The sequence below is a fragment of the Ruminococcus sp. RTP21484sp1_RTP21277st1_D2_RTP21277_210401 genome, assembly GCF_040924225.1.
GTDB classification, from domain to species: Bacteria; Bacillota; Clostridia; order Lachnospirales; family Lachnospiraceae; genus Blautia_A; species Blautia_A faecis.
The window spans coordinates 1-45,195 of sequence record NZ_JBCOMJ010000040.1 but is presented as its reverse complement, the minus strand read 5'-3'; the positions used below and the strand labels follow the sequence as shown (position 1 = coordinate 45,195).

Here is a 45,195-nt window from a genome sequence, read left to right as displayed (position 1 = left end):
AAGTTGAAAAAAAGAAACCCCTATCCCCTCAAGATTGAGGGGCAGGGGAGTTGAAGTGTCGAAGACACTTTTTTATTGATTATTAATCTGTAGCATTACCGTTTAGGTGAAATAGTCCGAAAGTAAACAGCTGGTTTGTTTATAGACAATACTGTTTTTTTCGAAAATTCTGAATACAATCGCTTACAATTCTGTTTTTACAGGAACACATATTTCAGAACAAAGATAACAGCCAGAGCATACATAAGCGGGCTGATCTTTTTGTCTTTAGCTTTTCCGGTACAGACGTTGATTATAACGTAAGAGATAACGCCAAGTGCAATACCTTCGGAAATGCTGTACAGGAACGGCATTGCAATGATTGCGATAAATGCCGGAATCGCTTCTGTAAGGTCGTCAAAGTCGATCTTGGTTACAGAAGTCAGCATAAGGAATCCAACCACGATCAGAGCCGGAGCTGTCGCAAAGGAAGGAATCGCCAGGAAGATCGGGGAAAGGAACAGGGAAAGTGCGAACAAAATAGCGGAAACAAGTGAAGTAAGACCTGTACGTCCGCCCTCTGCAACACCGGAAGCGCTCTCAACAAATGTGGTAACAGTAGAAGTACCGCACATAGCACCTACAGTAGTACCAACAGCATCGGAAAGAAGAGCACCTTTGATTTTTGGAAGCTTACCGTCTTTGTCCAGCATGTTTGCCTTGGAAGCAACGCCGATCAGAGTTCCCAGAGTATCAAACATATCTACAAATAAGAATGCAAACATGATAACGATAAAGTCAAGTGAGAAAACTCCTGCGAAATCCATTTTCATAAAGGTAGGAGCCATACTCGGTACGGAAATTCCATTGGAAAAATCCGGTAGAAGACTGTAGAAACCTGCATCCGGATTTGGAACATAAAGCCCCACAAACTGACAGAGGATTCCAAGTGCCCATGTAATAAGGATGCCCCACAGGATACCACCTTTTACATTCTTTACAAGAAGAATGCCGGTAACAAGTACTCCAATCAAGGCAAGAAGAACAGTGATTCCAAGGTAATTGAAAGAACCATCTGACATGGAGCCCTTAAAGGAGAACATGCTTACCAGTGTGGAATCATTGTTTACAACGATCTTTGCATTCTGCAGACCAATAAATGCGATGAAAAGACCGATTCCAACAGAAACTGCGTGTTTCAGTGTCATAGGAATGGAGTTAAAAATTGCTTCACGTACATTAGTAAGGGAAAGCAGGATAAAGATGATACCTTCCACAAATACAGCAACCAGAGCCTGCTGCCAGGAATAACCCATGCCAAGAACTACGGTATATGCAAAGTATGCATTCAGTCCCATACCAGGTGCCAGGACAAACGGGTAATTGGATAACAGTGCCATCAGGCAGGTTGCAATGAAGGATGAAAGTGCAGTAGCAGTAAAGACTGCACCCCGGTCCATTCCGGCAGCGGAAAGGATGTTGGGATTGACAGCGAGGATGTAAGCCATGGTCATGAATGTGGTAATACCGGCCATGATTTCGGTCTTCACGTCAGTGTGGTTTTCCTTCAGGTGAAAAAGTTTTTCAAGGTTCATAAATGTACCCCCTTCTTTTTGCGGCACTTAAGTGCCGTTTTTTATAGTTTACAGGAATGTCTCGTCTGTTGCCTGGTGCAGTTTAGTAAATAACTATTTCACTCCGCAGATAAGTAAATGAAAATAGTTATTTCATGAAAACGACACTAGCCACGCGTGCAACATGGACTCCTGCAAATTTCAGCGTCTGTATATTTTGCAGCTGATACATATTCAGGAAGAATAATTTTCGTCCAATTTCTACAAAATAAACGTCAGCGATACTTATACTTACATCTTTGTGTGTTTATTTATATATTTGGCTTTGTATTTAGAATATACAATCGTCTGATCTTTATACAGCCCATAATATCCAGAAGCTGCATAGCTGATAGAAACGGCAATCAGATAGAAGGACACTCCCTTAAAGCCAAACATTTCAAAGGCAATCAGAATAGAAGTAATCGGGCAGTTCGTCACACCACAGAAAACAGCCGCCATTCCGCAGGCTGCGCAAAGGGAGGGAGAAAGTCCTATCAGCTGTCCTGCCATGCATCCGAAAGTGGCGCCTACGCAGAAAGACGGAACGATTTCACCTCCGCGAAAACCAGCCTTCATAGTCAGTGCAGTGAGGAGCATTTTCCAGAAGAAAGCCATATAATTGGTGTCTCCGGTCTCCACTGCTTTCTCAATAAGCTCAGCACCGGCTCCCATGTAGTCCGTAGTTCCAAGAATCAGTGTAATAAAAATAACCAGAACGGCACCGGCCACTACCCGTGCATATTTATTAGAAAAAAACCGGCCGTAGAATCTGGCTGTCTCATTTAAAATAATACAGAAGACAATACTGATCACTGCACATCCAAGGGCTACCACGCCCATTTTCAGCCCTGTTTCCAGGGAAAGTGCAGGAATATTTACTACGTGAAAAGCTTCTGGCGTAACGCCCATACCAGCCGCAAAACGGGATGCGATCAAAGATGCGATCATACAAGGCATAAGAGCTGTATAATACATAACCCCTACACTGACCACTTCCAAGGAAAAAACAGCTGCAGCCATTGGTGTGCCAAATAGTGCAGAGAAAGCAGCACTCATACCACACATAACGATCACATGACGGTCTTCCTCATCAAGATGGATCCATCTGCCAAGAAGATTGGCAATGCTGCCACCAAGCTGAATAGCTGCACCCTCACGTCCTGCTGAACCACCGGCAAGATGTGTCAATGCAGTCGAAATAAAAATCAGCGGACCAGATCTCCAGGGCACATCATCCTGGGAACGGACTGTAGAAAGGACTTGATTCGTGCCGCCATCGTCTTTTCCGAATTTCTCATAAAGAAATACGATGCAAAGTCCGAACAGGGGCAAGAGAAAAAAGGTCCACAGATGTGCCTTGCGGTAACCGGTCACTGCCTTCAGCACAAAAGAAAATAAAGTACTGAAAGCTCCCGCTATACATCCTACCACCACTGCCAGAAGCAGCCACTTAAGCAGGTTCCCCATGTCACGTCTGATAGCTCCGGAGTAATAGCGAAATTTGTCCTCCGGAGTCTGCCTGTTGTCTTTTTCCATAGTATTTTCGTCCTCTCATGTATAGTTGTGACTTACTCCATTTTGTCACCTGAAATAATTGTTTGATATTACTGGAAAATTCCTTTTATAAATACGAATTTATGCGTATTTTCATTATACTATATACGCTCAGAAAAAGCGACAAAAATTTTTGAGAATTTCAAAAATTGTCTATAATTTTAAAGCAGATTGGAAAATGGAAACATAATTTATTATAAGTTTCTTTTTATCGGGGAAAATAATGGAAAAATCCTTTTATACCGGAAAAGGAATCGGTGTGTGTATTCTGGATACCGGGATTTATGAGCATATAGATTTTACTGGCAGGATCTGGGCTTTTTATGATTTCCTGGCTTTTAAAAGGCGGCCTTATGACGATAATGGACATGGCACCCATGTAGCCGGGCTGGTGGCAGGAGATGGCACTGCTTCCATGGGAAAATACAGAGGCGCAGCACCTGGCTGCGGAATCATTTCCCTGAAGGTGCTTGACCGTTATGGAACGGGCAGTCAGGATGACGTGCTGCGGGCTCTTCGGTGGATTCGGGAAAACAGGCAGCAGTACAGGATCCGGGTGGTAAATATTTCTGTGGGAACTACCTGTAATTCAAAAAGAAACCATGCCAGGCTTCTGGAAAGTGTGGAGCAGCTGTGGGATGAAGGAGTGGTAGTGGTCACAGCTGCCGGAAACCAGGGACCAAGGCCGAGCAGTATCACAGCTCCGGGAAGCAGCAAAAAAGTGATCACAGTGGGCTCCAGCGATTTGTTGGAAGGGCGCAGTGCTATTTCAGGGAGAGGACCAACGGCGGAATGCGTGTGCAAGCCGGATATTGTGGCACCTGGAAATAAGATCATGTCCTGCGTGCCTGGAAAACCTTATTCCTATGGTGTGAAAAGCGGCACCTCTATGTCTACGCCTCTGGTGACAGGTGCCATTGCCTGTGCTTTGGAAAAAAATCCTGCACTTACCAATACGGATATCAAAACTATGCTGATGAATAGCGCAGAGGATATGGGACTGCCTCAAAACCTGCAAGGGTGGGGGAAATTTAACCGCAGAAAGTTTCTGAAAATGTAAAAGCAGCCAATTGTGTGAAAAGGATTTCTGCTTAAGTGATTTGAAGAAATGTACGAAAAAGAATACACAAACTTTGATAAAGAATTATCACTTTACAGTATAAAAGCACTTGACGAAGTCGCTTTAAGTGAGTAAAATGGACAGCAAGAGTTCCAAGAGATGAGGAGGAAATATCTATGGAAAACAGACGTGTTTCTATGAATCGCCACACAAACCTGCTTCAGTTAGAGGAGCATATGTATCCGCTTGTGGATGTTGCAACTCCCAATGTATTCCGAAATCTTTTTCCATATTCTGAAGTACCGAAGATTGCATTCAACGACCGAGTCGTTCCACATCATATGCCAGATGACATCTGGATCACCGATACGACATTCCGTGATGGCCAGCAGTCCAGAGCACCATACAGCACTGAGCAGATCGTAAGGATTTATGATTACCTTCATAAGCTGGGCGGACCGGAAGGAAGGATTCGTGCTTCTGAATTTTTCCTTTACAGTAAGAAAGACCGTGATGCTGTTGAGAAATGTATGGAGAGAGGCTATGAGTTCCCTGAGGTTACCAGCTGGATCCGTGCAAATAAGAAGGACTTCCAGCTTGTCCGCGATATGGGTATGAGAGAGACCGGTATCCTGGTAAGCTGTTCCGATTATCATATTTTTTATAAGATGAAAATGACACGTAAACAGGCGATGGAGCATTATTTAAGCATTGTAAAAGAATGTCTGGAAATCGGTGTTTCTGTCCGTTGCCATCTTGAAGACATTACACGAGCTGATATTTATGGCTATGTTATCCCATTCTGCCTTGAGCTGATGAAGCTTCGCCAGCAGTACGGCATTCCGGTTAAGGTTCGCTGCTGTGATACCATGGGCTACGGTGTTAACTATCCTGGTGCCGTGATCCCTCGTTCTGTACCTGGTATTATTTATGGTATTATGGTTCATGCAGGCGTTCCTTCTGAACTGATCGAGTGGCATGGACATAACGACTTCTATAAGGCAGTCAGCAACTCCACAACAGCATGGCTGTATGGTGCGTGTGGTGTTAATACTTCTTTGTTTGGTATCGGAGAGCGTACCGGAAATACACCTCTTGAGGCAATGGTATTTGAATATGCACAGCTTCGCGGAAACCTTGGTGGTATGGATACAACGGTTATCACAGAGCTTGCTGAGTACTATGAGAAAGAGATTGGCTACCACATACCGGAAAGAACTCCCTTCGTTGGAAAGAACTTCAATGTAACAAGAGCTGGTATCCACGCCGACGGACTTCTGAAAAATGAGGAAATCTATAATGTATTTGATACCGAGAAATTCCTGAACCGCCCGGTTGAGGTTGCCGTTTCCAATACTTCCGGAGCTGCCGGAATCGCACACTGGATCGACAGCCATTATCGCCTGAAGGGCGACCAGAAGGTTGATAAGAACAGCGAGCTTGTAAAGATGATCAAGTCCTGGGTTGACCAGCAGTATGAGGATGGCCGTGTTACTGTGCTTTGTGATACAGAACTTGAAGCAATTGTAGCAGAGACTTGCCAGAGACTTGGAATTACGTTAAAATAGGGTTGCTGCGGACATAGTTCACAGTTACCACAAAACATATACTAGGAGGTAATAATGGGTAAAATTCAAATGCAGACCCCTCTTGTTGAGATGGATGGGGACGAGATGACCAGAATTCTGTGGCAGTTGATCAAGGATGAGCTTCTTCTTCCTTTTATTGATCTGAAGACAGAATACTATGATCTTGGACTGGAATACAGAAATGAGACTGATGACCAGGTAACTATAGATGCAGCGGAAGCCACCAAGAAATACGGAGTTGCTGTTAAATGTGCCACCATTACCCCGAATAAAGCCAGAATGTCTGAGTACAATCTGAAGAAAATGTACAAAAGCCCTAACGGAACTATTCGTGCAATCCTGGATGGAACTGTTTTTCGTGCTCCCATTGTGGTAAAGGGAATCGAGCCATGTGTGAAGAACTGGAAGAAACCTATCACCATTGCCCGTCATGCTTACGGCGATGTATATAAGAATGCCGAGATGTACATTGACAAACCAGGAGATGCTATGCTGGTATTCAAAGGAGAAGACGGCGAGGAGAGAACGGAGCTGATCCATCACTTTGATACTCCAGGCGTGATCCAGGGTGTTCATAACCTGGACAAATCCATTACCAGCTTTGCAAGATGCTGCTTTAATTATGCCTTAGATACGAAACAGGATCTGTGGTTTGGCGGCAAGGATACCATTTCCAAAACATACGATGGCAAATTTAAAGAAATATTCCATAATATTTATGAAGCTGAGTTTAAGGATAAATTTGAGGCAGCAGACATTACGTTCTTCTATAGTCTGATTGATGATGTAGTAGCCCGCGTAATGAAAGCAGAAGGCGGATTTATCTGGGGCTGTAAGAACTATGACGGAGATGTTATGAGTGACATGATTTCCTCTGCATTTGGTTCTCTGGCAATGATGACTTCTGTACTGGTTTCTCCGGATGGATATTATGAGTATGAGGCAGCTCACGGAACTGTACAGAGACATTACTATCGTCATCTGAAAGGAGAGGAGACCTCTACCAACTCTGTAGCAACAATCTTCGCCTGGACCGGTGCTCTGAGAAAAAGAGGTGAGCTGGATCAGAATCAGGAGCTTATAGAGTTCGCAGATAAGCTGGAGAAAGCAACCCTTTCCACCATCGAAGGCGGACAGATGACCAAAGACCTGGCACTGATTACTTCCTTAAAGAATGTAAAAGTCCTTAACAGCCGCGAGTTTATTCTTGCAATCAGAGAGAAGCTTGAAGCCATGTAATAAAACAGACAGCTTTTAAAAGTTATTTGAAGTAAAAATGTTAATATTGTTATAAAAAACAGGAACGGTTTCGGATATTTATATTCGAAATTCGTTCCTGTTTTTGAAATAAATATGAAATGTAAGGCTCAAAAGAACAGGTTACTGGTAATTTATGCCAGCTCCTCCCATTTTTCATAAAGCCCTTCCAGTTCTTCTGCTATAGCAGCTTTTTCCCGGCTGAGCTTCGTGCATTCTGCCACATTCGTACAGATATCTGGCAGAACCATGGTTTCATCAATTTCTTTATCCCTTGCTTCCAGTTCTTCAATCCGTGCTTCCACTTTCTTCAGCTCATTTTCCCGTTTTCTCTTCAGAGCCTGTTCCTCTTTCTGCTGCTGCCAGGTGAGTTTGGTTTCAGAGACGTTTTCCTTAACTTCCTGAGCTGCGGTCTCCTGAGCAGGAGCATAAATCCGGGTCATCTCATCCTTCTTTTCCAGATAGTAATCATAATCACCGATATAATTGACAATGGCCTGGTTGGTCAGATCCATAATGCGGGTAGCAGTCTGGTTAATAAAATAACGGTCATGGGAAACGTAGAGGACAGTTCCTGTGTAGCTGTTCAGTGCTTCCTCCAGAATCTCCTTGGATGCAATATCAAGATGGTTGGTAGGCTCATCCAGTATCAGGAAGTTGGCTTCTGAGAGCATCAGCTTCGCCAGGGAAACACGGCCACGTTCACCACCAGAGAGAGAGGAGATCAGCTTAAACACATCATCTCCTGTAAAAAGAAAAGCAGCCAGCATATTGCGGATTTCAGTCTCAGTGAGAGTCGGATATGTGTCTGATATCTCCTGGAAAATAGTTTTCTCCATATGCAGAACATGGTGTTCCTGATCATAGTATCCGATCTGAACCTTGGAACCCAAGGCAAAGCGTCCTGCATCAGCATCCACAATTCCATTGAGAATCTTCAAAATTGTGGTCTTACCAGTACCATTGTTGCCAATCAGGGCAACACGCTCCCCACGTTTGATTTCAAAATTAATATCTGTAAACAAAGTCTGTCCTGGGAAAGCCTTGGAAAGTCCTTCTACAGTAAGTACATCATTTCCACTGATAAAACGTGGTTCCAAGGAAATACGCATCTGGTTATCAATTTCAATTGGTTTCTCAATGCGCTGGATCTTGTCCAGCATTTTTACACGGCTCTCAGCACGCTTAATGGATTTCTCACGGTTAAAGGAGCGGAGCTTGGTGATAACAGCCTCCTGATGTTTGATCTCTCTTTGCTGGTTCAGGTAAGCCTTGTACTGGGCGTCACGCAGCTGCGCTTTTTTCAGGGCATAAGCGGAATAGTTGCCTTCGTACATTCTCATCTGGGCAGCCTCGATCTCCACGATCTTGGTAACTACCTTGTCCAGAAAATAACGGTCATGGGAAACGATAAATACAGCACCCGGGTAGTTGAGAAGATAGGTCTCAAGCCATGCAATGCTCTCCATATCCAGATGGTTGGTAGGCTCGTCCAGAAGGAGAATATCCGGTTTGGAAATCAGAAGCTTGCCAAGTGCAACCCGGGTTTTCTGACCTCCGGAAAGGTTCTCAATCTGTTTGCCGTAGTCTTCTTCTTCAAATCCAAGACCTTTTAAAACACCTACGATTTCACTTTTATAAGCGTAGCCGTTTTCCAGCTCAAACTGGTGAGTCAGGCGGGTGTAGCTGTTCATCAGGCTCTCAAGTTTGTCTCCTGCTACGTATTTCATTTCCTGCTCCAGAGAACGGATCTTGTCCTCCATATCCAAAATGTACTGCTTGGTGGTCATCAGTTCTTCGTAAATGGTGTGATGACCGTGGATATCCTGGTACTGGGCCAGATAACCGATCTTCTTATCCTTGGCAATGACCACCTGACCGGAATCCGCGGAAATCTCCTCCATGATAATACGAAGAAGAGTTGTTTTCCCCGCACCGTTATTGCCGATGAGAGCGGCCTTTTCCCGTTCTTCTATGTGAAAAGAAGCATCCTGCAGGATCACCTTTTCCCCAAAAGATTTGCAGATGCTCTGACATGATAAAATCATAAGTTCCTCCTTAAAAAGGCGGTTCTGTATACACAGAAACAGCATTATTAGAATGTTCAATAGTATATTATACTTGAAAAATTTATTTTTTGAAAGAATAATTGTCAAATCACAAAAAAATTTGCAAAAATTTGTAATTCTGCACAACTTTAATTGACAAGAAAATAACATTTCGGTATAATTGACATAGTGTTACGCGGGCTGCCGTTTACAGGTAATGTTCCGCGATGCGTTTTTAGCGGAAAAATACAGGCAGCGGAAACAAGGAGGGGAACATTTTGGATGCAAAAGAGATCTCAAAGGCGGTAATTAAGAGATTGCCAAGATATTATCGCTATCTGGGGGAGCTGATGGAAGAGAAGGTGGAACGTATATCTTCCAACGACCTGAGTAAAAAAATGCATGTGACTGCTTCACAGATCCGACAGGACTTAAATAATTTTGGCGGTTTTGGACAGCAGGGATATGGATATAATGTAGAATATCTTTATACAGAAATTGGTAAAATACTGGGATTGGACACCATTCATCCCATGATCATCCTGGGCGCAGGTAATCTGGGACAGGCACTTGCCAATTATGGAGACTTCGAAAAACGTGGCTTCCGTCTGGTTGGAATTTTTGATATAAACCCGGTCCTGGAGGGGATTTCTGTTCGCGGGATTGAGATTCGGATGATCAACAGTCTCCCGGAATTTATCAGGGAGAATCAGGTGGAGATTGCTATTTTAACCCTGCCGAAGAATAAGGCCAAGGAGATGGCGAAGGTTCTTATTGACAATGGAATCAAGGCAATCTGGAATTTTGCCCATACAGATCTTGACGCCCCGGAGGATGTGATCGTAGAGAACGTTCATCTGTCCGAGAGTCTGATGGCACTGTCTTACAACTTAAGCCAGTATCGTAACGAACATAAAGAAAACAAAGAATAAAAGTCAAAGAGGACTGCTGCTTGTCTCGCTGAAGGATTTACAGGAGACCGGGCGGCAGTTTTGCATTAGGAGTGGCCTTATGAAAAAAGTTGTAACCTGCAGTCAGATGAAGCTGCTTGACCATGGCACTATTCATAATATGCATGTTCCCTCCCTGGTTCTCATGGAGAGGGCAGCACTTGCCACAGCAGAAGAGATCCGGAAATATCTGGAAAAGAAAAACGGTTCTGCTAATTTGAAAAAAGAACGGATTCTGACCGTCTGCGGATCTGGCAATAACGGAGGTGACGGCATTGCCATTGCAAGACTTCTGCATCTGGCGGGAATTCGTTCTGAGATTTATCTTGCAGGAAATCCGGATAAAATGACAGAAGAAACCCGACATCAGTGGGATATTGCCATGAGCTACCAGGTACCGGTAATGAATAACCCTGTATGGGATGAATATACTGTTATAGTAGACGGAATTTTCGGCGTTGGACTCTCCAGGGAGATTACCGGGAATTACAAAGAGATAATTGACCATATGAATGAAGCTCCTGCGTATAAAGTAGCGGTGGATATTCCGTCTGGCATTCATGGAGATACGGGAGCTGTTCTTGGAACTGCTTTTGAGGCAGATCTTACCGTAACATTTGCATATAAAAAACGTGGACTTTGTCTGTATCCGGGAAGAGCTTATGCTGGCAGAATTGTGGTGGCGGATATTGGAATTTATGACCGGGACCGTGATGGCAGTGAGCTTGCAAGCAAGGCTGCCTGGCATATGGAAAAATCTGACGTGAAAACTCTTCCGGCAAGAAAACCATGGGGAAATAAAGGAACATTTGGCAAGGTCCTTCTTGTAGCGGGTTCGAAGGGAATGTGCGGAGCAGCCTGCCTGAGTGCCAGTGCAGCACTTCATGGAGGTGCCGGGATGGTGAAGATCCAGACTGTGGAAGAGAACCGGATTCCTTTACAGAGCCTTTTGCCTGAGGCAATGCTGACCAGCGAATTTGATGAGGAAGCCAATAGGAAAAATTTAAACTGGTGTGATGTGCTGGTGATCGGTCCAGGGCTTGGAACAGAAGGCTCAGGAAAGGAAAGAATGCTTTGGTTCCTGGAAAACGGAGCAAAAGCAGGAAAGCCTGTTATACTGGATGCAGATGGTCTGAATATTCTGGCAATGCATCCACAGTGGATGAAATTCCTAGGGGAACAGACCATTCTCACACCCCACATGGGCGAGATGAGCCGTCTTTGCGGCTTGGATGTATCAGAACTAAAGGAAGACCCTGTAGCCCGTGCTTATCAATATGCAGAGAAAAGTGGCGGTGTTCTGGTACTGAAAGACGCATGTACAGTAGTGACTGACCAGAATGAAAAGCTGTATCTGAATCTTTCTGGTAATTCGGGAATGGCCACAGCAGGAAGCGGAGATGTACTTTCCGGTATTATCGCAGCTGTTCTCTGCATGTATTTAAGCTGTGAGGAAGAACAGGAGCTTTCCTATAAAGCTGCCCTGGCAGTGTATATTCATGGTCTTTGCGGCGATATTGCCAGAGAGAAAAAAGGATCTCACGGCATGACGGCGAAGGATATGATCGAAGCCCTGCCGGAAGTTTTGAAACTGGCAGAAGTTCAGAGTAAAGGATGAGAATTGTGACGTACATTTTGCAGAACGCCTTTTGGAGCATGCTCTGATAAATTTAGAAAATCGAGGAAAATGTTATGGAAAAATACAGTAGAATCAAAGCATTGATTTCTCTTGATGCAATCAGATATAATTTTGAACAGATGAAGAAGAACATAAAAGAGGGAACAAAGATCATCGCAGTAATCAAAGCGGATGCATATGGTCACGGTGCAGTACCTATTGCGAGAATGCTTGAGGAATTTGATTATATATGGGGATTTGCTGCAGCTACAGCCCAGGAGGCATTACAGCTTCGAAGAGCCGGGATCACAAGACCGATTCTGATCCTGGGACTGGTATTTGAAGAATATTATAAGGAACTTGCCGAAAATGATGTGCGCATGGCCGTCTGTGATTATGAGACAGCCAGGAAATTTAACAAAGCTGCTGAAGAAGCAGGCAAAAAAGGTCTGATCCATCTGGCTGCGGATACCGGCATGACCAGGATCGGATTTAAGGACAGCGAAGAGAGTCTGGAGGAAATCCGCAGAATTGCAGCTCTTCCCAATGTGGAAATTGAAGGTTTATTCACTCACTTTGCAAGAGCAGATGAATACGACCGCACCCCGGCAATGGTTCAGCTGAAACGATATCTTGATTTTGCGGATCTTCTGGAAAAAAATGGAATCCATATTCCACTGCATCATTGTTCCAATAGTGCCGGAATAATCCGTGTACCGGAAGCCAACCTGAACATTGTCCGTGCAGGAATTACCATTTATGGAATTTATCCCTCTGAGGAAGTGGAAAAAGACATTGTAATGCTGAAACCTGTAATGTCACTGAAGAGTCATGTTTCCTACGTGAAGGATGTGGAGCCGGGGGTTCAGGTAAGCTACGGTGGAACCTACACGACAGATCATATTACAAAGATAGCGACGATTCCTGTTGGATACGCAGATGGATACCCAAGAATGCTTTCTAATAAAGGCTGGGTTTTGATCCATGGAAAAAAAGCGCCGATCTGTGGCAGAGTCTGTATGGACCAGTTTATGGTAGACGTGACAGAAATCCCGGATGTAAAGACAGGGGATGAAGTGACACTGCTTGGAAAAGATGGAGATGAGGTTATCAGTGCAGATACACTGGGAGATCTGTCAGGCCGTTTTTCCTATGAATTTCTATGTGATATCAGCAAGCGTGTGCCAAGGATCTATATCAGAGATGGGAAAGAGTGCGGCGAGCTGACATATTTTGACTGAGGATATTTAGATTTCCCTTATCTGCTTTGCAAGAACCCGTAACGAATTGCGGGAAAAATACCACACATGTATACACATGAAAAAAGTTGGAAATACTTATTTTCAGAAAAGTAAAAGTAAAACGGAGTGTGAATTGTGTGGTAATTAAAAGAGGGGATATTTTTTATGCGGATCTTCGGCCCGTGGTGGGAAGCGAGCAGGGAGGTATCCGACCGGTACTTATTATTCAGAATGATGTAGGCAACAGACATAGTCCTACCGTGATCTGCGCAGCGATTACATCCAAAATGAACAAGGCGAAGCTGCCCACCCATATTGAGATTGATGCATCGGCCTATGGAATTGAAAAAGATTCTGTAATTTTGTTAGAACAGCTTCGCACCATTGACAAGAGAAGATTAAAAGATAAAGTATGTCACCTGGACGGTCCTATGCTTGACAAGGTGAACCATGCTCTTGAAATCAGCCTGGAGCTTACATTCTCTTGACGAAAAGAAACTTTAGTGATATAGTTGTAAAGTCTCAGCGGCATTGACTGCCGCAATTGCACATTCGTGCTGCTGTGGAATAAGGAAGCAGCAGTATGTTTTCGTTACTGCGAAGGTAATAAGCAGTAACGCTGTCTAGGAGGAACAAAGGTTTAATATATGGAATCTGGCAGTAGTATGCCCCTGGCGGGCTTTGTCATTTTATTATTGCTTTTGTGGCTGAATGGTATTTTTTATGGATTTTCAGCTGCAGTGCACAATCTGAGCGAAAACGAAGTGGAGAAACGGGCGCAGGAAGGAGATAAGAAAGCAGTCTTTCTTCTTTCCCTGATCAACAATCCTGTTTCATTTGTCAATGCGATTCCGCTGATTGTTATGGCTTCCGGAGTCTGTTTCGGAGCATTTATCGTTCCATGGGCTACCGAGACCTTTCATCCCTACATAAAGCATTTGGCTGCATTGATCCTGGTGCTTGCACTGGTGATCATTCTGCTTGCGTCTCTTGGTATTCTTACATTCAGGAGAATCGGAACCTATCACCCGGAGAAATATGCATATCGGTATATGAAGATTGTGGGATTTTTTACCAGGATCCTGTATCCTTTTACTATGTGCGTAACCTTTATTGCCAAGCTGGCAGCAAGGCCATTTGGTGTTGCTTTTAATCAGTCAGAGGATCCGGTGACGGAGGAAGAGATCATTTCCATTGTAGATGAAGCCCATGAGCAGGGTGTCATTGAGGAAAACGAAGCAGAGATGATCCAGAATATCATGGAGTTTACGGACACTGAAGCCAAGGACATTATGACGCATCGCAAGAATGTGATCGCATTTGATGAGGAGGACAATCTTCAGACCATTGTGGATACCATGCTTGAGGAAGGAAATTCCCGTTATCCTGTATTTAGAGAGACGATAGATAATATAGTAGGAATTATTCATTATAAAGATGCTTTGAAATTTCTCACCAGGAATTCCTGGGCGAAGTTCAAACCCCTTAAGGATCTGCCGGGATTGATCAGAGAAGCTTCTTTTATTCCGGAGACAAGGGGAATCAGTGATCTTTTCAAATCCATGCAGATGAAGAAAATTCATATGGCAGTGGTAGTGGACGAGTATGGACAGACTTCAGGAATTGTCTCAATGGAAGATATTCTGGAGGAAATCGTAGGAGATATTCTGGATGAATACGATGAAGACGACAGTACGTTCCGGACGCAGAAGGATAACAGTGTGATCATTGACGCACTGGCGTATCTGGAAGATGTAGCGGAAGAGCTTGGAATTGATTTCGGTAAAGTGGAATTTGAGACCTTAAATGGTTATCTGACGAATCTTCTTGGACATATTCCCACAGAAGATGATCTGGATAAAGAAATTGTTGTAAACGGCTACCGTTTCAGAATTCTTTCCCTTGGCAACAAAACCATCGGAAAGGTGCGGGCCGAAAAGATAAAAAAAGAACCAAAAGGAGAGGATAAGAAATGTCAGGACATTCAAAATTCGCAAACATAAAGCACAAGAAAGAAAAAAACGATGCTAAAAAAGGAAAAATCTTTACCATCATCGGTCGTGAGATCGTAATGGCTGTTAAAGCAGGTGGTCCGGATCCGAACAACAATGGTAAGCTTCGTGACGTTATTGCAAAGGCAAAGGCAAACAACATGCCAAACGATACCATTGAGCGTGGTATTAAGAAAGCAGCCGGTGCTGATTCCGCAGACAGTTATGAGAAAGCTGTATACGAAGGATATGGTCCGAATGGTGTTGCCATCATCGTTGAGACTCTGACTGATAACAAGAACCGTACAGCCAGCAACGTAAGAAACGCTTTTACAAAGGGTAACGGAAGCATTGGAACCCAGGGCTGTGTATCCTATATGTTCGATCAGAAGGGTCAGATCATCATCGACAAGGAAGAGTGCGAGATGGACGCTGACGAACTGATGATGACCGCTCTTGATGCAGGTGCTGAGGATTTCAACGAAGAAGAGGACAGCTATGAAGTTCTCACTGCTCCGGATGATTTAGGTGCAGTACGCGAGGCTCTTGAGGCCGCAGGTGTTCCGCTTCTTGAGGCACAGGTTGCCATGATCCCGCAGACAACTGTTGAACTGACAGATGAGAAATCCCTTAAGGATATCCAGAGAATCCTTGATCTTCTGGATGATGACGACGATGTAACAGATGTATGGCATAACTGGGACGAATAATTTAATCAGATTTGCAGATACTACCTCCATACGATTGTGTGGAGGTATTTTTTATGCAGCAAAGAGAGGATAATGAAGCAGAAAGTGAAAAAAAAGAATCTGTAGAAAAAGAAGAACAGCAAAATAAGCAGATCCGTGATATGGGACAGGTTATTTTAAATGAGAATTCCAATAAATACAAAGTGGAACTTCTGACGATCATCGGTGAGGTAGAGGGGCACGAATCGGCGCCGTCTCACAGCAAAACTACCAAATATGAGCATGTTTTGCCAAAGCTTGCCATGATCGAGGATGACAAGTCTGTGGACGGGCTTCTGGTTTTGCTTAATACTGTGGGCGGTGACGTGGAAGCTGGTCTTGCCATTGCAGAGATGATCGCCTCTTTAAGCGTGCCCACAGTGTCCCTGGTACTTGGAGGCGGTCACTCCATTGGTGTTCCCATGGCTGTATCTGCAGATTATTCTTTTGTAGTTCCCAGTGCCACCATGGTGATCCACCCTGTTCGCACAAATGGCATGTTTATTGGCGTCGCCCAGTCCTACCGCAACATGGAGAAAATCCAGGACCGGATCACCACCTTCATTTCCAGTCACACTCACATGTCCCAGGAAAGACTGGAAGAACTAATGCTGGACACTACGCAGCTGGTAAAAGATGTGGGAACTATGTTAGAAGGTCCGGAGGCAGTGAAAGAAGGTCTAATCGATGAAGTTGGAGGAATGAAAGAAGCTCTTGGGAAATTATATGATTTAATTGGGAAAGAGAAAAGCAAATCCCCTGAAAAATGAAAAATTATACATTTTTTGGAAAAAATATAAGAAAAACAGGAGAATTTTATTTTACTAACCTGTCTTTTTGTGCTATAGTGTTATAGGATATGACCGACACAAGTGTCCATACAGCGGACATATACATGAAGTGACGGTTAAATATAGGTTACTGCCCGCGGAGTGAGCAGCAACAAATATAGTACTTCAGGAGGGAACTATGTATAAGATACTCAACGCAGAGAAACTTTCTGCAAATGTTTTTCTTATGGATGTGGAAGCTCCTCGTGTGGCTAAGCATTGTCTGCCTGGCCAGTTCGTCATCGTGAAAATGGACGAAGTAGGAGAGAGAATTCCGCTTACAATCTGCGACTATGATGCAGAGAAAGGTACTGTAACAATCGTTTTCCAGCCGGCTGGTGCTTCAACAACCAGAATGGCCCAGCTGAAAGCAGGCGATTACTTCGAAGATTTTGTTGGACCTCTGGGACAGCCATCTGAGCTTTGCCATGAAGATCTCGAAGAGCTTAAGAAGAAAAAAATCGTTTTCGTAGCAGGTGGTGTTGGTACAGCTCCTGTATATCCTCAGGTGAAATGGCTTCACGAGCATGGCATTACCGCTGATGCGATCGTTGGTGCCAAGACAAAGGATCTCCTTATTCTTGAGGACAAGATGAAAGAAGTATGTAATCTGTATGTTACTACAGATGATGGTTCTTATGTACGTAAAGGTATGGGTACAGATGTACTTCGTGACCTTGTGCAGAATCAGGGCAAAGAGTATGATCTCTGCGTTGCAATCGGACCGATGATCATGATGAAATTTGTCTGCCTGTTAACAAAAGAACTGAACATTCCTACAGTTGTCAGCATGAACCCGATCATGGTAGACGGAACCGGTATGTGCGGAGCCTGTCGTTTAATGGTTGGCGGCGAAGTGAAATTTGCCTGCGTAGACGGACCGGAATTTGATGGACATAAAGTTGATTTCGACCTTGCCATGAAGAGACAGCAGATGTATAAGACCGAAGAGGGACGTGCTCTTCTGAAGCTTCAGGAAGGCGATACCCATCACGGCGGATGCGGACATTGTGGAGGTGACAAATAATGGCAGATGTATTAAAGAAAGTACCAGTCAGAGAGCAGGCTCCTAAGGTTCGTGCTACTAACTTTGAAGAGGTTTGCCTTGGTTACAATAAAGAAGAGGCAATGGAAGAAGCAAACAGATGCCTTGGCTGTAAGAAAGCAAAATGTATGGAAGGATGCCCGGTATCTATCAATATCCCAGGCTTCGTTCATGAAGTAAAAGAAGGAAACTTTGAAAAAGCTTACCAGATCATCGGTGAGTCCAGTGCTCTTCCGGCTGTTTGCGGACGTGTATGTCCTCAGGAGACACAGTGCGAGGGTAAATGTATCCGCGGTCTGAAAGGGGAAGCTGTTTCCATTGGTAAACTGGAGCGTTTCGTTGCTGACTGGGCGAAGGAGAATGGTATCAAACCAGTTCCGGCTGCACAGAGGAACGGACATAAAGTTGCAGTGATCGGTTCCGGTCCTTCCGGACTTACCTGCGCCGGAGATCTTGCAAAGATGGGTTACGATGTAACAATCTTCGAGGCACTTCATAAAGCTGGTGGAGTTCTTGTTTATGGTATTCCGGAATTCCGTCTTCCAAAAGACAAAGTAGTTGCAGCAGAGGTTGAAAACGTAAAATCTCTGGGTGTTAAGATTGAGACCAACGTTATCATTGGTAAATCCGTAACAATCGACGAGCTTCTTAAAGATGAGGGCTTTGAGGCTGTATTTATCGGATCCGGTGCCGGACTTCCTATGTTCATGGGAATCCCGGGTGAGCAGGCTAACGGTGTATTCTCCGCTAACGAGTACCTGACACGTAACAACCTTATGAAAGCATTCCGTGAGGATTATGATACTCCGATCGCACATGGCAAGAAGGTTGCTGTTGTTGGTGGTGGTAACGTTGCTATGGACGCTGCAAGAACTGCACTTCGTCTTGGCGCAGAGGTACATATTATTTATCGTCGTTCAGAAGCAGAGCTGCCTGCACGTAAAGAGGAAGTTCATCACGCAAAAGAAGAGGGCGTACAGTTTGATCTTCTCTGCAATCCTGTTGAGATCCTTACAGATGACAAAGACTGGGTAACCGGTATTAAATGTATCCGTATGGAGCTTGGCGAGCCGGACGCTTCCGGAAGAAGACGCCCTGTTGAGATTCCTGGTTCTGAGTTTACCATCGACGTTGATACTGTTATCATGTCCCTTGGTACAAGCCCGAACCCGCTGATCTCTTCCACAACTATCGGCCTTGATGTAAACAAGAGAAAATGTATCATTGCTGACGAAGAGTTTGGTAAGACTTCAAAAGAAGGCGTATATGCTGGTGGAGATGCTGTTACAGGTGCTGCAACTGTTATCCTTGCTATGGGAGCAGGTAAAGCAGGTGCACGCGGTATCGATGAGTATATCAAAAGCAAATATGCAAAATAAAAGCTGCTGGCCGCAAAATGGACAGTAACAAATAATATGCACTTTTTTGCTGAGAAGTAAGAAGGTGTGAGTTCCCTGTCTGGGATTTCGGTTTGAAATCTCAGGCAGGGTTTTTTCTATATATTAGAGCGTGTTTGAAAAATAATTCCTGCAATCTCACGCCCCACAGACAAAACAGTCGTTCGATTAAAGTTGTATCTTTGCCTGCTTTGTGGTATAATAGGTACGCTTGACGGGTTTTCGCGGCCCGTCTTATCCCAAAGAAAAGGAAATATTGAATATGTCAGTTTTACAGGCGATTTTATTAGGAATTGTTCAGGGGATCACGGAGTTTCTTCCTGTGAGCAGTTTCGGACATCTGGCAGCCATAGAAAATGCAATGGGAATTACACGAAACACTGCAGTCCTTTTTGAAGTGCTTCTTCACATAGGCACGATGGTGGCAGTTTTTTTTGCATTCCATGAGGATCTTCGCCGGATCGGAGAGGAGCTTCTGGGCATGATCATGGATATAATCGGGAATGTAAATATCTATTTTCACAACAGGAAAACCGGTGAGAATCTCCACTATGCCAGAGTGGTGCACGGAACATACCGTAAATTTACAGCGATTATGGCTGTATCATTTATTCCCACAGCATTGCTTGGATACATTTGCAGAAGACTGGTGACAAGAGCGGCGATTTCCCCGCTTCTTCCAGGAGCATGTATCCTTGTGACAGGAGTGTTTCTTCTTGTGACAGACCTCAGTAATATCGGTGGAATCAAGACACCGAAAGATGTGACTTATGACAATGCCATGTGGATTGGAATTTGTCAGGGGATTTCCGTATTTCCAGGTATATCCAGATGTGGAATGACGATTTGTGCAGGCTTATTATGCGGTTTCAGCAGGAAATTTGCAGTGAAATATTCTTATCTTATCAGCATTCCGGCAGTTCTAGGCTCTCTTTTTCTGGAGCTTGGACAGTTTACCACGCCAAAGATGAGTGTGTCTCTTGGATTTACCTATGTCTTTGGTATGATCGTGGCGGGAGTAGTTGGATATTTTATGATACGCAATCTGCTCCGCATTTTGCAGCATGCGAAACTGCGCTATTTCGCATTTTACTGTTTTGTGGCAGGAGCCATAGCGCTTATTAGCAATTTTGCATAACTGTCCGGCAGGAAAGCTTACAGAAACACGGATCGGTTACAAATTTGCCTGATGAAGGGGGAACTTTTTAATGGCAGCGTCTAATACGCCGAAGAAATCAACAACCAAACGTGGTACATCCGCGAAGAAAAAATCTTCCGCACGTACCCAGTCTAAAAAGAATACAGCAGGAAAGCAGTCAATATCCAGCGGCTTTCAGACGGAAATCATACTTCTGGTGCTGATGGCGGCAGCGATCATTCTTATGGTAAGTTGTGTCGGACTTGGTGGAAATGTCGGAGGAAGCATCAGCAAGGTACTCATGGGAGTAATGGGACTGATGGCTTATATTTTTCCCGTTGTACTTTTTATTATGGCAGCATTTCTGATCTCCAATAAGGGAAATGTGCTTGCTTATAAAAAAACAGCCGCCGCCGCAGTTCTGTTTCTGATCTGCTGTGGACTGGCACAGCTTTTTACAGAAGGCTATACAGAGAGTACAACTCTTGCAGAATATTACAGGATCAGTTCTGAGTATCGTACTGGTGGCGGAGCCATTGGAGGCGCAATCTGTATTTCTACAATCTCCGCATTTGGAACCATCGGTGCTTATGTGATCATTGTACTTGTGATCCTTGTATGTTTGATCCTGATCACGCAGCATTCTTTCCTGGGATTTTTGTATAAGATTTATGATAAGATCCTGGAAGCTGTGAAGGGGCAGCAGGCGCTCTATCAGGAGGGAGCACCGGAGCGTCAGCTGAAGAAGCAGCTGAAAGTCCAGCAGCGCCAGCTGGCAGCCCAGGAGCGCCGTGAGAAAAGGATGCAGGAGCTGGAAGCTGCACTTGCCGAAGAAGGGATTACTTCAGATATGGTGGAAGAACCATCCCGTTTTGAGAAAAAGGCAGCCAAACAGAAAGGGAAAAAGGCTTCCAGGACAGCTGGAAATGATTCCAGGGCAAATTCCCGGATGAGAATGCGTGGAAATAACCAGGCCCGGGGCAGAAGAGGAGAAAACCTGGATTCTACAAGCTTTCTTGCAGGGACAGATTTATTTGAAGATAGAAATTCCGAGGAAAGCGGGGAATCTGTGGATCAGGAATTTCCTTTAAATCCAGAGAATGCCATGAATCCGGGAGATGCAGGATCACTGGAGAATATGACTACAGTGAATGGAGAATTTTCCGAGAGTGCTTCTGCTCAGAATCTTCCGATTAATACAGGAAAGTATGTGGATATCAGTGAGTATCGGGTCCAGGATGATGATCTGTCAATTGATGACAGATCATCACAGGAGGAAACACAGCTGCAGTTTGCAATTCACCGTTCTGAGCCAGAGCAGTCAGACGAGCCAGATCTGAATACGAGCGCCTCCTCTGGACAAGATGATCCTGTACCGTCATATTCTATGGAAAAGGATACCACGGAAGAGGACGGTACTGTCTATATGAAAAATCCAGTTAGCAGTGACCAACCAGCTGAGGCAGAGGAAGAAGAAAACAGTTATGATGGAGTGGATTTTAATGAAGCTATGGCTACCATGCAGAATGCAGTTGCTTTGACGAGAGATACTTCTGGCGCAGCAGGTGGCGCTGCCCATGGATCTCCGGCAACTTCTGGCTTCCACTCTTCTGAAGCTTCTGACGAAATGGCAGCGGGGAATGGAGTTTCGGATGAAACTACTTCCCGTCAGTCGGCGAAGAATCCTAAGTCTTCCAGGCAGGAGATTGCCAACGGAATTGTAAATATCCAGCATGAGATCAAAACCCAGGAAGCGGCGGTGAAAAAGGAATATCAGTATCCGCCTGTGAATCTTCTGAAACGTGGAAATGGGAAATCCCAGGGAGATTCTGATTCCCATCTTCGAAAGACAGCTCAGAAATTACAGGAAATCCTGTATAATTTCGGAGTAAATGCCAAGGTTACAAACGTAAGCTGCGGACCTACAGTTACCAGGTATGAGCTGCAGCCGGAAATGGGTGTAAAGGTAAGCAAGATCGTAGGTCTCTCTGATGATATCAAGCTGAATCTTGCCGCGCCGGATATCCGTATCGAAGCTCCGATCCCGGGTAAAGCAGCTGTAGGTATCGAGGTACCAAATAAAGAACACAGTGCGGTTATGCTCCGTGATCTGATCCAGAGCCCGGAGTTTATGAATGCCAAATCCAAGCTGGCTTTTGCTGCTGGTAAAGATATTGAGGGTAAGACGATCGTGGCAGATATTGCCAAGATGCCCCACCTTCTGATCGCAGGTTCCACCGGATCTGGTAAATCTGTTTGTATCAATACACTTATTATCAGTATTTTATATAAAGCCAAGCCAGACGAGGTTAAGCTGATCATGATTGACCCGAAAGTGGTAGAGCTTAGTGTTTATAATGGTATCCCGCATCTGTTCATTCCGGTTGTCACAGATCCGAAGAAAGCTGCGGGGGCTCTGAACTGGGCAGTAAATGAGATGAGTAACCGTTACAATACTTTTGCAGAGTATGGGGTACGAAATCTGGAAGAGTTTAACCGCAAGATTGAGAAGATGAAGTTCCCGGAGGGAGAGCAGCGCCCTGAGAAAATGTGTCAGATCGTCATTATCGTAGATGAGCTTGCAGACCTTATGATGGTTGCACCAGGGGATGTGGAGGACGCTATTTGTCGTCTGGCCCAGCTGGCCCGTGCTGCAGGCATCCATCTGGTTATTGCTACCCAGAGACCGTCTGTCAATGTTATTACCGGTCTTATTAAGGCGAACATGCCGTCACGTATTGCCTTTGCTGTCACTTCCGGTGTGGACTCCAGAACCATTCTGGATATGAACGGCGCAGAGAAGCTTCTTGGTAAAGGAGATATGCTGTTTTATCCGCAGGGCTACCAGAAGCCTGCCAGACTGCAGGGAGCCTTTGTTTCAGATGACGAAGTCAGCAATATTGTGGATTTCCTTGCAGATAAAAATCCACGGACAGATTACGACAATAAGATTGAACAGCAGATGAACAATGCGGTTCTTACAGCTGGCGGAAGCTCTGGCGGCAATGAGCGAGATGTCTATTTCGAGCAGGCGGGTAAGTTCATTATTGAGAAGGAAAAGGCTTCCATCGGTATGCTGCAGAGAATGTATAAGATTGGATTTAACCGCGCAGCCCGTATTATGGATCAGCTCTGTGACGCTGGGGTAGTAGGTACTGAAGAAGGTACGAAGCCGCGTAAGGTACTGATGAGTATGGATGAGTTCCAGACTTATGTGGAAGAGCATTTGTAAAAATTTATATGATACCAGTGTCAAAAGGTCAAAAAGCCGTTCGTGCTTGCACGATAAGGCTTTTGAACTTGGGACACGCCAAATATGAGAAAGTAGCGATTTACGAAGTAAATCAGCGGATTTCGAATATTTGGAGGATTGCGGGAGCAGCGTAGCTGCGTAGCAATCCGGGTATCAAATGAGTGTCAAAAGACCTTTTGACACTCATATCATTTATATAAATTGGTATAACAGTTAAGAAAATATATGTAAAGGAGACAATAAAAATGGTAAAACATATGGTAATGTGGTCATTTAAAGAAGAGATTCCTGAGGAGAAGAAGCCTGAATTAAAAGCACAGATCAAAGAACATCTTGAAGGTCTGGTTGGTGTTGTGCCAGGGCTCATTAAGGCAGAGGTTGTTACAGACCTTCTTCCATCCAGCACACGTGATTTGTGCCTGATCACTGAGCTGGAGAGCGCTGAGGCACTGGCTGCCTATGTAGTAAATCCGAATCATGTTCATGTTGCGGACACTTACGTAAGACCAAATGTATGCGACCGTGTAGCAATGGACTTTGAGGTGTAAATGGAAATTCGTATTATCACAGTTGGAAAAATTAAAGAGAAATACCTGAATGACGGAATTGCAGAGTACGCCAAGCGCCTTGGCCGCTACTGTAAGTTGAATTTTATCCAGGTGCCAGATGAGAAGACTCCGGATAAAGCTTCCGATGCGCTGAACCGTCAGATCAAAGAGACGGAGGGCAATCGGCTTCTTAGCCATATTCGCGATACAGATTATGTGATTACACTTGCTATAGAGGGTAAAATGCTGGATTCTGTAGAGCTTTCTGACCTGATTGCCAGATTAGGCGTTCAGGGAAAAAGCAGCATTGCCTTTGTGATCGGAGGATCACTTGGGCTTTCTGATGCTGTTTTGAAACGGGCAGATTATAAGCTCAGTTTTTCAAGAATGACGTTTCCGCATCAATTGATGCAGATGATTCTGTTGGAACAAATTTACAGGGGATATCGGATTATGAATCATGAGCCTTATCATAAATAATGAGATTTCATTTTTGTAAAGTTCCATAAATGATAATTACAGACACAAGAACTCCCAGATGTTAGAGCATGTTCGAGGCAGCTAACATCCGGGAGTTTATTAGTTTACACGAGCAATCAGTCAAAACCTAAAGCCGACGTTTGTGTAAGTTTCTGGCGATTGCTGCCATAACGCGCAAAACGTGTGGTGTACGGTTTGTTAAAGCTTGCAATATATTTGAAGATAAATTTGGAAGTGGTACTTAAATTCCACTTGTACGGATAGATTCCACAGCCTCTTTGATTTTCTCTGGTGGAAGTACCAGCGCGAAGCGCACATATCCTTCCCCATGAGGACCAAAGCTTGCGCCAGGAGTAACGATGACACCGGCTTTTTCCATTAATTCCATACAGAATGCCATGCTGTCCGTGCGTTTTCCCGGAAGCTTTGCCCATACGAACATAGTTCCTTTGCCGTTTGGCTTCTCCCAGCCAATGGAAGCAAGTCCGTCACATAGAGCATCACGGCGTGCCTGGTATTGTCTGCATTGTTCTTTTACGCTGTCAAGAGGTCCCTCAAGAGCAGCGATAGCAGCTTTCTGGATTGGCAGGAACATACCGAAATCGATCTGGCTGCGAAGCTTTTTTAGAGCAGAGATGATTTCTGGATTTCCAATGAGAAAGCTGATTCTGGCGCCGGTTACGTTAAAGGATTTGGAAAGGCTGAAAAACTCAACACCAACCTCCCGCGCACCAGGAGTGGCAAGAAAACTTCCACCTTCCACGCCATCAAAGATAATGTCGCTGTATGCATTGTCATGGATAATTACAATATCGTATTTTTTTGCAAATGCAACAATTTCTTCATAAAGTCCTGGTGTGGCAATGCTGCCTACCGGGTTGGATGGAAGAGAGACTACCATGTAATGGGCCTTGCGAGCCACATCTTCCGGAATATCCTTTACATATGGCAGGAAATCATGCTCTGCTACAAGCGGGTAGTAGTAAGGAACTGCGCCTCCTAATTTGCTTCCTGCTGCGAAAACCGGATAGCACGGATCTGGAAGAAGAACCACGTCTCCCTCGTCGCATAAAGTCATGCCAAGATGTCCCATGCCTTCCTGACTGCCATAAACGGACATTACCATATCCGGTGTGATTTCCACATGGAAGCGCTTCTTGTAATATGCACAGACCGCATTCAGAAGCTCAGGCAGATCGCGGAGACTGTAACGCCAGTTCTGATCGTCAGCAGCAGTTTCCATCAGTGCTTTCTTAATATGATCCGGTGTATGGAAATCCGGCGTTCCAACACTCATGTTGTAGATCTTCTTTCCCTGTTTCTCAAGTTCAAGCCGCCTTTCATTGAGCGCGGCAAAAATTTCATCTCCAAATAAATTCAGTCTTTTGGAAAAATTCATCGTAAGTAAGCCTTCTTTCTCTCAAAATGCCAAACCAATAGGTTTATGCTAAAATCCTGTTTATTTTATCACAGTACTACAACAGAGTGCAAGACAAAAATGTATTTTCGGGCAAGACATTTGTATTGCTAATAGCAAACGAAAATGGATGGCTGCCGTGCACTGCCAGATTTAGGGGTAAAGTTCTTTTTTGTATAAATTTTAGAAAAAAATAGCAGCAGACACTTAAGAGGGCATTGTCTAAAAATAGAGAAACGTGTATAATTGGCTATATCAAACCAAGGGAGGAAAAGAAAATGAAGAAGTTTCTCGAAGAATTTAAGGAATTTTTTGCATGGTGAAAGCTCTGAATAAAGCAGCTGAGAAAATCCCCCCCCTTGATTTGAATAAAAAGACATGCGAGGACATAAATGAAAGACTACATGGCCCCTATGGAGGGCGTGACAAACTTTGTATACCGCCGGACTTATCACCGGTTTTATCATCCCATGGATAAATATTTTACTCCGTTTATTTCTGCCAAGCCGAAGAAAAACCTGAGCTTTCAGGAAATTTGCGAGGTGTCACCGGAGCGGAATGAGGGAATGTATGTGGTTCCCCAGATCCTGACCTGCAATGCAGATGATTTTATCCGTACTGCCCAGCTTTTGAAAGATGATTACGGACACCAGGAAGTGAACCTGAATCTTGGTTGTCCTTCTGGAACAGTTACAGCGAAGGGAAAGGGTGCCGGATTTCTGGCAGAGCCCCAGAAGCTGGATCAGTTCCTGGATCAGATTTTTTCGAAACTTAATATGAAAATTTCCATAAAGACCAGAATTGGAACTCACTACGAGGAAGACTGGGAGTATCTGCTGGCTATTTATGAAAAATATCCCATTCATGAACTGATCATCCACCCAAGAATTCAGACAGATATGTATCGCGGAGTGCCGCGGCTCGGAGCTTATGAGAAGGCTGTAAGCCGTCTGAAAATGCCACTTTGCTATAATGGTAATCTGTTTTCTGCAGCTGATTATAAGCGGATTACAGAGCGTTTTCCAGACACTTGCTGCTTCATGTATGGAAGAGGGTTGATCACGAATCCGGGGCTGGTAACTGAGATCCGCGATGGCGTTCATCCGGATAAAAAGACATTAAGGGAATTTCACAATTGTCTTTTTGAAGAATATCAGGAGCTACTTTCAGGCGAGCGGAATGTGCTGTTCCGTATGAAAGAATTATGGAGCTATATGGCATTTAATTTTACAAATTATGAGAAGTATGCCAAGAAAATCAAGAAATCCCAGCATCTGTCAGAGTATTCGTCTGTGGTATCCAGCTTATTTGCAGAGCAGGATTTGATAGATTAAGTATTTTGGATATTTAGGGCGCTGAAAGGATCCCTCTTAGCGAGCTAAATAGCAATTAATAATTCGAAAGAGGAATAACATGTTAAATACAGACCGTTTTGAAGAATTTATATCGCAGTATCCCATCTATGAATACCGCCTTGTGGATACTGCTGAAATAGAAGTGAGGGAGCGGGTGCGGATCATCTGCAAACAGGAGTGTGAGCGCTATGGCACCACCTGGGCCTGTCCCCCTGCTGTGGGCAGCCTGGAAGAATGTGGGAAGCGAATCCACAGTTATCCAAATGGAATCCTTTTTTCCAGTGTGGCAGAGGTTTCCGATGTGATGAACATGGCGGAAATGCTTGCCACCCGAGATGCTCACGAGGAGTTGACTACAGAGGTAGCTGGATTTTTAAAGGGGGAGGGATTTGAGACATTTACCCTGTCCACTGAATCCTGCGATCTTTGCGAGCATTGTGCCTACTTAGACGGAAAACCCTGTCGTTTCCCGGAGAAAATGCATCCCTGCCTGGAAAGTCACGGTGTAGTGGTAAATGAGCTGGTAGAGCATCATTCCATGGAATATAATCTTGGCGGAAATACCATTCTGTGGTTTTCCCTGGTACTTTTTCGCCAGAGAGCGTGATCTGTTAACTGTAAATCAGAATGAAAAGAAAACCTCCCGCATAAGCTAGAGATAAAGACCGGGAGGCTTTTTTTATGTCTGTATCAGAACGTTTTATGACAGCTATGGAACTTCCTGGTGACCTGTCCTGTAAAGCCCCTATTATAACGATTACCGGACCGTCGCAGGTACAGATTGAAAATTATAAAAGCATCTTATCCTATACAAGCGAGAAATTAATCGTGGTTACCTGCCAGGGACGCGTGATCCTTCAAGGAAAAAATCTGGAAATATTTCATTACACTACTTGGGAAATGGAAATAAAAGGGCAGATTTTGTCGGTAATGTTAGAGCGTGTTTGAAAAATCATTCCCGCAGTCTGCAAGCTCCGGTTTGCGGTATATTTCACCTGAATTCGGTTGCCGTCCGGCAGTACATCGTAAATCCAATATAAATGGAGGCGAGATTAAAATGAATAACCCCGAAAAAATACTCCATGGATTTTTAGAACTTTCAGTATCCGGTGACCAGCTGGAACGCTTCCTGAATTTGTGCCACGCCAGAGCTGTCTCTTTGGAAAGAATCCGTTATCTGTCAGAAAAAAACATAACAACTCGCATTTCCATAAATGATTTCCGAAAACTCCTTCCCATACATAGAAAGACCAGAGTCCGTATCCATATTCTGAAAAAAAGAGGTCTGCCGTTTTTACTGCTCAGAATCCAAAAACGCAAGTGCTTTACAGCCGGGTTCTTTCTCTGTGTGGTCTTGCTGTTCTGGCTTTCTGGCCACATCTGGAATATCCACATTGATGGAAATGTAAAAAATTCCACCCCTCAGCTTCTGGAATTTCTGGACCAGCAGGGAATTACCCATGGGATCCGTAAAAATCAGGTTAACTGTACCAGGATTGCCGACCTTCTCAGGAAAAACTACCCGGATATTACTTTTGTTTCCGTCAGGGTTCAGGGTACCCGGCTTCTTCTTACCATTCAGGAAGAAAACCTCACAGAAGATATCCAGCAAACCAACTCCCCATGCAATCTGATTTCCGACCTGGATGGTGAAATTGTGAATATAGTTATCAGAAATGGAACTCCACTTGTTAAAACAGGAGACATTTGCAAACAGGGTGATATTCTGGTATCTGGCGAGGTGCCGATCCTGAACGACAGTCAGGAGGTTGTACGTGTGGAATACGTTCCGGCAGACGCAGACATCTATGTGCGTCATCAGATTGCCTATTATCAGGAGATCTCCCTTTCCTATGAAAAAAAGGTTCAAAGCGGCACTTCAAAAACCAGCTGGTATTTTCGTGTTGGTGACTTCGTTTTTGGCGCAGATACAGGAAAAAAATCCAGATATATAACCTCAGCAGAAGAAATCCCCTGGAAACTTACTGAGAATTTCGTCCTTCCTTTTTCCCTGGGAAAAGTCACCCGAACACCTTATAAAATACAGAGCGCAGTTTACACGAAAGAACAGGCTGAGAAGAAAGCAGTGCAGCAGCTGAGAATATATGAACAAAAACTTCTGAATAAAGGAGTCCGGATTGCAGATTCCCGGTTGTCTGTTACATTTGACAGTACAAATTGTACTGTGCAGGGCACATTGACAGTAGACGAAAAAAGCGGAAAGAAGCAGAATATAGAATTCAGACAGGAATCATAAGTGTTGAAAAACAATCTTTAGAGTGGTATACTTTTACCCAGAGATATTTTTGAACAGACACAAGGAGGAGCAGTTTTTGAAATCCACGAATATAGAGATTGACTCATTAGATATTTTACAGGAGCTTTTTGGAATCAATGATAAGCTGATCAAGGTGATTGAGAATCGTCTTGGCGTATCCATTACCCAGAGAAATTCCTGCATTACCGTAAGTGGGACTAATGACGGCAGGATACATTCAGCTGTGAATATTATTGAAGTCATGAAGGAAGCTCTTGAAAAACAGCAGCAGCTTTCCGTGGATATGATCCATCGTTTTCTGGATGAGACCGAGGAAGAGAATGACAGTGAGGAGGATATTGCAGACAGCACCCGCAAGGTTCTGGGGGACGCAGTGACTTTGAATTATAAGAATATTCCAATTCGAACTAAGACAATCGGACAGAAAAATTATATCACTGCTTTGAAGAACAATACGGTTACTATCTGTATCGGACCTGCCGGTACAGGTAAAACATACCTGGCAGTTGCTTATGCGGCAGAGCTGTATCGGAATGATGAGATTGAGAGAATCATTCTCAGCCGTCCGGCCATTGAGGCGGGCGAGAAGCTTGGTTTCCTCCCGGGAGATTTACAGGAGAAGGTTGATCCTTATCTGAAGCCGCTTTACGATGCACTAAATGACGTATTCGGGCCGGATCAGGCTGCGAAGTTAAGAGAACGGGGAATCATTGAGGTTGCACCTCTTGCATATATGCGAGGCCGTACTTTGAATAACAGTATGATCATCATTGATGAGAGCCAGAATGCCACACTTCCTATTTTGAAAATGGCACTTACCCGTATTGGTACTGGTTCTAAGATGATTCTTACCGGCGATGTAACACAGATCGACCTTTCCAAAGAGACAGATTCCGGACTTCAGAAGTGTGCTTCTATTTTGAAAAATGTAGACGATATTGCTACTATTTCCCTGACAAACCGTGATGTTGTCCGCTGCAAGATCGTGAAGGACATTGTTAAAGCATTTGAGAAAGAGGAAGCGAAAGCCCAGGAAAAGACCCAGAAGCGGGCAGTCCGGAGGACAAGCCGGTAATTGGGAAGCCAGGACAGAATTTTCAGTAAATGACAATCAATATCCTGTGGGAAGATTAATTTGAAACTGAAATGTGAATTTTACAGAATAATTCAAACAAAATAGTAAAATTGAACATATGGTGTCGCCTGTTTGAGAAATCAGGCAGATGTCATACAGGAGGAATAAGTTTTGGTAACAATAGAATACGAATGCGAGACCGATTTTGACCTTGGACTTGACTGTCCGGCGCTTGCGAAGATGGTTGCAGAGAAGGTGCTTGACATGGAGAAATGTCCATGGGATGCACAGGTAAATCTGGTTCTCACAGATAATGAAGAGATTAAAAGGGTAAATACAGAGTTCCGTGGCATTGAGAGAGCTACTGATGTTCTTTCTTTTCCAATGCTGCCATTTGAGACACCGGCAGATTATTCTGTAGCTGAGGATGATGAGTCCTGCTTTGATCTTGACAGTGGAGAACTGCTGCTTGGAGATATTATGATTTCCGCAGAACGTGCTGCTGCCCAGGCAGAAGAGTATGGACACAGTGTAAAGAGGGAGTTTTGCTTCCTGGTTGCACATAGTATGCTTCACCTTCTGGGATACGATCACATGACTCCGGAGGAAGCAGCAGATATGGAAGCGCGCCAGGCGAAGGCACTGGAGGAACTTGGAATTACCCGTTAAATTTTTTTGTGCATGACCCAATAGCTGGAGAGGCTTTTGCTGTTTGCCGTGAATAAGTTAGTATGAACGTTCCGGATGGCAGTTGCAAAGCGACTGATTTTCATATAAGGTGATGTCATCAGCAGGTGGCATTACCGTTCCGGATGTATTTATAAGTGGCGGTTTCTGCAGTTTCTGTTCAGTTAGAAGGTTAAATATATATGCATAAGGAGGAGAAGACATGAAGAAAAAAATATTTAAACTTCTCACAGGAATGTTGCTTTCCTGCGCACTTGCAGGATCCACAGTAGCGGTACAGGCAGAGGAAGCCGGGACAGATACCGTGAAGAGTTATCTTACCGGAGAGGATGTATCTGTCGGCATTGGCCACAGACGTCCCATCGCAGTTATGCTTGGCAACGATACCAATGGCGCTCCACAGAGCGGAACTGAGAACGCAGGAGTCATTTATGAAGCACCGGTAGAGGGAAGCATCACCCGTCTCATGGCGATCATCGAGGACTATGACAATATTCCAAGGATCGGTTCTGTACGAAGCTGCCGTGATTACTTCCTGTTCTATGCAAATGAGTATGATGCCATCTATTCTCATTATGGACAGGCTGTATATGCACTTCAGTATCTAGACCAGCACCTGATCGACAATCTGAACGGACTTACACTTGGAAATGCTTACTATCGCAGCACTGACCGTGTAGCACCGCATAATGCTTACACTGATTTCTCCCATCTTCAGGCAGGAATCCAGAGCCAGGGCTATAGCCAGGATTATAAAGAGGACTATAATGGTCATTTCCAGTTTGCACCGGAAGGAACTGAGACAACCCTGGATGACGGAGTTTCTGCAAATGTTGTGAAGCTTGATAATTTCGCTTATAACCATCCGTGGTTTGAGTACAATGCAGAGACTAAGGAGTACAGCCGCTTCCAGTTTAATGCACCGCATATTGACCAGAACACAGGTAATCAGCTGACATGTGAGAATATTATTTTACAGTATTCCAACTATGTTCCATATGATCCAAATGGTTATCTGAACGTAGATACCCAGTCCGGAGGTGAGGGCAAATACATCACCAGAGGCAAGGCGATCGACATCCACTGGACAAAGGATTCCCAGTGGGGAATCACTCATTATTATGATTCCAATAATCAGGAGATTCAGCTGAATCCTGGAAAAACATGGGTCGAGATCGTGCTGAATGATTCTGTAGGTTCTGTGTCTTTACAGTAAAATAAATTAAAAATGGAGAGGGACGTCATAAGATAAGGCGTTCCTCTTTTGTATTTACGTGAAAAACATGCTCTAGAGCCTGTCTGCACGAGCGCATGATGCAAATGAACGCGTTTTGACTTGATTTGCAAAAGTGATAGGACGATCAAAACACGGTAGAGCTCTTTCAGACTATGCAATATTTTACAGAAACAATAATTCTACACGTTAAAATGTGAAATTTTTCTGAAATTAAGAACTGTTTACCTGAAACCATGGACGAAATGAAAAAAATGATGTAAGATAAGAAATTGATATGTATGAAAACTACATGGAAACATAATAACGGAGTTGACAAATAAAATGAATGATCGGGAAAGACTGAAAGATAAAAAACGTATTGTAATCAAGATTGGAAGTTCCTCTCTTACCCATGCTGAAACTGGCAAGCTGAATCTTCGGAAACTGGAGATTCTGGTAAGGGAATTGGGCGATCTTCGAAATCAGGGTAAGGATGTGGTTCTGGTATCTTCAGGAGCCATCGCTGTTGGAGCAGCAGCTCTTGGATTTAAAGAGAAGCCACAGGAGCCTCGTCAGAAGCAGGCGTGTGCAGCGGTTGGACAGGCCAGACTTATGATGATTTACCAGAAGCTGTTTGGAGAATACAATCAGATGGCAGGTCAGATCCTGATGACCAAAAATACCATGGTAAACAACGCCAACCGCAAAAATGCAGAGAACACGTTTAATGAGCTTTTATCCATGGGTGTGATCCCTATTGTTAATGAGAATGACTCTATTTCCACCTATGAGCTTCAGTCTCTGGAAAAATTCGGAGACAACGATACCCTTTCTGCAGTGGTAGCTGCTCTTATAGGGGCAGATCTTCTGATCCTTATGTCAGACATAGACGGACTTTTTACAGATGATCCGAATACAAATCCAGATGCGAAATTTATTGACATGGTAGAAACATTGGACGATGAACTTCTTAACATGGGAAAATGCTCCTCCGGAAGCAAAGTGGGCACTGGAGGAATGGCTACCAAGCTTACAGCTGCCAGAATTGCCACAGCTGCCGGTACCGACATGGTAATTGCCAATGGCGGCGATTTTCATAATATTCACCGCATTGTGGAGGGCGACCCCTGCGGTACATTGTTTGTTGGAAAGAAAAAGGAAGAGTTTTTCCTGATCGATTATATTGAAAAATTGCTGTAACTGTTCAGTATCTTCACAGTTACAATTGCTTTAAGTTTTTGTATAAATTAAAATTACATAGAACATTCTCAGGAGGAGTATATTATGGACAGCACAAAAATCGACAGAATCAACACCCTTCACCATAAGGCACAGAGCGTAGGCCTTACAGAAGAAGAGAAAAAAGAACAGGCAGAGCTGCGCAAGGAGTATATTGCCACCATTAAGATGAACCTTAGAAATCAGCTGGATAATATTGATGTAAAGGAAGCCGATGGTACGGTTGTGAATCTTGGAGAAAGATATGGAAGAAAAAAGACTCATTAGAAAGCAGATTTTTGCAGCCAGAAAGCAGTGCAGCGATGCGCAGGTAGAAGAATGGAGCCATCAGATTACAGATCAGGTGCTGAAACTCTCAGAGTTTGTGAAGGCTAAGCATATTCTGGCTTATGCAGATTACAATCATGAAGTAATGACCAGATATATCATTGAGGAAGCCTGGAAAGCAGGAAAAGAAGTGGCAGTCCCGAAGGTTGTGGGAAAGGATATGATTTTTTACCGCCTTACTGATTTTTCTCAGCTAGAGCCTGGATATTTTGGAATTCCGGAGCCTGTCAGAGGCGAGATCGTGAAGTGGGAGGATGCTCTTATGGTCATGCCTGGTGTAGCTTTTGATCCTGAGAACAACAGAGTGGGATATGGCGGCGGCTTTTATGACCGCTTTTTAGAAAAACATCCTGATATTACCAGACTGGCAGTGGCTTTTGATTTTCAGATCCTTGATCTGGTGCCCACAGAACCTACGGACATTTGTCCTCAGATCATTGTGACACAGAGTAAAGTTTACCGGAGGGAGGACTTATAAATGAATGAAATGCTGGAAACTCTTGGCAGGAATGCCAAAGAGGCAGAAATCGTTCTTCGAAACCTTGATACAGCTAAGAAAAATCAGGTTCTGGAGGCTGTTGCAGACAGCCTTGTTGCAGATTCGAAAGCACTTCTTACAGCAAATGCCATTGATGTAGAGAATGGCAGGAAGAATCAGATGCCAGAAGGACTGGTAGACCGTTTGATGTTGACAGAAGCCAGAATTGCAAGCATGGCAGAGGGGCTTCGTCAGGTTGCGGCACTGGAAGATCCTATCGGGGAAGTGACCGGGATGAAAAAACGTCCCAACGGACTTCTCATTGGACAGAAGAGAGTCCCTCTTGGAGTGATCGGAATCATCTACGAGGCAAGACCAAATGTGACAGCAGATGCTTTTGCCCTTTGCTTTAAAACTGGCAACGTGGTGATCTTAAAGGGTGGTAGTGATGCCATCCATTCCAATACTGCTATTGTGGATTGCATCCGCAGAACCCTGGATGAGAATGGAATTACGAAAGATGCGATCCAGCTGATCTCTGATACTTCAAGAGAGACTGCCGGAGAATTCATGAAGATGAATGAATATGTGGATGTACTGATTCCACGAGGAGGCAAAGGTCTTATTAAAGCAGTAGTAAATAACAGCACGATTCCTGTAATCGAAACTGGTACCGGAAACTGCCATATTTATGTGGATGAGAGCGCAGATCTTCAGATGGCGGCAGACATTGTGATGAATGCCAAGACACAGCGGGTGGGTGTCTGCAATGCCTGTGAGTCTCTTCTGGTGCATGAGAAAGTGAAGGATGCTTTCCTTCCGGTTCTTGCAGAGCGCCTTCGGACAAAGAATGTGGAGATGCGTGCTGACGAGGAAGCGAAGGCTTTGATCCCAGACGCAGTCACTGCCACTGAGGAAGACTGGGGTACAGAATATCTGGACTATATACTTTCTATAAAAGTAGTTGGATCTGCAGATGAAGCGATTCGCCACATCAATCGCTACAATACAGGCCATTCAGAGGCAATTATTACCAGAGATTACAACAATGCCCAGAAATTCCTGGATGAAGTAGATGCAGCTGCTGTATATGTGAATGCTTCTACAAGATTTACGGATGGTTTTGAGTTTGGTTTTGGTGCCGAGATCGGAATCAGCACCCAGAAGCTTCATGCCCGTGGCCCCATGGGACTTCTGGCACTTACTTCCACAAAATATATCATTTATGGAAACGGACAGATTCGTCCTTAGGTTTGATTTTTGAACTGAGATATGTTATACTAGACTTCGATGTTAATATTTAATATGGGGGACTCATTTATAAGGAGGACTTTTTAAAATGAAGAAAAAGCAACTTTTGGTATTCATTATGGCGGGAAGCCTTGCAGCCGGAATGTCTCCGGTGACAATGGCATTTGCAGAGGCAGATACCCAGACCGTGACAATAGAGGACACAGTAGCTGTTGCCGCAGAGTCAGAAGAAGGAGAAGCAGCAGCTGAACCAGTGCAGGATATTTCAGATGCCGCAGCAGATACACCTGTGGAAGAACCTGCACAGGCAGCAGATACGCCGACTGCAGAACCAACCCAGGCAGCTGCAGATACACCGGCAGCAGAACCAACCCAGGCAGCTGCAGACACACCGGCAGCAGAACCAGCTCAGGCAGCGGATGCGGTTGTGGATGATGGCTTTAACAGCGGAGATACTGCTGAGCTGACTTTGGAGGAAGAGGAGAGTGCTACCCCTACTCCTGAGACCACTGGTCAGATTATCCTGAAGGCAGCAGATGGAACCCAGACATCCTATTCCACATTAGCAGAGGCAATTGCGGCAGCCCCGGTTAATATTGGCAAGGATGGTGAAGTTACCCAGATCCTTGTAACCGGAACTGTAGAGATCAGTGAGACTGTTGTGATCGATCAGAATAAGAATATCTCTATTGCAGCAGCTGCGGATGGAACTACTATTAAACGTGCAGCCGGATTTTTAGGAGATATGTTTAAAGTAAAAGATGAGTCCACTTCTTTCCAGTTTGGTACAGGCAAGGAGGGTGAGACTGTTTTAAGTCTGACTGTAACAGGAGCACTTGACCAGGGGGATGCAACAGGCTCCATTATTTCTGTGGAGGGCGGTTACTTCGGATTGTCCGATGGTGTAACCCTGACAGGAAACAGAACCAGTGCGCCGGGAGCTGCAATCTGTAATTCTGGCGGAAGCATCGGACTGGCAGGTGGTACTATCACAGGAAACCAGTCTGAAGGTATTGTAAATGAAGCTGCTGAAATTACAGGTGGAGCTATTTACAGTCTGGGCGAGATCCGTGTTTCCGGCGCCGTAATTGTAAAGGATAACAAGGACGATGGTCTTAATGATAACAGTATTGTTTTAGGCGGTGATAACGCATGTATCGCAGCAATTGGCCAGCTTGCTGAAACAGCAGACCTTCAGGTAAGAAGAAGTGACGCAGCTGCCGGAAAGATTATTGTAAAGGTCGGTACGGATGCGAATGGTACTGCACTTACTACTATGGAGAATATTCTGGCACATGTTCATTATCTGGACACTACAGAGTATACCATTAACAACCAGACTGGAGCACTTGAGTCTGTTACAGCTCCTGTTAGTACTATGACGCTGACCGCAGATTCTATTTCCTGGAACAAGGCGTATGAGCATACTGTTGATCTGACTTTCCATACCAATGATGCAGGTGTTGGAGGCAGATATTATGTGACCTGGGTGAAGAAATCTGATTCTACACCTGGATTTGAAGCAGTAAAGAGCAATTATAAGAGCTCTGGAGATATTGCTAGCTCTGCAAGCGTACAGTTGACAGATGTAGCTTATGATACAGCCATTAAAGTAGTTGTATATGCTGAGGATTCCAAGGGACTTGAAGCAGTTGCGCCACTTGTACTCACATTAAAGGCGAAAGCAAGTACTCCCACAGAAGCTCCGGCTACTACCACACCGACGCCAACCACTCGTGCAACCATTAACCCGTCTGTCAGCGAAAGCAAGGTAACCGGTCTTGAAAAAGCACTGGCATTCTACCCGAAGCAGATGTACAATTTCACAGTAACTGGCGCCGGAACTGACAATACAAACCCGGTTAAAGGTGATACCAAGTGGATCCCGTATGGCTGGAGCATGTCCGCGAAGAACATTGACACCGGATATCAGAAGAGCTGGTCTATCGGAAATGTAAATGGTATCAAGCAGGCGAAGACCTTTAGAATGTATATCTTCTTCCAGAAGTACATATACAATGGATCCGAATGGGAAGCTACCGGCGTGAAGGAAGCTCTCCCTACAGAATTTAAGTCCAAGGCAATCGACTTCACAGTAACTCCATCCGGCACAATCACGCCAACTGCAACAGCCGGTTCTGGTTCCGGCGGTTATGATTATAACGGAACAGGTAGCGGCGATGGAGATGGAACAGATGGCGATGATGCAGAGAACCATGACGGAACAGACAGCGATACCGGTTCTACATCTGCAACAAACGCGAGAACAGCCGATAACTCCCCGATTGCCACTATGATGATGCTTGCAAGTCTTTCTCTGGTAGCTGGAGGTTATGTTATCGTCAGAAAGAGAAAAAAAGAAATCTAAGAAAATCTATGGCATATGAATAACCATGCATTTTGATCAGAAGTTTTTCTGACAGCAAAATAATAAGAAACATACATTAGGCAGGTCTTTTGACCTGCCTTTTTGCATATAATAATACAGGCAGCGGGGGGACAGGCTATAGCGTGTAAAAAAAGGCCTTCTGCAAGATGTACGTTACACTTTGTTGGAATGATTTTTCAAACACGCTCTAGAGATGAAATGCCGCCTGAGTTTTTTCCTGCTGCAGGAGGTAAAATATGTTGTCAGAAAGCGTATTGTCAGTCAGAAAAGAATTGTTCCCACAGAATAAAACGGCTGTCAGTGACATGCCGAAGGTAAATATACAAAAGAAAGTACAACCGACAGATGCAGATATGGTACAAACATCGCTGTCATTTGAAAACATATATTATTCTTTATGGGAAATAGCTGGACGCTACAGCAGCTTTTGCCAGTTTCGCGTGATTGGAAACAGTCATGACGAGAGAATGATCCCAATGCTGGAAGTTGGCACCGGGGCACAGATGATCTTCTGTGTGGCTGGAATTAATGGAACTCAGGCTCTTTTGCCGGAACTTCTTCTGAAAATGGCAGGAGAATACTGCAGGGCCTACGAATGCGGCTGGAAGCTGGATGAATTTTATGAAGTGAAAAAACTCCTTGATAAAATAAGGATCTGTCTGATTCCGATTCTAAACCCGGATGGTTATGAAATCCGCCAGAATGGCTTTGGTGCTATTCGAAATCCAGTTTACCGTCAAATGCTTCGTATGCAAAGCATTCCTGCTGAGGATTTTGGATATAATGCCCGTGGAATGGATATTTCACATAATTTTCCAACGGTTCATTATATCCGTTCACGTATGGGAGAGGAACCAGCCAGCGAGAATGAGACAAAGGCATTGATCCGGATCATTCAGGAATATGATGGAAGAGGACTTTTGACGTTTGCTCAATCCGGAAGGGAAATCATTTATTATCACTGTCAGCAGGGAGTGGGAAGTCTTCCGAAATCCTACCGGCTGGCAAGACATATGCAGAAATCTTCTTCCTATCATCTGGAAAGGGAACAGATGACCGAATCGGCCAGGGAAAAATTTAAGGGAATGGGAACCCCGGAACAATACTATATTCAAACGAAAAAACAGCCGGCATTTCGTATTAAAGTACCAGCTCAAAGCGGAAATGGAAGAGGCGTTGAAGAGGATAAAAAGGCAGTATATGAGGAAATACATTTGCTTCCATTGGAATATATATTTTCATTAGACAATTAAATGTTATTGTTTGCAGGTGAGCTTTTGTAAAATAATTACCGGAGAAAGCTGGCCGGTAACCATAAAAGGAGATGTCCGAAATAATCGAAACATCTCCTTTTAGTATATGATTTGTTTTTTGGCGTTTACGAAACGCATAGAAGATTGCCATGCGCATCCGAAATGATTATTTTTCGGAAGTAGCAGTTTCCGGTCTTTCGTATTTCCTGCGGATATCTTTCATGACAAAAAGATAGGAAACACCGGTAAATACTGCTGCTGTAACCCACGCTGCCGGGTCACAGAAGCATGCAAGTGCATAACTTCCTACCGCCATGGAAATCATTGCTACAACCAGACGTGCAACCAATTCAGAAACACCACCCATCATAGGCAGGAATCCATATCCGCAGCCCTGCATGGTATTTCGGAATACGAAAATACTGCTTAAAGGAATGTAAAAGATCACACTCATATAAATGTAAGTTTTTGCCCATGGAAGCATGCTGTTCATATCCACATTTCCAGTGAAGAAAAGTCCAAGAGCTGGTTTCAGAAGAATACAAACCAGCACGGCTGCTGCAAGAGCATATACAACAGAAGCTTCCAGAGACGCTTTAACACCCTGGCGGATTCTCTTGATATCACCCTTTCCGAAGTTCTGTCCACTATATGTCGCCATAGTCTGTCCCATAGCCATCATTCCCTGGGTTACCAGGTTCTGCACCTTGCTGGCTGCCGTAAAAGAGGCAACGGCATCGGAACCGAAAAGATTGATGGCAGATTGCATGACCATAGTACCGGAAGCTGTAATTGCAAACTGCAATGCCATAGGAATTCCCATAGCCAGCTGGTTACGGCTCTCCTGGCCGTGAAGCCTCCAATGTCTTCTGTTTGGGGCAAGAGAAGGCATACGTATATAGATGTAGACCAAACAGAGTATTGCGGAAACGCCCTGAGAAATAATGGTTGCCCATGCTGCTCCGGCAACGCCCATTTTAAAATTGATAATCAGTACCAGATCCAGAATTACATTTAAAGCTGCGGAAAATACAAGAAATACCAGCGGAATCTTACTGTTTCCAACTGCACGCAGGTAAGAGGAAAACAGGTTGTAAAAAATAGTGGCGATGATTCCGGCGCTGATGATCATAATGTAGGTATATGCATCCTGAAAAATGTTGTCAGGTGTGTTCATCAGCTTCAGAAGAGGGCGCATGCCCAGCAAACTTAAAGAACTGATGATTACGGTAAAAATCAGGGAAAGAAGAATTCCGTTAGCTACACTGATCTTTACCCCTTCGGTATCTTTGGCTCCGAAGCGCTGAGCGGTGAGTACGGAGAAACCAGCTGTGATTCCCTGCGAGAAGCCCACAGTAAGAAACATGATCGTTCCGGTGGATCCGACTGCCGCAAGGGCATCCGCGCCTACATAGCGTCCTACAATAATTGTATCTGCCATATTATAGAGCTGCTGAAAAATGTTTCCAATAATAAGAGGAAGCATAAATTTCAGGATTACCGGCAAAGGCCGGCCTTTTGTCATATCTTTTTCCATAAAAAACTCCTTATTGAGAAATATAGAAATCGTAAATAAAAAGTGTTACTAAATTACTTACATATTAGAGTGTGTCAGAGTCTGTTTGAAAAATCATTCCCACAAAATATAACGCACATTTTGCAGATTGCATTTTTTTACATACTCTGGAAGCGAAAATTATTTTATCACACTGCGGATTATCTGTCACTATTTTATTTTTGACTATTTTAAAGGCATTTAATGCCATAATGATCAAGAAACCACACTTTTTCTCAAAAAATGTTTAGGAATTTTGACTGATATGTTGGTTTTGCTTGCTATTTGCTCTCATAAATGGTAAAATCAAATATAGCGTGAAGATATTTTTTTGAAAGAGAGGCATTCATATAAATGGCAAATGAACATGGAGAACAGATCAGAATCGTGCAGGAGACTGTGGCTGGTAAGGAGATTACTTTTGCCCATGTAATGGGAGGACCGGCACCGATCATTTATCAGAAGCTTGGGTTGAATCCGCAGCTGGATTATCGTTCCTCTGCAATTGGAATCATGAATATGACACCTCCGGAATCCGCAGTTATCGCTTCTGATATTGCGGTGAAGAGCGGTAATGTTTATCTTGGATTTGCAGACCGGTTTACAGGGACTTTGATCATTACAGGAGAGATTTCTGATGTAATGTCTGCAATGACTGAGATCGTAAATTATTTCCGGGATTCTCTGGGATATGTGGTCTGCAATATTACGAAACGATAGGAAGTAGAAGCATGGAGCGAATAACGAAGGAAGAGCTGCTGGAAATGCTATTCCATGATGATTATGAACATCTGAAGGGGAAGAAGCTTCGTATGACTCGTGTGCGTGTACCGGGAAAGGAAGTTTGTCTTGCCCATGTGATCAGTCCTTCCCAATCTTGTATTTATGAAAATCTGGGACTGCATATTGGAGTTCATGAGGGGGAAGACCACACAGGAGAATCCATTGGTCTGATCCGTTTTACTCCCTGGGAAGCGGTTGTGGTAGCTGCAGATGTTGCCATGAAGAGTGCAGATGTACAGATCGGGTTTATGGATCGTTTTTGCGGTTCTCTGATCATTACAGGAGGATTGTCCCAGGTGCAGACTGCTGTGGAAGAGGTCGTACGTTTCTTTGACAGAGAGTTAGGCTTTAAAACATGTGCGGTTCACAGAAGCTGACAGATACCTTATGGCTGCGGGAACAGCAGCTTATGGATACGATATTATGATATGCAAATGTAAAAATAATGCACTGCTGTATTTTTACAAGTAAGGTTTATTGAAAACAGGGGAAATACAATTCGATGAAGAAAATTTTTTTGATGGGAAGAAGTGAGGCCGGCAAGACCTCACTGACGCAGGCACTAAAAGGCGAGGAGCTTCATTATATAAAAACACAATATACCAATTCCAATGACGATACCATTGACTCTCCGGGGGAGTATGCAGAGTCAAAAAGATTCAGTGTAGGACTTGCATGTTTTTCCTTTGAGGCAGATGTGGTGGCAATTGTGCAGGCTGCAGATGAGCCATTTAATCTGTTTGGTGCAAGCTGCCGCTCTTTTATCCTTCGTCCTCTTATTGGCATTATCACAAAAATTGATTCACCATATGCCAATATCCCTATGGTGAGACAATGGCTGATCAACGCTGGATGTGAACGCATTTTTATGGTGAATAATGTGACCAGAGAGGGAATTGATGAGTTGATGGAATATCTGCAGGAGGATACCCCGAAGCTTACATTGGAACAGGCGAAATTCAAACAGAGCCTTGGTCTGAACGAGTGGGATCCTCTTCCAGAGGGAGTGGCTTATCCGGAAGAAAAAGAGAATATGCTATAAAAAATTCCCATTCAGATTTTCCTGTTATCTGGATGGGAATTTTTATATGGTATGTTGCTTATGTAAATTACGGTATTAAAGAAATGTACCGCTTTAACAGACAGAGGGTTTCTTCCTTCGAATGATCAGACTGGTGATCGTGCCGTTTTCTGTTTCTTTATACAATTCTGTTAACATCATTTTTACATCCAAAGGTTCCAGAGGAGGAACATATTGGGGCGGTAAATCCTGAAGAATTCCATTTTGGATAAAAGTTGACAATCCTTTTTCCGAGAAAATCGTTACATAATTTTTCTGAATGTTCCGCAATACGGAAAAATGTCTTTCAACAAGGTGGAACATGGTATCATAAGGCAGGTTTGGTGCCTTCATATATTTTTTTATAAGTCCAGGAGTGATATACCTGCCGGGACAGGGATGCGCCATGAGGATTTGCAGTCTGTCAGGACTGGTTCCGGTAAGATACTCCTGCAGCACATCCATAATATTGGAACTGCATTGTACCCAAAGCTCGCAGTTTTGAACCAGAGATAAAAAGTAATTCCGATAATAAAACACTAAAGGCTCATTTTTGAATACCTGGGCAGTACTTTGATCTTCTGCAATTGTTTGAAGGATATTATCCGAATGCAGGGATTTATACAATTTTGAATTATTTGACGGATGGAGAGGGAGCAGCCTATTTCTATAATTCGGATGGAAGAAGGACTAAGGGAAAAGTAGAGAACTACTATTATTTGCCTGACTGTTCAGAAAAAGATACCGATTCTATCAATCGAGGCGGAATGATCCAACCTATTGGATGTCATTTTTTAACTGAGGATGATGAAAAAGTTTGGAATGATAATTGGATTAATAGCAGTTTTAATGTGTGTACCAGAAATGGCATGGGCAGAGGCAAGCTCTGTTCGGGTAGATGCACAGGAGGTTCCAGTAAATGGAAACTGGTACGAGTATAAAATTTCAGAAGGGGAATATGTATATTGTCCTATTGTGATTAAAGATAATGGAAGACTGGATGTAAGTGTTCAGATAAACTTTGAAGGTCACCATTATGTGGGGCTACTGGATCAAAACTATGAGGCTGTCAGGCGGGACAGCGTGAATCCCCCGGAAGAGGAACCGGAGCCTGAAATTGCAATTCCTAAAATAGAAATAGCAGTAGGAGAAACCACAGAATTAACAACAGATAGTAGTTCTGATAATATCAGCTGGGGCAGCACAGATCCGTCCGTAATCGTGGTATCCAACACGGGAACTGTTATGGGCTTAAAATCCGGAACCGCCTGGGTAGCAGGAATCCCCACCGACGGTTCACCGATCATATTATATCAGATATTGGTGCAATAATTGGAAAATAAGTTAGCAACCACCAGTTCAACTTAAAATCTATGATTTCGATATTCCCGGGGACTGCATCCCTTTATTTTGGCAAAAACTTTGGAATAATAATTGGGGTCTGAAAATCCAGCCTTGTCAGCCACCGCGCTGACAGGCTGGTCATCCTGCAAAAACTCCAGGCTGCGCTCGATCCGATATTCCTGCAAAAAGGCAAACAAGGTAGTATTCATATGACGTTTAAAAAGCCGGGTACATTCGCTTTCACACAGGTGGATGTGTCCGGCGATGTCATTTAAGGTGATCTTATTTTGATAATTTTCTTCTATGTAGGACAGAATCTTCTTGATTCGGTCGTATTCCAGAGAGTTTTCCCTGGAAGCCTGGGGTTCGTAGGTAATATGCTCCAGAAGAAGCCGCCACATGGATTGCAGGCAGATGGTAATGTCCAGCTCATAAAAATCCGGTTTCTTTTCATCCAGATCAATAATGCGGAGAAGATATTCGCGAAAAGGCTTGTGCCAGGGCTCACTCTGGTCGATACAGATGGCAGGGAGCATAGAATCCTGAATGACAGGATCTACATATTTGCTGTTGACAGTGCTTTGGAAAAATCCATAAATCAGCCTGGAATCAAAAGTTACAGGAATATAAGCGCAGTCCTTCTGATTTTCCATTGTGCCAGAGTGAAGGGCACCGGAGTTGTTAAATACAATATCTCCTTCTTTTAAGTGGTAAACCATATGGTTGACCTTGTAGCACATAGTGCCTTTTTGCACATAAGTAATCTCTATTTCCGGGTGCCAGTGCCACATAAAGGAACCAGACTCATATTCTGAAAGTTTCTGGTAGCTGACCAGGAATGGAAACTGTTCATTGCCGTGCTGTTTTAATTCTTTTTGAAACTGATTGGTTATGATCTGCATGCCAAACCTCCCGAGAAAAAATTTCATATCCTGTGGACTGTATAGAATTCCATATGTTCAAAAATAGAGAACTACAATAAAACGCATAAATTTACCTGTATTATACATCTGTTAAAGATAAAAACGCAATATATTACTTGTTTTTCGCAAGTTATTTAAGGTAATGCAAAGGAAATGCATGTAAAATTGTTCGAGGGCAATAAACTTTAGCGTAAAATGGGGCAAATTTTTTAGCCTGAAACATCAAATAAAATAGTTTACTTA

At 43.9% G+C, this 45,195-nt stretch carries 40 protein-coding genes and 1 pseudogene; 34 read left to right on the top strand and 7 right to left on the bottom strand.

Annotation, left to right across the window (positions count from 1 at the left end; genetic code table 11):
• Positions 1-197: 197 nt before the first annotated feature.
• On the bottom strand, positions 198-1,574 hold the full coding sequence (locus tag AB5706_RS20620; RefSeq protein WP_173770874.1) for an NCS2 family permease: 1,377 nt from the start codon (positions 1,572-1,574) through the stop codon (positions 198-200).
• Positions 1,575-1,844: 270 nt separating this feature from the next.
• Positions 1,845-3,131, bottom strand: coding sequence for a chloride channel protein (locus AB5706_RS20615; RefSeq protein WP_173770875.1), 1,287 nt, complete (start codon positions 3,129-3,131; stop codon positions 1,845-1,847).
• Between the two features lie 241 nt (positions 3,132-3,372).
• Here AB5706_RS20615 and AB5706_RS20610 point away from each other — a divergent pair, with 241 nt between their 5' ends.
• From AB5706_RS20610 to AB5706_RS20600, 3 genes are all read left to right on the top strand, one after another.
• The gene (locus AB5706_RS20610) at positions 3,373-4,209 is read left to right on the top strand and encodes a S8 family peptidase (RefSeq protein ID WP_368366300.1); all 837 of its coding nucleotides are present in this window, start codon (positions 3,373-3,375) and stop codon (positions 4,207-4,209) included.
• 197 nt (positions 4,210-4,406) lie between these two features.
• Entirely contained in the window at positions 4,407-5,777 is a 1,371-nt protein-coding gene (locus AB5706_RS20605) for a 2-isopropylmalate synthase (RefSeq protein ID WP_373131965.1), read from the top strand.
• 54 nt (positions 5,778-5,831) lie between these two features.
• Complete coding sequence (locus AB5706_RS20600) at positions 5,832-7,037, top strand: NADP-dependent isocitrate dehydrogenase (protein WP_173770877.1); 1,206 nt, start codon at positions 5,832-5,834, stop codon at positions 7,035-7,037.
• A gap of 152 nt (positions 7,038-7,189) precedes the next feature.
• On the opposite strand, the gene abc-f is transcribed toward AB5706_RS20600, so the two are convergent.
• A complete protein-coding gene (gene abc-f, locus AB5706_RS20595; protein ID WP_173770878.1) occupies positions 7,190-9,103 on the bottom strand; it encodes a ribosomal protection-like ABC-F family protein in 1,914 nt (637 codons plus the stop codon).
• A 278-nt stretch (positions 9,104-9,381) separates the two neighbouring features.
• On the opposite strand from abc-f, the gene AB5706_RS20590 reads away from it, so the two are divergent.
• The 13 genes from AB5706_RS20590 to rlmH all read left to right on the top strand — a co-directional run bounded on the left by AB5706_RS20590 (position 9,382) and on the right by rlmH (position 24,322).
• Complete coding sequence (locus AB5706_RS20590; protein ID WP_173715574.1) at positions 9,382-10,035, top strand: redox-sensing transcriptional repressor Rex; 654 nt, start codon at positions 9,382-9,384, stop codon at positions 10,033-10,035.
• 79 nt (positions 10,036-10,114) lie between these two features.
• On the top strand, positions 10,115-11,671 hold the full coding sequence (locus AB5706_RS20585; RefSeq protein ID WP_173770879.1) for an NAD(P)H-hydrate dehydratase: 1,557 nt from the start codon (positions 10,115-10,117) through the stop codon (positions 11,669-11,671).
• 74 nt (positions 11,672-11,745) lie between these two features.
• Positions 11,746-12,912 carry an alanine racemase gene (gene alr, locus AB5706_RS20580; protein ID WP_173770880.1) on the top strand — a complete coding sequence of 389 codons (1,167 nt, stop codon included), beginning with the start codon at positions 11,746-11,748 and terminating at the stop codon, positions 12,910-12,912.
• 137 nt (positions 12,913-13,049) lie between these two features.
• Positions 13,050-13,400, top strand: coding sequence for a type II toxin-antitoxin system PemK/MazF family toxin (locus AB5706_RS20575; protein ID WP_021926628.1), 351 nt, complete (start codon positions 13,050-13,052; stop codon positions 13,398-13,400).
• 159 nt (positions 13,401-13,559) lie between these two features.
• Positions 13,560-14,915: a hemolysin family protein gene (locus tag AB5706_RS20570; protein ID WP_173715577.1), complete on the top strand. Its 1,356-nt coding sequence runs from the start codon at positions 13,560-13,562 to the stop codon at positions 14,913-14,915.
• Complete coding sequence (locus AB5706_RS20565) at positions 14,885-15,613, top strand: YebC/PmpR family DNA-binding transcriptional regulator (RefSeq protein ID WP_118578401.1); 729 nt, start codon at positions 14,885-14,887, stop codon at positions 15,611-15,613. The genes AB5706_RS20570 and AB5706_RS20565 overlap by 31 nt, the downstream gene beginning before the upstream one ends.
• Positions 15,614-15,666: 53 nt before the next feature.
• Positions 15,667-16,401, top strand: a complete 735-nt coding sequence (locus AB5706_RS20560; protein WP_118578400.1) for a ClpP family protease — start codon at positions 15,667-15,669, stop codon at positions 16,399-16,401.
• Positions 16,402-16,600: 199 nt separating this feature from the next.
• Positions 16,601-17,488 carry a sulfide/dihydroorotate dehydrogenase-like FAD/NAD-binding protein gene (locus tag AB5706_RS20555; RefSeq protein ID WP_118578399.1) on the top strand — a complete coding sequence of 296 codons (888 nt, stop codon included), beginning with the start codon at positions 16,601-16,603 and terminating at the stop codon, positions 17,486-17,488.
• Complete coding sequence (gene gltA / locus AB5706_RS20550) at positions 17,488-18,885, top strand: NADPH-dependent glutamate synthase (protein WP_173770881.1); 1,398 nt, start codon at positions 17,488-17,490, stop codon at positions 18,883-18,885. Before AB5706_RS20555 ends, gltA begins: the two co-directional genes overlap by 1 nt.
• A 280-nt stretch (positions 18,886-19,165) precedes the next feature.
• Entirely contained in the window at positions 19,166-20,041 is an 876-nt protein-coding gene (locus AB5706_RS20545; protein ID WP_118578397.1) for an undecaprenyl-diphosphate phosphatase, read from the top strand.
• 70 nt (positions 20,042-20,111) lie between these two features.
• Positions 20,112-23,273, top strand: coding sequence for an FtsK/SpoIIIE family DNA translocase (locus tag AB5706_RS20540; protein WP_173718686.1), 3,162 nt, complete (start codon positions 20,112-20,114; stop codon positions 23,271-23,273).
• Positions 23,274-23,539: 266 nt separating this feature from the next.
• A complete protein-coding gene (locus AB5706_RS20535; RefSeq protein ID WP_173770882.1) occupies positions 23,540-23,842 on the top strand; it encodes a Dabb family protein in 303 nt (100 codons plus the stop codon).
• Positions 23,843-24,322, top strand: a complete 480-nt coding sequence (gene rlmH, locus AB5706_RS20530) for a 23S rRNA (pseudouridine(1915)-N(3))-methyltransferase RlmH (protein WP_173718688.1) — start codon at positions 23,843-23,845, stop codon at positions 24,320-24,322. It abuts the gene before it with no gap.
• Positions 24,323-24,563: 241 nt separating this feature from the next.
• On the opposite strand, the gene AB5706_RS20525 is transcribed toward rlmH, so the two are convergent.
• Complete coding sequence (locus AB5706_RS20525) at positions 24,564-25,721, bottom strand: pyridoxal phosphate-dependent aminotransferase (RefSeq protein ID WP_368366299.1); 1,158 nt, start codon at positions 25,719-25,721, stop codon at positions 24,564-24,566.
• A 410-nt stretch (positions 25,722-26,131) separates the two neighbouring features.
• Here AB5706_RS20525 and AB5706_RS20520 point away from each other — a divergent pair, with 410 nt between their 5' ends.
• The 14 genes and pseudogenes from AB5706_RS20520 (at position 26,132) to AB5706_RS20455 (ending at position 39,287) form a co-directional block, all read left to right on the top strand.
• On the top strand, positions 26,132-27,073 hold the full coding sequence (locus tag AB5706_RS20520) for a tRNA dihydrouridine synthase (RefSeq protein ID WP_173770884.1): 942 nt from the start codon (positions 26,132-26,134) through the stop codon (positions 27,071-27,073).
• 79 nt (positions 27,074-27,152) lie between these two features.
• Positions 27,153-27,701: a DUF2284 domain-containing protein gene (locus AB5706_RS20515; RefSeq protein WP_118578391.1), complete on the top strand. Its 549-nt coding sequence runs from the start codon at positions 27,153-27,155 to the stop codon at positions 27,699-27,701.
• Positions 27,702-27,775: 74 nt separating this feature from the next.
• Entirely contained in the window at positions 27,776-28,042 is a 267-nt protein-coding gene (locus AB5706_RS20510) for a YabP/YqfC family sporulation protein (RefSeq protein WP_118578390.1), read from the top strand.
• A 32-nt stretch (positions 28,043-28,074) separates the two neighbouring features.
• Positions 28,075-28,134, top strand: a pseudogene (locus AB5706_RS20505) (hypothetical protein); the annotation flags it as partial.
• 17 nt (positions 28,135-28,151) lie between these two features.
• The gene (locus tag AB5706_RS20500) at positions 28,152-29,351 is read left to right on the top strand and encodes a sporulation protein YqfD (protein ID WP_173770885.1); all 1,200 of its coding nucleotides are present in this window, start codon (positions 28,152-28,154) and stop codon (positions 29,349-29,351) included.
• A 76-nt stretch (positions 29,352-29,427) separates the two neighbouring features.
• Complete coding sequence (locus AB5706_RS20495) at positions 29,428-30,447, top strand: PhoH family protein (protein ID WP_173770886.1); 1,020 nt, start codon at positions 29,428-29,430, stop codon at positions 30,445-30,447.
• Between the two features lie 171 nt (positions 30,448-30,618).
• A complete protein-coding gene (gene ybeY, locus AB5706_RS20490; RefSeq protein ID WP_226840922.1) occupies positions 30,619-31,116 on the top strand; it encodes an rRNA maturation RNase YbeY in 498 nt (165 codons plus the stop codon).
• Positions 31,117-31,336: 220 nt separating this feature from the next.
• Positions 31,337-32,350 (top strand): DUF3048 domain-containing protein, encoded by a 1,014-nt coding sequence (locus tag AB5706_RS20485; protein WP_226814800.1) that lies wholly within the window; start codon positions 31,337-31,339, stop codon positions 32,348-32,350.
• Between the two features lie 342 nt (positions 32,351-32,692).
• Positions 32,693-33,550, top strand: a complete 858-nt coding sequence (gene proB, locus AB5706_RS20480) for a glutamate 5-kinase (protein ID WP_173715582.1) — start codon at positions 32,693-32,695, stop codon at positions 33,548-33,550.
• 84 nt (positions 33,551-33,634) lie between these two features.
• Positions 33,635-33,856 carry a DUF896 domain-containing protein gene (locus AB5706_RS20475; protein WP_118578386.1) on the top strand — a complete coding sequence of 74 codons (222 nt, stop codon included), beginning with the start codon at positions 33,635-33,637 and terminating at the stop codon, positions 33,854-33,856.
• Positions 33,834-34,394, top strand: coding sequence for a 5-formyltetrahydrofolate cyclo-ligase (locus AB5706_RS20470; protein WP_173715583.1), 561 nt, complete (start codon positions 33,834-33,836; stop codon positions 34,392-34,394). Before AB5706_RS20475 ends, AB5706_RS20470 begins: the two co-directional genes overlap by 23 nt.
• Entirely contained in the window at positions 34,395-35,645 is a 1,251-nt protein-coding gene (locus AB5706_RS20465) for a glutamate-5-semialdehyde dehydrogenase (protein ID WP_173715584.1), read from the top strand.
• Between the two features lie 88 nt (positions 35,646-35,733).
• Positions 35,734-38,013, top strand: a complete 2,280-nt coding sequence (locus AB5706_RS20460; protein ID WP_173715585.1) for a hypothetical protein — start codon at positions 35,734-35,736, stop codon at positions 38,011-38,013.
• 257 nt (positions 38,014-38,270) lie between these two features.
• On the top strand, positions 38,271-39,287 hold the full coding sequence (locus tag AB5706_RS20455; RefSeq protein ID WP_226814801.1) for a M14 family zinc carboxypeptidase: 1,017 nt from the start codon (positions 38,271-38,273) through the stop codon (positions 39,285-39,287).
• A gap of 166 nt (positions 39,288-39,453) precedes the next feature.
• On the opposite strand, the gene AB5706_RS20450 is transcribed toward AB5706_RS20455, so the two are convergent.
• Positions 39,454-40,824: an MATE family efflux transporter gene (locus AB5706_RS20450; RefSeq protein ID WP_118578383.1), complete on the bottom strand. Its 1,371-nt coding sequence runs from the start codon at positions 40,822-40,824 to the stop codon at positions 39,454-39,456.
• 372 nt (positions 40,825-41,196) lie between these two features.
• Between AB5706_RS20450 and AB5706_RS20445 the strand changes: the two genes are divergently transcribed.
• The 3 genes from AB5706_RS20445 to AB5706_RS20435 all read left to right on the top strand — a co-directional run bounded on the left by AB5706_RS20445 (position 41,197) and on the right by AB5706_RS20435 (position 42,667).
• Positions 41,197-41,562: a BMC domain-containing protein gene (locus tag AB5706_RS20445; protein WP_118578382.1), complete on the top strand. Its 366-nt coding sequence runs from the start codon at positions 41,197-41,199 to the stop codon at positions 41,560-41,562.
• An 11-nt stretch (positions 41,563-41,573) separates the two neighbouring features.
• Positions 41,574-42,002 (top strand): BMC domain-containing protein, encoded by a 429-nt coding sequence (locus AB5706_RS20440; protein ID WP_118578381.1) that lies wholly within the window; start codon positions 41,574-41,576, stop codon positions 42,000-42,002.
• A gap of 125 nt (positions 42,003-42,127) precedes the next feature.
• Entirely contained in the window at positions 42,128-42,667 is a 540-nt protein-coding gene (locus AB5706_RS20435) for a EutP/PduV family microcompartment system protein (protein ID WP_148462568.1), read from the top strand.
• A 93-nt stretch (positions 42,668-42,760) separates the two neighbouring features.
• Here AB5706_RS20435 and AB5706_RS20430 read toward each other — a convergent pair whose 3' ends face one another.
• Positions 42,761-43,150 (bottom strand): hypothetical protein, encoded by a 390-nt coding sequence (locus AB5706_RS20430; protein ID WP_173770887.1) that lies wholly within the window; start codon positions 43,148-43,150, stop codon positions 42,761-42,763.
• Between the two features lie 357 nt (positions 43,151-43,507).
• Here AB5706_RS20430 and AB5706_RS20425 point away from each other — a divergent pair, with 357 nt between their 5' ends.
• The gene (locus AB5706_RS20425) at positions 43,508-44,017 is read left to right on the top strand and encodes an Ig-like domain-containing protein (RefSeq protein WP_173719510.1); all 510 of its coding nucleotides are present in this window, start codon (positions 43,508-43,510) and stop codon (positions 44,015-44,017) included.
• Positions 44,018-44,049: 32 nt separating this feature from the next.
• Here the strand turns inward: AB5706_RS20425 and AB5706_RS20420 are convergent, their stop codons facing one another.
• On the bottom strand, positions 44,050-44,931 hold the full coding sequence (locus AB5706_RS20420) for an AraC family transcriptional regulator (protein ID WP_118578380.1): 882 nt from the start codon (positions 44,929-44,931) through the stop codon (positions 44,050-44,052).
• Positions 44,932-45,195 lie beyond the last annotated feature (264 nt).

What these genes read in the sequence shown, in the direction of transcription:
- AB5706_RS20465 (WP_173715584.1), top strand. Translation starts at nt 34,395, where the DNA reads ATGAATGAAATGCTGGAAACTCTTGGCAGGAATGCCAAAGAGGCAGAA.
- AB5706_RS20540 (WP_173718686.1), top strand. Translation starts at nt 20,112, where the DNA reads ATGGCAGCGTCTAATACGCCGAAGAAATCAACAACCAAACGTGGTACA.
- AB5706_RS20450 (WP_118578383.1), bottom strand. Translation starts at nt 40,824, where the DNA reads ATGGAAAAAGATATGACAAAAGGCCGGCCTTTGCCGGTAATCCTGAAA.
- AB5706_RS20610 (WP_368366300.1), top strand. Translation starts at nt 3,373, where the DNA reads ATGGAAAAATCCTTTTATACCGGAAAAGGAATCGGTGTGTGTATTCTG.
- AB5706_RS20470 (WP_173715583.1), top strand. Translation starts at nt 33,834, where the DNA reads ATGGAAGAAAAAAGACTCATTAGAAAGCAGATTTTTGCAGCCAGAAAG.
- AB5706_RS20605 (WP_373131965.1), top strand. Translation starts at nt 4,407, where the DNA reads ATGAATCGCCACACAAACCTGCTTCAGTTAGAGGAGCATATGTATCCG.
- AB5706_RS20435 (WP_148462568.1), top strand. Translation starts at nt 42,128, where the DNA reads ATGAAGAAAATTTTTTTGATGGGAAGAAGTGAGGCCGGCAAGACCTCA.
- AB5706_RS20560 (WP_118578400.1), top strand. Translation starts at nt 15,667, where the DNA reads ATGCAGCAAAGAGAGGATAATGAAGCAGAAAGTGAAAAAAAAGAATCT.
- AB5706_RS20445 (WP_118578382.1), top strand. Translation starts at nt 41,197, where the DNA reads ATGGCAAATGAACATGGAGAACAGATCAGAATCGTGCAGGAGACTGTG.
- AB5706_RS20425 (WP_173719510.1), top strand. Translation starts at nt 43,508, where the DNA reads ATGATAATTGGATTAATAGCAGTTTTAATGTGTGTACCAGAAATGGCA.
- AB5706_RS20555 (WP_118578399.1), top strand. Translation starts at nt 16,601, where the DNA reads ATGTATAAGATACTCAACGCAGAGAAACTTTCTGCAAATGTTTTTCTT.
- AB5706_RS20430 (WP_173770887.1), bottom strand. Translation starts at nt 43,150, where the DNA reads ATGGATGTGCTGCAGGAGTATCTTACCGGAACCAGTCCTGACAGACTG.
- AB5706_RS20515 (WP_118578391.1), top strand. Translation starts at nt 27,153, where the DNA reads ATGTTAAATACAGACCGTTTTGAAGAATTTATATCGCAGTATCCCATC.
- AB5706_RS20570 (WP_173715577.1), top strand. Translation starts at nt 13,560, where the DNA reads ATGGAATCTGGCAGTAGTATGCCCCTGGCGGGCTTTGTCATTTTATTA.
- AB5706_RS20545 (WP_118578397.1), top strand. Translation starts at nt 19,166, where the DNA reads ATGTCAGTTTTACAGGCGATTTTATTAGGAATTGTTCAGGGGATCACG.
- AB5706_RS20475 (WP_118578386.1), top strand. Translation starts at nt 33,635, where the DNA reads ATGGACAGCACAAAAATCGACAGAATCAACACCCTTCACCATAAGGCA.
- gltA (WP_173770881.1), top strand. Translation starts at nt 17,488, where the DNA reads ATGGCAGATGTATTAAAGAAAGTACCAGTCAGAGAGCAGGCTCCTAAG.
- AB5706_RS20510 (WP_118578390.1), top strand. Translation starts at nt 27,776, where the DNA reads ATGTCTGTATCAGAACGTTTTATGACAGCTATGGAACTTCCTGGTGAC.
- AB5706_RS20585 (WP_173770879.1), top strand. Translation starts at nt 10,115, where the DNA reads ATGAAAAAAGTTGTAACCTGCAGTCAGATGAAGCTGCTTGACCATGGC.
- AB5706_RS20600 (WP_173770877.1), top strand. Translation starts at nt 5,832, where the DNA reads ATGGGTAAAATTCAAATGCAGACCCCTCTTGTTGAGATGGATGGGGAC.
- proB (WP_173715582.1), top strand. Translation starts at nt 32,693, where the DNA reads ATGAATGATCGGGAAAGACTGAAAGATAAAAAACGTATTGTAATCAAG.
- alr (WP_173770880.1), top strand. Translation starts at nt 11,746, where the DNA reads ATGGAAAAATACAGTAGAATCAAAGCATTGATTTCTCTTGATGCAATC.
- AB5706_RS20520 (WP_173770884.1), top strand. Translation starts at nt 26,132, where the DNA reads ATGAAAGACTACATGGCCCCTATGGAGGGCGTGACAAACTTTGTATAC.
- AB5706_RS20525 (WP_368366299.1), bottom strand. Translation starts at nt 25,721, where the DNA reads ATGAATTTTTCCAAAAGACTGAATTTATTTGGAGATGAAATTTTTGCC.
- AB5706_RS20455 (WP_226814801.1), top strand. Translation starts at nt 38,271, where the DNA reads ATGTTGTCAGAAAGCGTATTGTCAGTCAGAAAAGAATTGTTCCCACAG.
- AB5706_RS20440 (WP_118578381.1), top strand. Translation starts at nt 41,574, where the DNA reads ATGGAGCGAATAACGAAGGAAGAGCTGCTGGAAATGCTATTCCATGAT.
- AB5706_RS20535 (WP_173770882.1), top strand. Translation starts at nt 23,540, where the DNA reads ATGGTAAAACATATGGTAATGTGGTCATTTAAAGAAGAGATTCCTGAG.
- AB5706_RS20485 (WP_226814800.1), top strand. Translation starts at nt 31,337, where the DNA reads ATGAAGAAAAAAATATTTAAACTTCTCACAGGAATGTTGCTTTCCTGC.
- abc-f (WP_173770878.1), bottom strand. Translation starts at nt 9,103, where the DNA reads ATGATTTTATCATGTCAGAGCATCTGCAAATCTTTTGGGGAAAAGGTG.
- AB5706_RS20420 (WP_118578380.1), bottom strand. Translation starts at nt 44,931, where the DNA reads ATGCAGATCATAACCAATCAGTTTCAAAAAGAATTAAAACAGCACGGC.
- AB5706_RS20565 (WP_118578401.1), top strand. Translation starts at nt 14,885, where the DNA reads ATGTCAGGACATTCAAAATTCGCAAACATAAAGCACAAGAAAGAAAAA.
- AB5706_RS20620 (WP_173770874.1), bottom strand. Translation starts at nt 1,574, where the DNA reads ATGAACCTTGAAAAACTTTTTCACCTGAAGGAAAACCACACTGACGTG.
- AB5706_RS20460 (WP_173715585.1), top strand. Translation starts at nt 35,734, where the DNA reads ATGAAGAAAAAGCAACTTTTGGTATTCATTATGGCGGGAAGCCTTGCA.
- rlmH (WP_173718688.1), top strand. Translation starts at nt 23,843, where the DNA reads ATGGAAATTCGTATTATCACAGTTGGAAAAATTAAAGAGAAATACCTG.
- AB5706_RS20500 (WP_173770885.1), top strand. Translation starts at nt 28,152, where the DNA reads ATGAATAACCCCGAAAAAATACTCCATGGATTTTTAGAACTTTCAGTA.
- AB5706_RS20615 (WP_173770875.1), bottom strand. Translation starts at nt 3,131, where the DNA reads ATGGAAAAAGACAACAGGCAGACTCCGGAGGACAAATTTCGCTATTAC.